General features: G+C 34.1%; 57 protein-coding genes, 1 tRNA gene, 1 pseudogene and 1 riboswitch (1 of these 60 running past the window's edge). Of the genes and pseudogenes, 49 read left to right on the forward strand and 10 right to left on the reverse strand.

Features of this window, described 5'->3' with window-relative positions:
- Positions 1-55: 55 nt before the first annotated feature.
- The 5 genes from Q0X02_RS00665 to hydE form a co-directional block, all read right to left on the reverse strand.
- Positions 56-1207 carry an iron-containing alcohol dehydrogenase gene (locus Q0X02_RS00665; RefSeq protein ID WP_297810034.1) on the reverse strand — a complete coding sequence of 384 codons (1152 nt, stop codon included), beginning with the start codon at positions 1205-1207 and terminating at the stop codon, positions 56-58.
- Between the two features lie 83 nt (positions 1208-1290).
- Positions 1291-2733, reverse strand: a complete 1443-nt coding sequence (locus tag Q0X02_RS00670) for a threonine synthase (protein WP_297810038.1) — start codon at positions 2731-2733, stop codon at positions 1291-1293.
- 118 nt (positions 2734-2851) lie between these two features.
- On the reverse strand, positions 2852-4003 hold the full coding sequence (gene hydF / locus Q0X02_RS00675; protein ID WP_297810041.1) for a [FeFe] hydrogenase H-cluster maturation GTPase HydF: 1152 nt from the start codon (positions 4001-4003) through the stop codon (positions 2852-2854).
- Entirely contained in the window at positions 3978-5384 is a 1407-nt protein-coding gene (gene hydG / locus Q0X02_RS00680) for a [FeFe] hydrogenase H-cluster radical SAM maturase HydG (RefSeq protein WP_297810044.1), read from the reverse strand. The genes hydF and hydG overlap by 26 nt, the downstream gene beginning before the upstream one ends.
- Position 5385: 1 nt before the next feature.
- Positions 5386-6417, reverse strand: a complete 1032-nt coding sequence (hydE, locus tag Q0X02_RS00685; RefSeq protein ID WP_297810047.1) for a [FeFe] hydrogenase H-cluster radical SAM maturase HydE — start codon at positions 6415-6417, stop codon at positions 5386-5388.
- A gap of 203 nt (positions 6418-6620) precedes the next feature.
- On the opposite strand from hydE, the gene Q0X02_RS00690 reads away from it, so the two are divergent.
- From Q0X02_RS00690 to Q0X02_RS00770, 17 genes are all read left to right on the forward strand, one after another.
- On the forward strand, positions 6621-7088 hold the full coding sequence (locus tag Q0X02_RS00690; RefSeq protein WP_297810050.1) for an NAD(P)H-dependent oxidoreductase subunit E: 468 nt from the start codon (positions 6621-6623) through the stop codon (positions 7086-7088).
- Positions 7088-8668 carry an NADH-ubiquinone oxidoreductase-F iron-sulfur binding region domain-containing protein gene (locus Q0X02_RS00695; protein ID WP_297810052.1) on the forward strand — a complete coding sequence of 527 codons (1581 nt, stop codon included), beginning with the start codon at positions 7088-7090 and terminating at the stop codon, positions 8666-8668. Before Q0X02_RS00690 ends, Q0X02_RS00695 begins: the two co-directional genes overlap by 1 nt.
- A gap of 9 nt (positions 8669-8677) precedes the next feature.
- Positions 8678-10417: an NADH-dependent [FeFe] hydrogenase, group A6 gene (locus Q0X02_RS00700; protein ID WP_297810055.1), complete on the forward strand. Its 1740-nt coding sequence runs from the start codon at positions 8678-8680 to the stop codon at positions 10415-10417.
- Positions 10418-10583: 166 nt separating this feature from the next.
- The gene (locus Q0X02_RS00705; RefSeq protein ID WP_297810058.1) at positions 10584-11675 is read left to right on the forward strand and encodes a YibE/F family protein; all 1092 of its coding nucleotides are present in this window, start codon (positions 10584-10586) and stop codon (positions 11673-11675) included.
- 62 nt (positions 11676-11737) lie between these two features.
- The gene (locus Q0X02_RS00710; protein ID WP_297810061.1) at positions 11738-12466 is read left to right on the forward strand and encodes a hypothetical protein; all 729 of its coding nucleotides are present in this window, start codon (positions 11738-11740) and stop codon (positions 12464-12466) included.
- Between the two features lie 314 nt (positions 12467-12780).
- Complete coding sequence (locus Q0X02_RS00715) at positions 12781-13668, forward strand: ABC transporter (protein ID WP_297810064.1); 888 nt, start codon at positions 12781-12783, stop codon at positions 13666-13668.
- A complete protein-coding gene (locus Q0X02_RS00720) occupies positions 13634-14332 on the forward strand; it encodes a hypothetical protein (protein ID WP_297810067.1) in 699 nt (232 codons plus the stop codon). The genes Q0X02_RS00715 and Q0X02_RS00720 overlap by 35 nt, the downstream gene beginning before the upstream one ends.
- Positions 14333-14366: 34 nt before the next feature.
- A complete protein-coding gene (locus Q0X02_RS00725) occupies positions 14367-14834 on the forward strand; it encodes a methylated-DNA--[protein]-cysteine S-methyltransferase (protein WP_297810068.1) in 468 nt (155 codons plus the stop codon).
- 108 nt (positions 14835-14942) lie between these two features.
- Positions 14943-16715 carry a DUF4153 domain-containing protein gene (locus Q0X02_RS00730; protein WP_297810071.1) on the forward strand — a complete coding sequence of 591 codons (1773 nt, stop codon included), beginning with the start codon at positions 14943-14945 and terminating at the stop codon, positions 16713-16715.
- A 91-nt stretch (positions 16716-16806) separates the two neighbouring features.
- Positions 16807-17823 (forward strand): low specificity L-threonine aldolase, encoded by a 1017-nt coding sequence (locus tag Q0X02_RS00735; protein WP_297810073.1) that lies wholly within the window; start codon positions 16807-16809, stop codon positions 17821-17823.
- A gap of 557 nt (positions 17824-18380) precedes the next feature.
- The gene (locus Q0X02_RS00740) at positions 18381-20033 is read left to right on the forward strand and encodes a peptide ABC transporter substrate-binding protein (RefSeq protein WP_297810075.1); all 1653 of its coding nucleotides are present in this window, start codon (positions 18381-18383) and stop codon (positions 20031-20033) included.
- A gap of 70 nt (positions 20034-20103) precedes the next feature.
- A complete protein-coding gene (locus Q0X02_RS00745) occupies positions 20104-21030 on the forward strand; it encodes an ABC transporter permease (RefSeq protein ID WP_297810077.1) in 927 nt (308 codons plus the stop codon).
- 9 nt (positions 21031-21039) lie between these two features.
- Positions 21040-21957 carry an ABC transporter permease gene (locus Q0X02_RS00750; RefSeq protein WP_297810080.1) on the forward strand — a complete coding sequence of 306 codons (918 nt, stop codon included), beginning with the start codon at positions 21040-21042 and terminating at the stop codon, positions 21955-21957.
- Positions 21958-21967: 10 nt separating this feature from the next.
- The gene (locus tag Q0X02_RS00755) at positions 21968-23200 is read left to right on the forward strand and encodes an ABC transporter ATP-binding protein (RefSeq protein ID WP_297810083.1); all 1233 of its coding nucleotides are present in this window, start codon (positions 21968-21970) and stop codon (positions 23198-23200) included.
- 9 nt (positions 23201-23209) lie between these two features.
- Positions 23210-24310, forward strand: coding sequence for an ABC transporter ATP-binding protein (locus Q0X02_RS00760; RefSeq protein ID WP_297810085.1), 1101 nt, complete (start codon positions 23210-23212; stop codon positions 24308-24310).
- 206 nt (positions 24311-24516) lie between these two features.
- Entirely contained in the window at positions 24517-25161 is a 645-nt protein-coding gene (locus Q0X02_RS00765) for an HAD-IA family hydrolase (RefSeq protein ID WP_297810088.1), read from the forward strand.
- Between the two features lie 5 nt (positions 25162-25166).
- The gene (locus Q0X02_RS00770; protein WP_297810091.1) at positions 25167-26015 is read left to right on the forward strand and encodes an aminoglycoside 6-adenylyltransferase; all 849 of its coding nucleotides are present in this window, start codon (positions 25167-25169) and stop codon (positions 26013-26015) included.
- Positions 26016-26067: 52 nt separating this feature from the next.
- Here the strand turns inward: Q0X02_RS00770 and Q0X02_RS00775 are convergent, their stop codons facing one another.
- Positions 26068-26448, reverse strand: coding sequence for a DUF6483 family protein (locus Q0X02_RS00775; RefSeq protein ID WP_297810094.1), 381 nt, complete (start codon positions 26446-26448; stop codon positions 26068-26070).
- A 95-nt stretch (positions 26449-26543) separates the two neighbouring features.
- Between Q0X02_RS00775 and aroF the strand changes: the two genes are divergently transcribed.
- From aroF to Q0X02_RS00885, 22 genes are all read left to right on the forward strand, one after another.
- Positions 26544-27548 carry a 3-deoxy-7-phosphoheptulonate synthase gene (gene aroF / locus Q0X02_RS00780; RefSeq protein ID WP_297810097.1) on the forward strand — a complete coding sequence of 335 codons (1005 nt, stop codon included), beginning with the start codon at positions 26544-26546 and terminating at the stop codon, positions 27546-27548.
- Positions 27533-28564 carry a 3-dehydroquinate synthase gene (aroB, locus tag Q0X02_RS00785; RefSeq protein ID WP_297810101.1) on the forward strand — a complete coding sequence of 344 codons (1032 nt, stop codon included), beginning with the start codon at positions 27533-27535 and terminating at the stop codon, positions 28562-28564. The genes aroF and aroB overlap by 16 nt, the downstream gene beginning before the upstream one ends.
- Complete coding sequence (gene aroA / locus Q0X02_RS00790; RefSeq protein ID WP_297810104.1) at positions 28554-29750, forward strand: 3-phosphoshikimate 1-carboxyvinyltransferase; 1197 nt, start codon at positions 28554-28556, stop codon at positions 29748-29750. Before aroB ends, aroA begins: the two co-directional genes overlap by 11 nt.
- Positions 29734-30807, forward strand: coding sequence for a chorismate synthase (aroC, locus tag Q0X02_RS00795; protein WP_297810107.1), 1074 nt, complete (start codon positions 29734-29736; stop codon positions 30805-30807). The genes aroA and aroC overlap by 17 nt, the downstream gene beginning before the upstream one ends.
- Positions 30808-30853: 46 nt before the next feature.
- Positions 30854-31105, forward strand: a complete 252-nt coding sequence (locus Q0X02_RS00800) for a chorismate mutase (RefSeq protein WP_297810110.1) — start codon at positions 30854-30856, stop codon at positions 31103-31105.
- Positions 31102-32313: a shikimate kinase gene (locus tag Q0X02_RS00805; RefSeq protein WP_297810113.1), complete on the forward strand. Its 1212-nt coding sequence runs from the start codon at positions 31102-31104 to the stop codon at positions 32311-32313. Before Q0X02_RS00800 ends, Q0X02_RS00805 begins: the two co-directional genes overlap by 4 nt.
- Positions 32294-32716 (forward strand): type II 3-dehydroquinate dehydratase, encoded by a 423-nt coding sequence (gene aroQ / locus Q0X02_RS00810; RefSeq protein WP_297810114.1) that lies wholly within the window; start codon positions 32294-32296, stop codon positions 32714-32716. Before Q0X02_RS00805 ends, aroQ begins: the two co-directional genes overlap by 20 nt.
- A 36-nt stretch (positions 32717-32752) precedes the next feature.
- Positions 32753-33796 carry a ribonucleotide-diphosphate reductase subunit beta gene (locus tag Q0X02_RS00815; RefSeq protein WP_297810117.1) on the forward strand — a complete coding sequence of 348 codons (1044 nt, stop codon included), beginning with the start codon at positions 32753-32755 and terminating at the stop codon, positions 33794-33796.
- A 54-nt stretch (positions 33797-33850) separates the two neighbouring features.
- On the forward strand, positions 33851-35158 hold the full coding sequence (locus Q0X02_RS00820; RefSeq protein WP_297810120.1) for a coproporphyrinogen III oxidase: 1308 nt from the start codon (positions 33851-33853) through the stop codon (positions 35156-35158).
- On the forward strand, positions 35151-35531 hold the full coding sequence (locus tag Q0X02_RS00825; RefSeq protein WP_297810122.1) for a hypothetical protein: 381 nt from the start codon (positions 35151-35153) through the stop codon (positions 35529-35531). Before Q0X02_RS00820 ends, Q0X02_RS00825 begins: the two co-directional genes overlap by 8 nt.
- Before the next feature lie 330 nt (positions 35532-35861).
- Positions 35862-36794 (forward strand): 3D domain-containing protein, encoded by a 933-nt coding sequence (locus Q0X02_RS00830; RefSeq protein WP_297810125.1) that lies wholly within the window; start codon positions 35862-35864, stop codon positions 36792-36794.
- Positions 36795-36980: 186 nt separating this feature from the next.
- Complete coding sequence (locus Q0X02_RS00835) at positions 36981-37463, forward strand: CarD family transcriptional regulator (RefSeq protein ID WP_297810128.1); 483 nt, start codon at positions 36981-36983, stop codon at positions 37461-37463.
- A gap of 40 nt (positions 37464-37503) precedes the next feature.
- On the forward strand, positions 37504-38595 hold the full coding sequence (locus Q0X02_RS00840; RefSeq protein WP_297810131.1) for a PIN/TRAM domain-containing protein: 1092 nt from the start codon (positions 37504-37506) through the stop codon (positions 38593-38595).
- A 115-nt stretch (positions 38596-38710) separates the two neighbouring features.
- On the forward strand, positions 38711-39412 hold the full coding sequence (ispD, locus tag Q0X02_RS00845) for a 2-C-methyl-D-erythritol 4-phosphate cytidylyltransferase (protein ID WP_297810134.1): 702 nt from the start codon (positions 38711-38713) through the stop codon (positions 39410-39412).
- A complete protein-coding gene (ispF, locus tag Q0X02_RS00850) occupies positions 39403-39882 on the forward strand; it encodes a 2-C-methyl-D-erythritol 2,4-cyclodiphosphate synthase (protein WP_297810136.1) in 480 nt (159 codons plus the stop codon). The genes ispD and ispF overlap by 10 nt, the downstream gene beginning before the upstream one ends.
- Positions 39883-39890: 8 nt before the next feature.
- Positions 39891-40934 (forward strand): rod shape-determining protein, encoded by a 1044-nt coding sequence (locus tag Q0X02_RS00855; RefSeq protein WP_297810139.1) that lies wholly within the window; start codon positions 39891-39893, stop codon positions 40932-40934.
- Between the two features lie 84 nt (positions 40935-41018).
- Entirely contained in the window at positions 41019-41561 is a 543-nt protein-coding gene (locus Q0X02_RS00860) for a rubrerythrin family protein (protein WP_297810142.1), read from the forward strand.
- Between the two features lie 56 nt (positions 41562-41617).
- Positions 41618-41881 carry an HPr family phosphocarrier protein gene (locus tag Q0X02_RS00865; RefSeq protein ID WP_297810145.1) on the forward strand — a complete coding sequence of 88 codons (264 nt, stop codon included), beginning with the start codon at positions 41618-41620 and terminating at the stop codon, positions 41879-41881.
- A 102-nt stretch (positions 41882-41983) separates the two neighbouring features.
- Complete coding sequence (cdaA, locus tag Q0X02_RS00870) at positions 41984-42826, forward strand: diadenylate cyclase CdaA (protein ID WP_297810148.1); 843 nt, start codon at positions 41984-41986, stop codon at positions 42824-42826.
- On the forward strand, positions 42816-43793 hold the full coding sequence (locus Q0X02_RS00875) for a YbbR-like domain-containing protein (RefSeq protein WP_297810151.1): 978 nt from the start codon (positions 42816-42818) through the stop codon (positions 43791-43793). The genes cdaA and Q0X02_RS00875 overlap by 11 nt, the downstream gene beginning before the upstream one ends.
- A gap of 356 nt (positions 43794-44149) precedes the next feature.
- Positions 44150-45499: a phosphoglucosamine mutase gene (gene glmM / locus Q0X02_RS00880; protein WP_297810154.1), complete on the forward strand. Its 1350-nt coding sequence runs from the start codon at positions 44150-44152 to the stop codon at positions 45497-45499.
- Positions 45496-46173 carry a 5'-methylthioadenosine/adenosylhomocysteine nucleosidase gene (locus Q0X02_RS00885; protein WP_297810157.1) on the forward strand — a complete coding sequence of 226 codons (678 nt, stop codon included), beginning with the start codon at positions 45496-45498 and terminating at the stop codon, positions 46171-46173. The genes glmM and Q0X02_RS00885 overlap by 4 nt, the downstream gene beginning before the upstream one ends.
- A 148-nt stretch (positions 46174-46321) precedes the next feature.
- Here Q0X02_RS00885 and Q0X02_RS00890 read toward each other — a convergent pair.
- Together Q0X02_RS00890 and Q0X02_RS00895 are read right to left on the reverse strand one after the other, a co-directional pair.
- Positions 46322-46398 (reverse strand) — tRNA-Pro (locus Q0X02_RS00890).
- 159 nt (positions 46399-46557) lie between these two features.
- On the reverse strand, positions 46558-47820 hold the full coding sequence (locus tag Q0X02_RS00895; RefSeq protein ID WP_297810160.1) for a M18 family aminopeptidase: 1263 nt from the start codon (positions 47818-47820) through the stop codon (positions 46558-46560).
- A gap of 84 nt (positions 47821-47904) precedes the next feature.
- Positions 47905-48019: riboswitch (FMN riboswitch) on the forward strand.
- Positions 48020-48090: 71 nt separating this feature from the next.
- Here Q0X02_RS00895 and Q0X02_RS00900 point away from each other — a divergent pair.
- From Q0X02_RS00900 to tsaD, 5 genes and pseudogenes are all read left to right on the forward strand, one after another.
- Positions 48091-48681 carry an ECF transporter S component gene (locus tag Q0X02_RS00900; protein WP_297810163.1) on the forward strand — a complete coding sequence of 197 codons (591 nt, stop codon included), beginning with the start codon at positions 48091-48093 and terminating at the stop codon, positions 48679-48681.
- Positions 48682-48794: 113 nt separating this feature from the next.
- Entirely contained in the window at positions 48795-49259 is a 465-nt protein-coding gene (tsaE, locus tag Q0X02_RS00905) for a tRNA (adenosine(37)-N6)-threonylcarbamoyltransferase complex ATPase subunit type 1 TsaE (RefSeq protein ID WP_297810166.1), read from the forward strand.
- A complete protein-coding gene (gene tsaB, locus Q0X02_RS00910; protein WP_297810169.1) occupies positions 49240-49923 on the forward strand; it encodes a tRNA (adenosine(37)-N6)-threonylcarbamoyltransferase complex dimerization subunit type 1 TsaB in 684 nt (227 codons plus the stop codon). The genes tsaE and tsaB overlap by 20 nt, the downstream gene beginning before the upstream one ends.
- A 4-nt stretch (positions 49924-49927) precedes the next feature.
- A pseudogene (gene rimI, locus Q0X02_RS00915) lies at positions 49928-50320 on the forward strand (ribosomal protein S18-alanine N-acetyltransferase); the annotation flags it as partial.
- Between the two features lie 21 nt (positions 50321-50341).
- Positions 50342-51364, forward strand: coding sequence for a tRNA (adenosine(37)-N6)-threonylcarbamoyltransferase complex transferase subunit TsaD (gene tsaD, locus Q0X02_RS00920; protein WP_297810273.1), 1023 nt, complete (start codon positions 50342-50344; stop codon positions 51362-51364).
- Positions 51365-51416: 52 nt separating this feature from the next.
- Here tsaD and glmS read toward each other — a convergent pair whose 3' ends face one another.
- On the reverse strand, positions 51417-53237 hold the full coding sequence (glmS, locus tag Q0X02_RS00925) for a glutamine--fructose-6-phosphate transaminase (isomerizing) (RefSeq protein WP_297810172.1): 1821 nt from the start codon (positions 53235-53237) through the stop codon (positions 51417-51419).
- 430 nt (positions 53238-53667) lie between these two features.
- On the opposite strand from glmS, the gene Q0X02_RS00930 reads away from it, so the two are divergent.
- Genes Q0X02_RS00930 through Q0X02_RS00945 form a run of 4 tightly spaced genes read left to right on the forward strand, consistent with a single transcriptional unit; the run spans position 53668 to position 56462 of the window.
- On the forward strand, positions 53668-53895 hold the full coding sequence (locus Q0X02_RS00930; RefSeq protein WP_297810175.1) for a FeoA family protein: 228 nt from the start codon (positions 53668-53670) through the stop codon (positions 53893-53895).
- Between the two features lie 15 nt (positions 53896-53910).
- Positions 53911-54153, forward strand: coding sequence for a ferrous iron transport protein A (locus Q0X02_RS00935; protein WP_297810178.1), 243 nt, complete (start codon positions 53911-53913; stop codon positions 54151-54153).
- Positions 54154-54167: 14 nt separating this feature from the next.
- The gene (feoB, locus tag Q0X02_RS00940; RefSeq protein WP_297810181.1) at positions 54168-56297 is read left to right on the forward strand and encodes a ferrous iron transport protein B; all 2130 of its coding nucleotides are present in this window, start codon (positions 54168-54170) and stop codon (positions 56295-56297) included.
- A 27-nt stretch (positions 56298-56324) separates the two neighbouring features.
- Positions 56325-56462 (forward strand): FeoB-associated Cys-rich membrane protein, encoded by a 138-nt coding sequence (locus Q0X02_RS00945; RefSeq protein WP_297810184.1) that lies wholly within the window; start codon positions 56325-56327, stop codon positions 56460-56462.
- Between the two features lie 15 nt (positions 56463-56477).
- Here the strand turns inward: Q0X02_RS00945 and Q0X02_RS00950 are convergent, their stop codons facing one another.
- Positions 56478-57140 carry a helix-turn-helix transcriptional regulator gene (locus Q0X02_RS00950; protein ID WP_297810186.1) on the reverse strand — a complete coding sequence of 221 codons (663 nt, stop codon included), beginning with the start codon at positions 57138-57140 and terminating at the stop codon, positions 56478-56480.
- Between the two features lie 129 nt (positions 57141-57269).
- Here Q0X02_RS00950 and Q0X02_RS00955 point away from each other — a divergent pair, with 129 nt between their 5' ends.
- On the forward strand, positions 57270-57671 hold the 5' end (the start) of the coding sequence (locus Q0X02_RS00955) for a cell wall-binding repeat-containing protein (protein WP_297810188.1). Its footprint extends 579 nt past the window's final position; 402 of the gene's 981 nt are visible here — the first part of the coding sequence; it begins with the start codon at positions 57270-57272; its stop codon lies beyond the right edge, outside the window.

Raw genomic sequence — 57671 nt, forward strand, 5'->3', positions numbered from 1 at the left:
CAACAGCCCCTTATAGGGGCAGAGCAAACCACCAGCTAAGCTGGTGGTTATGATTTTAATAGGCGTTATTGTAAATTGTTTCGATGTCAGATGTAGACAAATCTGAGTAGCTAGTCTTGTAAGCGATAGTGTTTTCAGCCATTTCTTTTATTTTGTCTTTTGGAATGTCAAGCTCACGAAGGGTAGTAGGAGCTCCGATTTCTTTGAAGAAATTTTGCAATGCGACGATTGATGCTAGCGCTAATTCTTCATCTGTTTTCCCATCTGGATTAATATTCCACACGTTGATTGCAAAGCTTCTGAATTTTTTCAAATGATTTTTGTAGACAAATTTCAAATAGTTTGGATGAACCACTGCAAGTCCCATTCCGTGCGTCACGTCAAAATAAGCAGACAATGTGTGCTCTAATTTGTGGCTCAACCAATCGGAGCTTTTGCCATTTGCAGTTAGCCCATTGATTGCGAGGGTACTTGCCCACATTAAGTTGCTCCTAGCTTGGTAATCTTGAGGAGCTTTGAGAGCCACTCTGATACTGTCGATTACAGTCTTCATCAAACTTTCCGAAATACTATCAGTTGTGTTTTCATAATCGGGTTCTGAAAAATATTCTTCCATTATGTGGCTAAACATATCGCAAGTTCCACTGATTAATTGATATTTTGGAAGTGAATATGTGTATGTTGGATCGATTATTGAAAATACTGGATACAATAATCTGTGTCCGTAGCCGTATTTTTTCTTTTGTTCCATATTTGAAATCACACAACTGCCGTCCATTTCGCTACCAGTTCCAGCCATTGTAATCACCGTTCCCAATTTGATAGCTTCAGTTGGCTTGTTCTTTTCTTCGAAAAAATAATCCCAGAAATCTTCATCTGTTTTTGCACCCATAGCGATTGCCTTCGAGCAGTCCAATGTAGAGCCGCCACCGACAGCCAATATAAAGTCAATGTCGTTTTCTTTGCAGATTTTGATTCCTTCATATACTTTGTCGGTTCTTGGATTTGGAGTTATTCCAGAAAGATCGAAGACTTCTTTGCCCTTCAAATTTTTCACAACATCATCGTAAACTCCGTTTTTCTTGATGCTTCCTCCACCATAAGTTAGCAAAATTCTATTGTGCTCTTTTAATTCCTCGGATAATTTTGCTACCTCACCTTTTCCGAAATGTACTCTTACTGGATTGTAAAATGTGAAATTATTCATATTGCCCCCTTGTTTTTTGTACTTATTTAGATATATATCCGTTATCTGTTCGTTTAAAACAAAAGCAGCGTAAAAAACGCCACTTAATTCATTTCTTGTATTTTTTTGTAAACTATATCCTTTATTTCTGACGAATCAAAAATCGTCGTATCAACTTCCTTGATGTTTTGCAAATTGTCGGGAATTGGAGATTTGATAAACGAGTTTAATTTTTCCAATGCCATTTTTATGTCCAGATTTTCATTGCAGCCAAATGATTTCAACACATTTTCCGTTGAAGAATAGGGAGAAGTTGTAGCCATTATCATTGAAGGCGTGTAATCGTAAGAATCGATGACGTATTTGTCGTAGGCGAGAGATGCCATAGCCGTTTGTGGTGACAATGGGTATTGACATTCCAGAAATAGACGCAGAATTTTCTGGCTTATTTCATCGTTAGTCATACTGTAAGTTTCGATGCAACCCAATTTTGAAAGCTCATCTGGATTCAGGACAAACTTGTTTGTTTTTCTGAAATTTGTGTAGATTTGTCTAACTCTTACTTGGTTGTTTAACAAATGGTGCAACAATCTCTCGATGTTAGCTGTGACTAATCTTTCAAATGATGTAGAATCTTTTCCGAAAACCTCGTCGTAGACAAATTCACCGGTTTCCAAGAATTTCTTGAATGACAGTGGACTTTTCGTCGCACAAATTATTTTATTAATGGGAAGTCCCATTCTTTTTGCATAGAAACACGCCATTATGTTGCCGAAATTTTCTGTTGGAATGCTCACGTTGATTCTTTTTCCAGCTTCGACTTCTCCGTATTTTACCATAGTAACATAACTGTAAAAATAATAGATAACCTGAGTGAGAACTCTTATTATATTCAGAGAGTTACAAGTTGAAATAACGGAATCTTTTTGTGCAATCAAATTTTTGATATCAGAATCATTTATGAGACAATCCACTAACTTTTTGCATTGATAAAAATCCCCGTCCACACCAATTGCACAGACATTATCTGAAAGAGTGGACAATAACTTACATTTTTCAATGTCAGAGATGTTTTTTGGATAGAAAACAAAAACTCTGGTATTCATCGTCTTGAAATTTTCAATCATAGATACGGAAATATCCGTAGAAGCTGTGAATAAGTACAAGTTCTTAACGTTTTCATTGTTGCTCAAATTAATATCTATAAATTTAGAGATAATACTCAATGACAAATCTCTGTAGGACAGACTTTTGTTGTTGAATAATTCAACGTAACATCTATCGGAAGTTTTTCTCAAAAAAACATTAGGCTCATCACCGTCGTAAGCGTTGTTCACAATGCTTACGATGGAATCTTCATCGATATCAGTCAAAAAATGCTTTAAAATATATATCGCCAGCTCGTTGTATGTCATATCTCTAAGAACATCAATGTCATACAAATTATCCAAGTTGACCGGAACGTAAATATCATCATTTATACAATTGAAGATTACTTCCTGAGAATTGATGGTTATTGAATTATCTCTGGTGCTAATAAATTTCATATTTCCTCCTAATATAATTTTAATTATATCATTTTATGAGATTTAAGTTAATATTTTGAATTTTGAAAATTTTGAGTAAAAAATTCATAAAAAAAACGAGATGAAATTCATCTCGCTTTTAATACGTTACTCTGTCTAAAATTTTATTGACTTTCGCTAGAAATATTCCGTAATTTGTCATAGGAATGTTGTGCTCTTTTGCAAAATCAGTTTTGCTTTGCATATACATTTTGTTTTGCATACATCCGCCACAGTGAATTATCAAATCGTAATTTATTACAACTTTGAAGAAATCTTCTCCTCGTGCGAAATCTATCACAACGTTAGGATTGATTTTGCGTAGTAGAGATGGGATTTTAACTCGCCCTATGTCTTCTTCTTTTGGAGAATGGGTACAAGCTTCTGTGATTAAAATCCTCGTATTGTCCTTCAAATTATCCAGTAAATTCGCAGATTTGATGTAGTAATCGAGGTCGCCTTTGTTTTTTGCAAAGAGAATCGAAAAAGATGTCAGCTTTATTTTTTTGTCCAACACTTTGTCGACTTCTTTGAAGACTTTTGAATCTGTAATCACGAGGTCGGGATTTTTCATCATTTGTAGTGATTGTTCCAATGTTTCAAGTCCCGTGCTCAAAACCAAACATTCCTTGTCCAACAGCTCTTTCATCATTTGGGATTGGGGTAGGATTAATCTTCCAGTCGGACTGCTTTTGTCTTGCGGCATAACAAGCAGAACCTTGTCGTGGGTTTTCACCAAACCGTCCGTTATTGACGATGATTTTGGAACTAGATTTTCCGAAATTTTTTTCAAAAGCAAGTCTACGTTTTCACCAGTCAATGCGTTAACTGTCAAAATTTTTGAATCATCTGAATTTGTTTTTGTGGATGATTTGTCATTGAATACTTTTATTACCTTGACGTTTTTATTGAATTTAAATTCAGGATTAGATTTGTCGGGCTTATCTGTAACATAAATTATCAAATCAGCGGAGTTGATTTCATTTAGCGTTTTTGATTTCCTGTCATATCCTAGAAAAGTATCATCGTCCAGCCCCGCTGTGTCTACTATTATACAAGCTCCAACGCCGTCTATCTCTATTGTTTTTTTGACGCTATCTGTTGTTGTTCCCTTGATATTAGATGTTATCGAAACATTCTGCATACAGATTTTGTTGATAAGAGTCGACTTGCCGACATTTGTGTCGCCGACGATGACGATTCTATTTTTCATAGATTTGTGAGCATTAGAATCTGAAATCTCTGTTGCCATTTTGTATTTCCTGTAAATATTCATTTGTTTTTGCGCGAACTTTTTCTTTTGGAATATTTTCTAATTCTTTTTTTATAACTTCATCGCCTTTTGTTTTAGTGTCATCTGACGCATAATCTACCAAGTATTCTTTCAATGTAAGTAGGGCGTTAGGGCTACAAACATTTAGAATTTGCTTTGATTTGCACAACGACATAAATCTATCTCCAGTTCTACCTTCTCTGTAACAAGCCGTGCAGAAGCTAGGGATATGTCCCATATCCAAAAGCCAATTTACAACCTCATCCAAGCTTCTCTTGTCAGATGTATCAAACTGAGATGTTTCGTCTTCTTGGACACAGTATCCACCAACGGATGTACGTGAACCTCCAGAAATTTGGCTTACACCAACTTTCAACGCTTTTTCTCTACTTCTTTGAGATTCCCTTGTAGAAACGATAATACCAGTGTAAGGAACAGAAATTCTCAACAGCGAAACTATTTTGATGAAAATATCATCTGAAAGTGCGTTTTTGAAATCTTTTGTGTCGATATCATCGGCTGGACAAATTCTAGGAACACTGATTGTGTGAGGACCAACTCCAAACTTCGATTCCAAATGTTCCTTGTGCATCATAAGACCTACAAGCTCGTAATCGTAAGTATCCAAACCAAACAACACTCCAACTCCGACATCGTCAATTCCACCTTCCATAGCACGATCCATTGCTTCAGTGTGATAATCGTAGTTGTGTTTAGGACCTGTTGGATGAAGAAGTTCGTAGTTTTCTTTGTTGTATGTTTCTTGGAAAAGTATGTAAGTTCCTATTCCTGCATCCTTTAGTTTCCTATAATTTTCAACTGTAGTCGCTGCAATATTAACATTGACACGTCTAATCGAGCCGTTTTTGTGTTTGATGGAATAAATTGTTTTGATGCTGTCCAACAAATATTCCATAGTATTGATTCTGTCGTCTTCTCCCATTTCAAGTGCAAGTCTTTTGTGACCCATATCCATAAGAGCGATTGTTTCATTTTTGATTTCTTCTTGTGACAATTTTTTTCTAGGAATAGTCTTGTTCTTAGCGTGATAAGGACAGTATGTACATCCATTTATACAGTAGTTTGACAAATATAATGGGGCGAAAAGAACAATTCTATTTCCATAGTAATCATTTTTGATTTTGTTGGCTAATTTGTAAATCTCATCCCACACCTCATCGTATTTGCAATTGATAAGATAAGCTACTTCTTCGTGAGATAATCCCTTTTCATCCTTTGCTTTTTCGACAATATCCATATAGAAATCTATCGGATGAGATTGTCTTGATTTTTCCAAGCAGGTTAAAATTTCTTCGTGTGAAACAAATTCTACTGCTTTGTCACTTCTTTTGTCATACATTTTAATCACCATAATTCCCTATACTCATATTTGGGTTAAACCCAAGATTTTCAATTTTTTCCTTTAAATGTTCAAAATTACCGGATATTTGAATTTCAAAATCTTTTTTGTTGTTGTAGATAGAGTATTTTTTCCTGTTCTCAACAGGAGACACATTTGGCATCAAAACATTTCCACCGACATACAATCCTTTTTTAATGGAATCCTTGTCCAAAGTAGACAATGCTGTCGTGATGGGAATCAAAGCCTTGTGGTCGATTAATCTAATCATAGCCAACAGAAAATAAGTCAAATCCAAATCTCCGTGTTCGTATTTTTCAAATGGCGTATTACTAGCGGGAATGAAAGGACCTATGCCAACCATTTCTGGTTGAAGCTCTTGAATAAAAAACAAATCTTCAGCCAAAGTAAAAGTCGTTTGAAAAGGAGAACCCACCATCATACCGCAGCCAGTTTGAAAATGAAGACTCTTCAAAAACTTTAGGCAATCTTTACGATGAGACAAACTCATTGATTTTGGATGAAGCTTTGAATAATGATTTTCATCATTTGTTTCGTGACGAAGCAAATATCTGTTTGCACCAGCTTTTTTGAGTTTTTCGTATGACGAAAAATCTCTTTCTCCCAAAGAAAGAGTCACTGCGCAATCAGGATAATGTAACTTGATATCTTCAATTAAACCAACTAAAAATTCATCTGTTATTTCAATATCTTCGCCGCCCTGTAAAACAAAAGTGCGAAAGCCTCTTTTGTAAGAATGGCTAACAGAGTTCATAATTTCATTATGTGTAAGCCTGTAGCGACGTGCTCTTTTATTTGAATAACGAAGGCCGCAATAAAAACAGTCATTTTTGCAGAAAGAACTGATTTCAATCAGCGCTCTAAAAAAAACATCTTTTCTGTAATACTGTTTTCTTATTTCCAAAGCAGCTTTTGCAAACTCATCAAAAAAGCAATTCCTATTTACAATAAGATACTCAAATTCTTCAATTTTTAAATTTTCGTTGCGTTGTAATTTTTTTAATAACTCCAAACCCCAGTAATTCTCCAATTTTAAAAGATAAAATATTTTGAAAAATTTTTCAATATTATAATATTATTAATATTTTAAAATGTCAAATTTTAACAAAAAAAATTGTTGCTTTAATATATGCGTTAATATAACTAAAAACATTTGACAACAATTTCATACTTTGCTAAGATAAAGTCGTAGTATATTATTTTAAAGGGGGCACTATGTGTAATTGTTGCGAAAACAAATTTGATATAAGTTGTTTTCTAAAGGGGAAAGACAAAACCGATTTGATTGAAGTTTTGCATAAAGTTCAAGATAAATACGGTTACATTCCACGAGAAGTTGTGGGAAAAATTTCGGATGAATTTGATATTACGCCTGCAAGCATTTACGGTGTAATCACTTTTTACGCGAGGTTTACTTTGAAGCCAAAAGGAAAATACGCTATTTCTGTGTGTATGGGAACTGCGTGCTATGTAAAAGGTGCTGAAAACTTGTTGGATGAATTTTCCAAGAGATTGGGAATAGAAGTAGGCGACACCACTGATGATTTATTATTTTCTTTAGTTGAAACAAGATGTGTTGGGGACTGTGCGGCTGCGCCGATTGTAACAGTGAACGATACTGTCTACAGACACGTTAAATTGGAAGATGTGTCTGAAATTTTGTCAAATGTTAAGGAGTCATAATGGTAAAATCAAATATAATCGAAAAAATTATTCAAGATAATTCATCAAAATTTTTCGAGAGAATTAATAACGATGAAAATTTTATCGTTGAAGATGGTAAAATCAAGTTAAAGGGTGAATTTTACGAAAAGCAAACTAGAATTGCTTTGAAAAATTACGGAATTATCGACCCAGAGAGCATCGAAGAGTATGTTGTAATGGGCGGATACAAAGCCTTGGAAAAATCTATTTTTGAATTAGAAAATCAAGAAATCATTAACATAGTCAAAGATTCTAATTTGAGAGGAAGAGGCGGAGCAGGTTTTCCAACTGGAAGAAAATGGGAAGGTGCTTTTCGTGTTAAAGCTGACCAAAAATATGTAATTTGTAATGCTGACGAAGGAGACCCTGGTGCTTACATGGACAGATCTATTTTGGAAGGCGATCCTCACAGTGTAATAGAAGCTATGGCGATTTGTGCAAAAGCTATTGGTGCAAGTAAGGGGTATGTATACATAAGAGCAGAGTATCCAAAAGCTGTTGCTGCTCTATCAAAAGCGATTGAAGATGCAAAAAAATACAATCTTTTAGGGGATAACATATTAGGTTCTGATTTTAGTTTTGATTTAAAAATCAGATTAGGTGCCGGAGCATTTGTATGCGGTGAAGGTACAGCGTTAATTCAATCAATTGAAGGCAAGAGAGGAATGCCTCAAGCGAAAGTTTTCAGAACAACTGAAAAAGGTTTGTTCAGAAAACCAACTGTGCTTAACAACGTTGAGACATTCGCAAATATTGCAAGCATAATAATGAATGGTGCTGATTGGTTCAAATCAATTGGTACAGAAGATTCTCCAGGAACAAAAGTTTTTGCGTTAGTTGGTAAAGTAAAAAATGCAGGACTTGTAGAAGTTCCAATGGGTGTAACAATCAATGAAATAGTTTTTGATATCGGTGGAGGAATCCCTGATGACAAAAAAGTAAAGGCCGTTCAAACTGGTGGACCTTCAGGTGGATGTATCCCTGAATATCTTTTCGATACAAAGGTGGATTTTATTTCGCTTGAAAGAATTGGCTCTATTATGGGTTCTGGTGGAATGGTTGTTATGGATGAAAGTGACTGTATGGTTGACATCGCAAAATTCTTTATGAAGTTTACTGTTGACGAATCTTGCGGAAAATGTACACCTTGCAGAGTTGGGAATAAAAGAGTATTGGAAATCCTCGAAAGAATTACATCTGGCCAAGGTGAATTAGAGGATTTGGATTTACTTGATGATTTGTGTGCTGTAATTACGGATTCAAGTCTTTGCGGTTTGGGAAAAACTGCTACCACTCCTGTTATTAGTTCGATGAAATATTTCTTGGATGAATACAAGGAACACATCATAGACAAAAAATGTCGCGCATCTGTTTGTAAAGATTTGTTGAAATACAACATCACTGAAAAATGTGTTGGTTGTGGAATTTGTAAGAAAAAATGTCCAGTCAATGCTATCAGCGGTGAAAAGAGAGAAATGCACAATATCGATACAAATGTTTGTATAAAATGTGACAATTGTCGTGTTGCATGTCCTGTTCATGCCATCGTCAAAATTTAGGAGGGGAATATGTTAAATATTAAAATCAATGATATAGATGTTGAAGTAAAAGAAGGAAGCACTATACTTCAAGCTTGTAAAAAAATAAATTTACACATTCCCACTTTATGTCATTTAGATATGCACTCTTTGGGTTTTGTAAATGCAGAAGCAAATTGTAGAGTTTGTATGGTGGAACTTGCTCACAATCACAAATTAGTTCCAGCATGTAACACTTTAGTAAAAGATAAAATGGAAATAAGAACTGATACGCCAAAAGTTATCAGAGCGAGAAGAACAAATATTGAGCTTCTACTTTCAAATCACCCAACAGATTGTTTGATTTGCGAGAGAAATGGTAATTGTGAATTGCAAGATTTGGCGATATTAGCGAACATAAAAGATATTAGATACAAAGGCGAGAGAATAAAATTTGAGCCAGACTTAAGTTCTTTTTCAATAATTCGTGACCCTAATAAATGCGTTTTGTGTAAAAGATGCGAAACAATGTGTACAAATGTCCAATCAGTTGGCACTTTGACATCAATTGGAAGAGGATTTGAAACTGTTGTAGGAACTCAATATCACGAGCCTATGATTGACACAAACTGCGTGTTCTGTGGTCAATGTTTGTCTGTTTGTCCAACAGGGGCTTTGACAGAAGTTAACAGCGTAAGAAAAGTTTACAAGGCATTGAACGATGACGAAAAAGTTGTTCTTGTTCAAACTGCTCCAGCTGTCAGAGTTGCATTGGGTGAAGAATTTGGAATGGAAACTGGAAGCATCGTTACTGGTAAAATGGTAACAGCTTTGAAAAAAATCGGATTTGATTATGTTTTCGATACAGATTTCGCAGCCGATTTGACTACAATGGAAGAAGCTTATGAATTTGTAGACAGATTTAAAAAGCAAGAAAACTTGCCAATATTGACTAGCTGTTGTCCAAGCTGGGTTAAATTTATCGAGCATAATTTCCCAGATATGTTGAATATTCCATCTTCATGTAAATCTCCACACGAGATGTTTGGTTCAGTTGCTAAGACTTATTTTGCAGAAAAAATCGGCGTAGACCCTAAAAATATCGTCGTTGTTTCTGTAATGCCTTGCGTTGCCAAGAAATACGAATCAGCAAGACCTGAACTTGGCTTGACAGAAGAAATTTCAGATGTAGATTATGTAATCAGTACGAGAGAATTAGCTCATATGATTAAAGAATACTCGCTTGATTTCCCAAATCTTGAAGATTCTGAATTTGATGACCCATTGGGCGAATCATCAGGAGCTGGTGTTATTTTCGGTTCAAGTGGCGGGGTATTAGAAGCTGCTGTTAGAACTGCTTACAATATGTTGACTGGTGATGACCTTGAACAATTGGAGTTCAAAGAATTAAAAGAAATGAAAGGCATCAAAGAGTCTAGCATAGAAATTTTAGGAAAAGAAGTTAAAGTTGCAGTTGCGAGTGGACTTGCAAATGCGAGAAGACTTTTGGAAAATATAAGAGATGGCAAAGCTCACTATGAAATTATTGAAATTATGGCTTGTCCTGGTGGATGTATCGGTGGAGCTGGTCAACCATTCCTTAGAGGTGACGTTTCTATTTTGCAAAAGAGAATGAGGGCAATTCACACTGAAGATAGAGACAAACCAATCAGAAGGTCTTATGAAAATAATTCAATAAAGAAGATATACAGTGAATATTTGGACGCTCCAGGTTCAGAAAAAGCACATCATCTTCTTCACACAGAATATTCTTCAAGAGAAAAATATTAACTCCATAAAATAAAAAAAGTTCTTTGGGATTAACCAAGGAGCTTTTTTGTTGCAAAAAATTATCAAATCAATTCAAATTATAGTATTATATATAATTGGAGTTGGTGATTAATTGAAAAAAATTTGTAATATATTACTCGCTTTCATTTTGATATTGATATTTTTTGTGAATATTAAATGGGGAAGTAACACTCACTTGGTTAGCTATGATGGAATTGAACTCGATTATGTGAAGGCTCGTGTAATCGAGGTTGTGGAAGAGACGTTGGATTATCCCTATAATTCTAAACCCGTGGGGATACAAACCATCAAAGCAAAATTAAAATCCACAGGAGAAGTTGTCGATGTGGAAAATAAATTGGAAGCGTCTCATAGTATTTTAGTGAAGAAAAATGACAACGTGATTTTGGCGAAAAGCAGAAATGTCCATCACAATTCGGAAATATTCTACAGAATGTACAATTACGACAGAAGTGTCGAAACTGTTTTGTGGATTGTTTTATTTTTTGTTTTGATAGCCATTGTAGCTGGATTGAAGGGAATCAAAAGTATGTTGGCGCTTGTCATAAGTATTTACATAATTTTGTTTTTTGATGTTGCACTTTTAATGAACGGATACAACAATGTGTTGATTACAATAGTGACGGTGATTTTGTGCACAATTTATTCGACGTTGATTTTGTACGGATATTCAAAGATGAGCCTTATAAATATGCTGTCCGTTGTTATTTCTTTTGTTTTTGTGAGTTTGTTGGTAAAACTTATGAGTAAGGGTCTAAATATTTCGGGATACAATATGGACAATATTGAGGAATTAATTCTAGTCATCGGGAAGGTGTGGAAATTAAAAATACAAAACTTGTTGTTTTCTACTGTTGCGATAGCATCTCTCGGAGCTTCCATGGATATAAGTGTCTCGATTGCGTCTTCGTTGAAGGAGATAAAATCTAAAAATATAAACATTTCACAGCGAGAGTTGTTCAAAAGCGGGATGAACATTGGAAAAGATATCATAGGAACGATGGTGAATACTCTGGTGTTTGCATTTATCGGGTCTTCTCTTGTAGGAATAATGATTTTTATTTTACACGGAACCAACACATTTAATAGGGTTGTGAGTTCGGATTTTTTTGCTGTAGAGCTTACGAAGTCAATAATTGGAGCTAGTGTGGTGATTATTATGGTTCCCGTTACATCGTTTTTCGCATCGGTAATTTACAGTGAAGAAAACTTTTTTGTTAATAAAAGTGAATTTTAAACGCAGAAACTGATATATATATATATTGGGTATAATTAAATTAACAAAATAGGAGGTGTATTATGAGAAGATTATCTAAGATATTTATAATGGCAATGGTTTTAGCGTTGTTTGTTTGTGTACTTGCATCGTGTGAACAAAAAAACGAGGACAAATCTTCGCAAAACGAGACAAAACTTTCAGAACAACAGCAAAAATTGGTAGGCGATTACTTTGAAGAAGCATTCAAAGATATAAAGCCTGGTAAAGACAGGAAATTAACAGACGATGAAATTAAGCAGATAAAAAAAGCGTTGACAGAAAATCTACCCGGCTCACAGTTCGATGACATAAAAAACATAACTTCTAATTTTTTCAGAGCTGGAAGTTATTCTGATGTGAAAAAAATGGATTTTGAAAGCTTCATCAACTATTTTCCTGGAAGAACAATCGAACAGAACAGTGATGAGTTTAAAGAAAAAATGGGAAAATTGAAAAAACTTGATAATTTTTCTGAATATGAATCACTTAGTAACAATATGCCTCTTGTTGAGATTGACAAAAATCTTGTCGATAATACATTAAAAAAATACGCAAATATTGTATCCGATGATGTAGAAACCAAAGACAGATGTATGTATTTGAAAGATTACAATGCCTTTTATATGTTTGTAAGCGATGTGTGTGTGGGAACTTTTGTACCTAAAGAAGGTGAAATCAAAGGAAATAATTTGATATTAAAACAACATTCTTCAACTCTTACACTCGAATACAAAGACTCGAAATTTTTTGTAAAATCTTTTACAGAATAATAAATTTCAAAATTGCTCTGACAATATCAGAGCTTTTTTTGTTGGTTTTTTTGCTGTATTCTGATAAAATTATTGTAAGCAATAATTAAATAATTTTAGTTTCAAAATTTTAAAAGATAACGATTTATTTTTATAAACTTTGTTCGGTAAAAATCAATCGTGATTTTGGCGTAATTGATGTTGCTTTTGGGTAAAATATATTATAGATATTTTTTTCGAGATTGTATTATGGGCTTGAACAGCGCTTAGAAATTGCGTGACACTTTTTATGAATTTAAAAATACAGGCTCATTTGAGATTTGATAGGAGATTTTATGTACACGATAGACAGCATAAACAAAAAGAGAAGATTCAAAAAAATTGACCTTTACTGTAATTTGGAAATAGAAGAAGGTTATATTTATTTGTTCACAGGACACGACAAAAACATTTCTGAATTGTTTGACATTTTGTCTTCTTTCAAGACGAAATACAAGGGAGAGTTTTTGTATGGATTGGAAGAAAAGGAAAATGTATTAGAAGATGTGAAGTTGACAAGAGATATTGCGTATTCAACTTTCGTGCAGGATTACAATAGCTCGATGAAGGTTAAAAAATACTTAAAATTGAAAAAGAAATTGAGTCCGTATTTTGACGAGCAATTCGTAAATTCTGTATTAAAGGGGTTTGCAATCGACGAGTACTGTAAACTGGAGGATTTGAAGGAAGATTACTGCAACATTGTCTTGATGACTGCGGCGTTGGCTTCAAACAAGAAGTTGATTCTGTTGAATAATTTTGACATAGCAGATAAGAGGTTGTCACTAGAATTTATTGATATTTTGAAAAAACGTCAAGAACTTGTCAAAAACACTGTATTAATTAATTCAGAAATTTGTGAGGAGGTATTCTTCGACCATTTGGTTATTATGCAAAATGGAAGAATCAAGTTTATCGACACAAAACACAATATTATTTCCAAGGCAAATGTAGTTAGAGGACCAAAAGAAATAATATCAGCGATGAATTACAAGAGGATTTTGACTAAAAACTCTGATGGACTAGAAGATGAGATAAAAATGTTCGATGCAATCAACGAAGATGAACGTATTTTACTAGAAAATAACGGATGTGTCATCAAGCAATTGCCATTGGACGAATTGATTACAATGATTGAGGAGGGAAATTATGATAAGACTTTTAAGACAGAAGTTATCGACTAGTTTTTTGTACGCCTTTGTTACTCTCTTTATTTCAGCAGTAATCTTGGCAGCTATTGGTGGATTATCTTATTTAAAAATATGGAAATTTGATTTGGGGAAACTTCCGCTATTCGCGTATTTGATACCGATGTTTTTGATGAATACTTTCTTTTATTTATTGGTAGCATCTAAAGATTATTTCCAAGATTTTGGAATGAATATTGAATCATCTTATCACAGAAGACAGATTGAAAAAGCTATGATTTTCGAGAGAATTTTCAACATAATATTTGTATTTGCAATAATGATAGGCGTTGTTTACCTAACAAGATATATCGGAGGATATTTACATTCAAAACAAATAGAAATCTACTATGACAGGATTGGAATTTACAAGAAAGGCTCGATTTTGCAGTATTTTCCAGTAGTATTCATTTTTGCGACAGTTTGCAGCTTGGCATTCAACTGCTTAATTTTCTTGGCTTACAAATTTGGCGCAGTCAAAATTTTCGTGCTTTTCACAGCGATTGTAGTAGCAGTCAATGTGTTCTTATCGGAGTATTTGATAATGGCATTCAAATTGATTACAGGATTAAATAGCTATATTTATTTTGCCATTGGTGGAGTGGCAGTGATATTGACACTGATTTTTACAAACTTCATCAAAGGCTTAGATGTAAAATAGGGAAATGCTCGGAGAAATCCGGGCTTTTTTTAATATGAAGAAAATTTATAAATCTAAAATAGGAAATATTCTCCTCGAAAGTGATGGAGAATTAATAACAAAATGTGAATTTGTCCAGATGGACTCGATCGATGAAAATGATACAGATTTTGTTTTAAATCAAGCAGTTGAATATTTGAACGATTACTTTGAAGGCAAAAACGTCGGTGAATTTGAAAAAGTAAAATTTGCCTTTACAGATTATCAGAACAAAATCCTGAAAATCGTACACAAAATAAAATACGCAAACACTTTAACATACAGCGACGTAAAAAATCAGTACGAGCAAATTTATCACAAAAAAACATCGCCAAGAGCCGTAGGAAAAGCCATTGGGAAAAACACAATAGCAATATTCATACCTTGTCACAGAGTTGTCGGCAAAGGAAACAAACTCACAGGATACAAATATGGAATGGATAAGAAAAAATTCTTGCTGGAATTAGAACAAAAAGTATTATAAAAATCGTAGAAAAATCCACAAAAAAGTTACGATATTTCTAAACTTGACTTTAATGTGAAAAAGCAACAATACTTGATGATATAATGAAATCAAGAGCGGGAGGAAATAATGAAAATCAATATTTTAAAGTCAAAAATAAAAACACTAAAATCTACTATCCAAGAATATCCATTGGTATTGTCGTCGAATTTAATCGCAACAGTATTAGCTATTATGGGAGTGTGGAATATCGAAATAGGAACACTCAACAACTATTTAATCGTAAATTTATTCATATCGGCGATTTTCTTCGCCATGAGTTTTATGATTGTAAAGCTAATCCTCACAGACAGGAAAATCGAAATCCACACAAGTAAAAAAATTCTTATATACACAATAGTGGCTATATTTATGGGGGCAGTGTGCTTTTTTGAAGTAATCAACGTTGACAAATCATATATACTGAGAAATCAGATAACACAAACGGGAATATTTTTGAGTTTGTTCGTGGCGATGTTTGTAGCAGGTCATTTCAACAAACAAAAAGACTACGTTCACTATTTGCTCAGAATAGTACTGGCAATAATCGAGTCAATGATTTACTGTGTGTCAATTTTTGTAGGAATCGCAGCGATATTATTCACAGTAAAAGAATTGTTCAAAGTTGATTTTCAAATACAAAATACTACATTGTCATTTGCAATAATAATATTTTTGATGTTAAATTCCACGATAATTTTGGCGAAATTCCCACTAAAATATGTAGAAGAAAACCTGAAAATCAAATGGCTATATCCATTTAAACTTTTATTCACGAGAATAATAAGCCCTCTATTTTTGGTGTATGGATTTATTCTAATCTGCTACATAATAAAAGTCGTTGTGTTCAAAACAATTCCCAAAAACATAATAACAAACTTGATATTGTGGTATGGACTATTGTCGGTAGGGCTTGTTTTTGTCACGAAAATAAACGACGATAAATTTATTCGAGTGTACAGAAAAATTCAACCTGCAATATTGTTGATACTTTCAGTTATGATGTTCTACTCCATAGGAATAAGAATCTCATATTATGGCATAACAGAAGACAGATATTTTGTAATAATTGCTGGAATTTTTATCGTCATATCGATGATATATTATTTGTTGTTCGACAAGAAAACATATATGACAATCCCTGTGGTATTCATAATACTGACAATTATCTCCTCAGTGGGTCCATTATCAGCATATAACGTAAGCAGAATCGACCAAAAAAGAATACTTGACAACATATTAATCGAAGAAAATCTGCTAGTCGACAACAAAATAGTGGCACAAACAGATGTTAACCCCGCTAGAATAAAAGAAATAAGAGATAAATTGATTTATTTTGAACAAAAACATCGATTGAAAGAACTTCCTTACATAAGCGACAAGTTTTCAGTATGTCCTGAATCAATGACTCAAGTTTTTGGTTTTAGAGGAGACGAATTTGAATCACTTTACGGAGAAAATAGGTCATATACCAATGACTCGACAGAAATCTTTGTAAAAGGATATGACAAAATAATTGCAGATATCAACATAGAATACGACGCAAACTCCAAAGAAATTTCAGACACTTCAAATGAAAACATTACGTTTTCACAAAAAAGCAACGATATTGTCATACAATACAAAAACAAAAAAATAGGAAAATTTAATGCAGAAGAATTTAAAAACAAATTAGAAGAATTGTGGGATAAAAAGGGACCTGACTTACACGTGCAATACAGCGATTTGGACACTAATTTGCTGATAGAAAAAACAGGAGTCATCGAAAAAAGAAAATACAAAATTATATTAAACCATGCAACATCATTTTATGAGCACGGACAAAAAATAAATTTTTCAATCAAATGTATGTATACAGAATAATATGCAAATCTTCTTTACAAAAAAACACGAAGTGTTATAATAAATCTGGAATTTAACAAATTAAATATTGCAATAAATTGAGGGGAAAATTATGATTGATTTTAACTGTGATTATCTCGAAGGCGTTCATCCAAACATTTTGAAAGCACTTCAAGAGACCAATATGGTACAACAACAAGGGTATTTGAATGACGATTACACAAAAGAAGCGATAGAACATATCAGAAAAAAAATCTCTGACCAAGACGTTTATTTTCTTCATGGCTCCACCGCCTGCAACAAACTAATCATCAAAACATCGCTCAGACCTTACGAAAGCATTATAGCCTGTGAAAACGCTCATATCAATCAGTTGGAGACTGGAGCGATAGAAGATGCTGGCCACAAAATTGAAATAATCGAAGATGAAGATGGATTGTTGATACCAGAAGTCATAGATAAATTTGTCGACTATAGAACGAATGATTCAGCTAATTTTCACAAACCTATTCCCAAAATGGTTTACATCACCAACGCGTCGGAATCGGGAACAATTTACACAAAAGAAAGATTACTCAAAATAAAAAAAGTTTGTGACAAACATAAATTGTATTTATTTATGGACGGAGCAAGACTACCTTACGCATTAGCAGCAAAAAACAACGATTTAACATTAAAAGAAATTTGTGATATCGTTGATTGCACATACATCGGTGGAACAAAATGTGGAGCGATGTTTGGTGAAGCGTTGATACTCAACAACGACGAACTAAAAACACATTTTAAAAACTACATAAAAGGCTCAGGAATGTTGTTTGCGAAATCAAGATTTATGGGAATACAATTTAGAGAATTATTTACAGACGACTTAATCTTTAAATTAGCAGAAAAAGCTGACGAACAAGCAGATAGAATAAGAGACAGATTAAAAGAAAAAAATTATGAATTGGCAACCAAATCTACCACGAATACAATTTTTGTAAATATGGACTACGAAAGATATAATAGATTGACACAAAAATATAAATTCTGCGAAAACTACAAAACAGAACAATACATCAATGTGAGAATTTGCACTTCTTGGTCGACACAGGATTATATGGTTGACGAACTCATCAGCGATTTGTAAAATTAACTGACTTTAAATCAAAAATAATTGATTGTAAAGTCAGTTTTTTTGTTAAAAAAAATAAAATAAAAAAATATTACAAATGAGTTACATAAAAACAGCAAAAAAAACCAAATACTTTTACACAATAAATTCCTAAATTATCTAATTTAATTGATGAACAAAAATCAACAAATAAAAAATTTAAGAAAAAAATATAGTAAAATAATAAAAAAATGTTAAAATATTTAACTTGAAAACGATTTGATAATCAATATCAAATAAAAACGAAGGCAAAAACAATTAACAGTTCTAATAGCGATTATTACAAAAATTCTGAGAGTTTGTTAAAGAAAAATAAAACGAAATATTTAATTCAAAAATGGACAAAGATAATTGTCTAACGATTTAATGTTAAAATATTTTAAAAAAACGTATGTCACGTTATAATTTTGATAAATTCGTGTTATAATTAGATTACGAAAAACGGGAAAGCTATTCACAAATTAAAAAAATGACTAGCTTTAGCGGTTGATTCGGATTTTCTCATATCATTAAAAACTAAGGAGGAATTGTAAATGAGAAACAAGAAAAGGTTTGTTGCATTGATGTTAGCCGGCCTTATGATTGCTGGTACAGCTTGTGGAAACAGTAGCTCAAAAGGAGGCTCTAAGGGTGACAACGCAGTTTACAATACTTTTGTAGCTTCTGACCCAGAATCAATAGATGCCCAAAAAGGTAGTGATGTTTATGGTAACACAATCGTTAACAACGTTTACGAACCACTTATTAGATTGGTTCAAAACGATGATTTGACATTAAAACCAGAAGCAGCAGCAGCTAAGGAATGGAAAATTTCAGAAGATGCTAAGACTTACACATTCACTTTGCGTGACGGATTAAAATGGGAAGATGGGAAACCATTGACTGCAAAAGATTTTGAATATGGTATTAAAAGAACTGTTGACCCTAAGACTGGTTCAGGTTCATCATTCTTGTTAGCAGATATTGAAAACTTCGATGAAGTTAACAAAGGAAAATTACCATTGGATAAATTGGGAGTAAAAGCTATCGATGATAAGACGTTGGAAATCAAATTATCTTCTCCAGCTCAATACTTTATCAATATCGTTCCTTTCAGAGTTTGCTTCCCACAAAGAAAAGATATTGTTGAAAAGAACAAAGAACAATTCGGCTCTGAAGCAAACACTATCGTTGGTTGCGGACCTTACAAATTAACTGAATGGACTCACAATTCTAAATTAGTTCTCGAAAAGAACAATGAGTACTGGAACAAAGACAAAGTTAAATTAGAAAAAGTCAATATAAGAGTAATAACAGATACAAATACAATGATGAACGCTTTCCAATCTGGAGAAATTATGAGCGTATTTACTAACGAACCAGAATGGACTTCTAAGTTTGACAAGAGAGAAGGAACTAAGACTCAAAAAGTTGACCTTCCATCTGTAGATTACTTGGCAGTTAACCACAAAGATAAATTATTCAAGAACAAAAAAGTTAGACAAGCATTCAACGTTGCATTAGACAGAGAAGGCTTCAACAAAACAGTTCTTAAAGGAAAATCTGCACCAGCTTATTTCTGGGTTCCAAAAGCTGTAACAATCGACGAATTGAAATACAGAGAATTGGCAGGAAATCCTGTTAAAGATATGGCTAGCAAAGTAGGAGACCCAAAAGCTTTATTAGCTGAAGGTCTAAAAGAATTGGGAATGGACCCAGATCCTACTAAATTAGAAGTAAGCTTGATTATGACTAACACACCAAAATTAAAGAAATTTGGGGAATATTTACAACAAAATTTCCAAAGCAAACTTGGCGTAAAAGTTAAATTGGAAATGATGGACTGGGCTATTCTTGATGGTAAGATTAAGAAAGGTAACTATCAAATGGGTTACTTGGCTTGGACTGCTGACTACAACCATCCATCAGCTATGATGTCTCTATTCACTTCAAGTTCTAACGCTGTAGGAACTGGATGGAAGAGTGCTGAATATGACAAATTGATAAGAGATGCTGCCAAAGAAAAAGACGAAAACAAACAAGTTGAATTATACAAGAAAGCTGAACAAATTTTAGCTGACGAAACAGTTATAATTCCAATCATCTCTGGTACTACAAATATGTACTATCAAGATTATGTTAAACACGTTAACATTAATCAATTCTCAACAGCAGGATATAAAGACACTTATTTAGAAAAAAAATAAAATAACTAGTAGCAAATGGCAGGCTGTTACAATTTGATTGTAACAGCCTACTGATTATATAGGAGGACTAATGTTAAAATATCTTATAAAGAGAATCTTGTATATGTTGCTAACATTGTTCATAATAACGACGGCAACATTCTTCTTGATGCACAATATTCAAGGGGACCCATTGTCTGCGATGGGAAAAACTCTACCAGAGCAAACAATCAAAAACTACAAGGCAAAGTACGGCTTAGATAAGCCTGTTTCGACACAATACAAAATATTTTTGAAAAATGCTTTACATGGAGATTTAGGAGCATCATACAAATACCCAGGTAGAGAAGTAAGCGCCACGATTGCTCAAACAGCACCGGTATCTGGAAGAATTGGTGGTCAAGCGATGGTAATAGGAATTTCGATAGGAATTATATTTGGTATTCTTGCTGCATTAAATAGAGGTAAAATTCCAGATTATCTTATCAGTGTATTGGCAATTCTAGGCGTCACTATTCCGGTGTTTATTTTGGGGGCACTTTTACAATACGCTTTCGCAGTAAAATTAAATTGGTTTCCAACATCTGGTTACGGTGAGGAAATAAAATATACTATACTGCCATCAATTGCTTTATGTTTTGGCTCAATAGCAACTTATGCTAGATACATGAGAAGTAATGTTTTGGAAGTTTTAAATGAAGATTACATACTTACCGCAAAAGCAAAAGGGGTATCAGGTTTTAATATAATTAGAAAACACGTATTCAGAAATGCAATACTTCCTATAATTACAATAATAGCACCACAAATTGTTGGAATATTTACTGGTTCTTTCATAATTGAAAGTATGTATTCAATTCCAGGTTTGGGAAGCTATTTCGTAAATTCTATAACAGCTAGAGATTATCCTATGATTATTGGCACAACAATTTTCTATGCAATTTTATTTTTGATTTCTCAATTAGTTGTAGATATTTTATACGGTGTAGCAGACCCAAGAATTAAAATTATAGATTAGGGGATTAGTATGGAAAAAATAGATCAAAGCAAATTTAAGAGACTTTCAGATGACGATAGAACATCTGAGTTCATAGCAAGACCTGTAGTTACATACTGGTCAGATGCATGGAGAAGATTTAAAGAAAACAAGGCAGCTTTAGTTGCATTCATTATATTAATAATTTTAGTAACTATGGTTATAATTGGTCCTTTTATAACTGGATATTCTCACGAACAATTGGTTGGAGATACCAACATAAATCCTAACGGTAAATTCTGGTTTGGTACTGATGAGTTGGGAAGAGATGTTTTCACAAGAGTATGGAGAGGCGGAAGAATTTCCATAATTATCGGTTTAGCAGGAGCTATAATCGGCACTGTTATCGGAGCTGTTTACGGAGCTGCTTCGGCATATTTCGGAGGAAAAGTAGACACAATAATGATGAGAATTGTCGAAATATTGATTTCTATTCCTTATCTTTTATTAGTTATTATTTTGAGATTAGCATTAAATTCTAATGGAGTAGGAACACTCATCTTGGCTATGACTATAACTGGATGGTGTGGTCTAGCGAGACTTGTAAGGGGACAAATTCTTTCGTTAAAGGAACAAGATTATATAATGGCAGCACGTGTACTAGGAGTTAGTAACAAAGATATCATCATTAAGCATCTTATTCCAAACACATTGAACGTAATACTTGTTTCAATTTCATTTGATATTCCAGGATATATTTTTGGGGAAGCTTTTTTGAGCTATTTGGGACTTGGTGTACAACCACCGGAAACTTCATGGGGCTTAATGTGTTCACAAGCACAACAAGTATTCCAATTTTATCCTTATCAATTGTTTTTCCCAGCCTTGATGATAGGCTTGACGATGCTTTCATTTACATTATTAGGTGATGGTTTGAGAGACGCTCTTGACCCTAACCTTAGACAGTAGGAGGAATAATATGAGCAAGAATAAATACAAAGATACAGATAGATTGAAAAGAGAACAAGAGTTGTCAGAAACAATCTTGGTTGAAGAAACTATTGTCAATGAAAATGAAGAATCAGAAACTACAGCTGTGTTTGCTTCAGAAGAAAATGAAGAAAATAAAGTGAACGATGAAAAATTGAGTGCAAAGCAAGAGTTATCCGAGGAGATTAGAAGAACTTCAAGGGTGGCGAAAGATTACACTAATAGACCAAAAGTTATAGAAGTTGACAATCTTAATGTTTCATTCAATACTTATGCCGGAGAAGTAAAAGCTGTAAGAGGCGTTACATTCGATATTTATGACGGGGAAGCTCTTGCATTGGTTGGTGAATCTGGATGCGGTAAAACGGTAGTTAGCAAGTCGATTCTTCAGATATTGCCTAAATCTGCTGTAATAAAAGAACCTTCTTCGATTAGATATATGAATGAGGAAGTCCTTAAAATGGACAAAAAAAGATTGAGACAATACAAAGGTTCAGATGTGTCTATGATATTCCAAGACCCGATGACTTCTCTTAATCCAACGATGAAAATTGGAAAACAGATTACAGAATCACTTTTGCTACACACAGATTTGTCAAAAGATGAAGCCAATAAAGAAGCTATAAAGTTGTTAAAAACTGTAAACATTCCGAACGCTGAAGAACGTGTTAATCAATATCCACACGAATTATCTGGTGGTATGAGGCAAAGGGTTATGATAGCAATCGCGTTGGCATGTAATCCTAATGTCATTTTGGCTGACGAACCGACTACTGCACTTGATGTAACTATCCAAGCACAAATTTTGGATTTGATGAGGGAATTGCGAGATACTAAAAATACTTCTATTGTATTAGTAACTCACGATTTGGGAGTTGTAGCTGATTTTGCAGACAGAATCCAAGTTATGTATGCTGGAGAAATTATGGAAACTGGTACAGTCCAAGAAATATTTAAGGATGCACATCACCCATACACTTGGGCTTTGTTGATGAGCGTTCCAAGACTCGATTCATCAAAAGACAATGAATTGTACTCGCTTGGAGGAACTCCACCGGATTTGTTGATGGAAATACCAGGATGTCCATTCGCAGCGAGATGCGATTATGCAATGCAAATTTGCAAAGAACAAAAGCCGCCACAAACAAAATATTCAGAGCATCATGTATGTAGATGTTGGTTGACTCATGAACAAGCACCAAAAGTTGAAAGACCATATTAGGAGTGAATTATGTCAGAAGCTAAAATAACTAAAGATAAAACTATAGATTATTCAAATAACGATGTGCTTGTTGAATTAAAAAACTTGGATAAGTTTTTTAGAGTTGGTAAGAACAAGACATTAAAAGCAGTTGAAAATGTAAATTTAAAAATTTACAAAGGGGAAACTTTCGGACTTGTAGGTGAATCTGGTTGTGGTAAGACAACTTGTGGTAGAACTGTTATTAATTTATATGAACCTACAAATGGTGAAATTATTTACGAAGGGAAAAACACTTCAACGTTAAACAACAAAGAAAAACACGAATTTAAGAAAAAAGCTCAAATGATTTTTCAAGACCCTTATTCATCCTTGGATTCAAAAATGACAATTGGCGATATCATTGGTGAGGGAATTAGAGTGCATTTTCCAGAAATGAATGAAAAAGATATTCAAAATAGGATTACGGATTTGTTAAAAACCGTTGGACTTAACGCTGAACACGGTGCGAGATTTCCACATGAATTATCAGGTGGTCAAAGACAAAGAATTGGTATTGCAAGAGCACTGGCTGTTGAACCTGAATTTATTGTCTGCGATGAACCGATTTCTGCACTCGATGTTAGTATTCAAGCTCAAGTTGTCAATCTTCTCATAGAATTGCAGAGAGAAAAGAAATTAACTTATCTTTTTATATCACACGATTTGTCGATGGTAAAACACATTTCAGATAGAATTGGAGTAATGTATTTGGGAAGTATGGTCGAGGTATCATCTAATACAAAAATATATCACCAACCACTTCATCCGTACACAAAAGCATTGATATCTGCAATTCCTATTCCAGATCCAGATGTTTCTAGCGAAGGTCGTGTAAAATTACAGGGAGAAATTCCTTCTCCTATCAATGCACCTCAAGGATGTAAATTCTGCACTAGATGTAATTATGCGATGGAAATTTGCAAAAAAGACAGACCGATTTTGCAAGAAATTTCTGATAAGCACTTTGTAGCTTGCCACTTATTCGACAACGGTTTAGATGAAGGATTAAAAGCTATGCGTGAGCACGACGCAAAACTAAAAAATAATACAGAATCAGAAATCGTTGAAAATGTTGAAGCTACAGTTTAGTTTTGATTAGAATAAAAATTCAATTTGCATCTCCGATTCAAATTTAGAGTTCGACCCCGTTTGATACGGGGTTTTTTTCTGCGAAATTTTAGAGAAAAATTTAAATTATGAGTTTAATATATGATAGAATATTTATTGTAGCGTTTGAAAAAATTGAGTAATTTTAATTATTTCTCTATGATATAATTAAAAATGAGAGGAGAAGTATGATTAAAAATATTATTTTCGATCTTGACGGAACCATCACAGATTCATACGAAGGGATTGTGAATGCTGTCAAGTATAGTTTGGATAAAATAGATTTTGAATACGACGAGAAAAAACTCGTAAGTTTTATTGGACCACCACTTAAAGATAGCTATATGGCGATGGGATTTAGTGAGGATGAGTCCAAAAATAGAATAAAAGATTTTAGAGATTATTATTTTGAAAAGGGTATGAAAGAAATGAAGCTGTACGATGGAATCGAAGATGTGATTAAAAAATTGTACGGCGCTGGATATAAGATTTTCTTGGCGACGAGTAAGGTCGAGTCTTCTGCAAAAAAAATTCTTACGGATTGCGGTTTGATAAAGTATTTTACTTTTGTTGCCGGAGCTACGATGGATCAATCGAGGGTTGAAAAGCCGGATGTAATAGCTTATTTGATTGAAAACACTGGGATTAAGCCTGAGGAGTCGTTGATGATTGGAGATAGAAAGCACGATATTTTAGGAGCTGTTTTAAATAATATTGATGCCGTTGGAGCTTTGTATGGTTTCGGAAGTGAGTCTGAATTTGAAAAGGCCGTTTTTATTGCGAAGAAACCTTCTGATATTTATGATTATGTAAAAAGTCTAAGTAATAGGTGATGTAGATGTCTAGTAACATAAAAAATGTTGTCTTGGATTTTTCGAAAAAAGACGATGACATAAGAAGTTTGGTGGAGACTGGAAGAAGGTTGAATCCTTCAATTGAGAGAGATGAAAACAGCGATTATCATTTTGTGTTGGGCGTGAGTGATTTAGAAAAATACAAGGATTCACACATTATCGAGAATATGTTTGGCGATGTTTTGATGCTGGAGAAGTCTGATAAGTTGACGTACACCAATAAAATAAATCCGCACAATGTTAGCTACACAATTATCCTCGACGATATAACAAAAATCAGGATTTTTTTCATCAAAGAAAATTCTATGCAGTCTTATATCAATGAGGACAGTCAAGCTGATATTTTGCTTGACAAGGACCAAGTTTTGGTTGGAAATAGTACAAAATCAGATGTTTGTTTTAGACAGATGAAGCCAACTCGTAGCGAGTTTGAGTCATTGGTCAATCAGATGTTCATTAATTCGTTGAATGTCGCAAAGGGCTTGTACAGAAAAGAAGAAATTTACGCCATCCATATGTTCAATAATGTGCGTGATAATGTCGACAAGATGACAGGGTATTACATCGGGACAAATTACGATTTTAATGTTAATATTGGCTACAATTATGAATACATTAAGACGTATTTGCAAAAAGAACACTACGAGAGATATTTAGAGACGTATCCTCTTCCAGAATTGGAAAATTTATGGAGCACTTTGTTCAAATCCTGTGAACTTTTTAGAAAACAGGGTTTGTATGTGGCAGATATTCTAGGATATGAGTACCCAAAAAGAATTGACAGAGATATTATGCAAAAAATCAGAGATATTTGGCAACGTTCATATAATTAAACCGTAGACGGATTCAAAAAAAACTCCTTACTGTAGCACAGTAGGGAGATTTTTATTGTTTGAATACGTCCAACCCGAACATTTCACACAAGTCATTCAAGCCCTGAAGGATTTCTTCACGAGAGTAGTTGGATTTGTGTAGTTTTTCATCTGAAAGTTCTTTTAGTCTGTTGTAAAATCTTGCGGCGATTGTAGCGTACATTAAATTGTTCGAGTTGTTTGATTGCAATCTGTCGAATAAAATATTTTCCGCTTCGTTTATTTTGTCTTGGTCGATTAAATTTTCCAACAATCTCTCAAATTCAAATGAATCTTTTTTGTATTCTGCATTTTCTTTGAGGTTTCTGTTTGTTTCCATATCGGTAAATAATTTTTGTAAAAATTCGCTGACCACATTTATTTGTTTTAATAGCCAATCATTTGATTCAATCATAGTATCACTCTTTCATAAAAATCTTTACTTATATTATACTAAACATTCACACTTTTGATATACTATTAATATAATAAGATTTATTGGAGAGTAATATGATAGTAAAATTAAAAAGAAATCCAAACGAAAATGAAGTGAGCAAGCTCATCAGATTTTTGAATGAACAAAATGTCAGAGTCGAGCAAACTGTCGGGGATAGATACACTGTTTTGTCTTTGATTGGCGACACTTCGAGTATTGATGAAAAATTAATAGATAGATTTGATATTGTCGATAGAGTTATTAGAATTGAAGAGCCGTTTTCCAAGGCCAACAAGAAATTGCATCCTCAACCTAAGATTGTTGATGTTGATGGGGTGAAGATTGGTGACGGGAATTTCTGCGTTATGGCAGGGCCTTGTTCAGTTGAAAGTGAAGAGCAGATTATGACGATTGCAAAAAGCGTCAAAGAAAGTGGCGCGAATATTTTGCGTGGTGGTGCTTTCAAACCGAGAACGTCACCTTATGCTTTTCAAGGCCTGGGCAAAGAGGGAATTGATTTGTTGTTGAAAGCAAAAAAAGAAACCTCACTTCCGATTGTGACAGAGATAATGGATTTGAGTGATTTGGAGTATTTCAGCGATGTTGATATGCTTCAAGTTGGAGCTAGAAATATGCAGAATTATTCTTTGCTAAAGGAGCTTGGTCGTTCAAATAAGCCGATTTTGTTGAAGAGAGGATTGTCTGCCACTTACAAAGAGTGGATTATGAGTGCAGAATATATAATGGCAGGTGGAAATGAAAATGTCGTTTTGTGTGAAAGGGGTATTAGAACTTTCGAGACATACACTAGAAACACACTGGATATTTCTGCGATTTCTGTAATGAAGGAATTATCACAACTTCCCATAATAATTGACCCTTCTCATGCGAGCGGGAAGTACACATTGATTGAGCCGTTGTCACTTGCATCTACAGCTGCAGGATGCGATGGACTTATGATTGAGGTTCACAATGACCCAGAAAATGCGTTGAGTGACGGGCCACAATCCGTAACGTGCGAGCGATTTAGAACAATAATGAAAAAAGTTAGGAAGCTAAGACAATGTATTCAGTGGTAAATGTGTCAAGTTATGATTGCATTATTGGGTTGGATAGTTTGAATCAATCGAGAAGTTTTCTGAAAAATTATGTCAAATCGAAGGCGTTGATAATCACAGATGAAAATGTCGACAGATTTTACCACAAGATGATGGATGAACTGCTCGATGATTTGGAAATCGAACACGAATTTTATGTGATAAAGCCGGGTGAAGCTTCAAAAAGTTTTGTTGAATACGAAAAAATAATGAATCATATGAGCTTATCTTATCACAGAAACGACACTATTATTGCGTTTGGTGGCGGAGTTGTCGGAGATTTGGCGGGGTTTGCGGCTGCGACTTTTATGAGGGGAATTGATTTCGTTCAAATTCCCACGACTGTTTTGTCGATGGTCGATTCTTCAGTTGGTTCCAAAACTGGAATTGATTTGGAAGCTGGAAAAAATTTGGTAGGAGCATTCAAAGACCCTGTATTGTGCATCATTGACCCGCTTTTGTTGGGCACGTTGGATGATTTTGTGTTTGAAGATGGCTTTGCTGAGATTATAAAGTATGCGGTTTGTTTTGATGAGAAATTGTTCGATAAGTTAAAAAATACGAGATTTACAAAAAACAGCGATTTGTCAGAAATTATCGAAATTTGCGTCAAAATCAAAAAAAACGTCGTTATGAAGGATAAATTGGAGAAAAACATAAGAAAAAAGCTGAATTACGGTCATACATTAGCTCACGCTGTCGAAAAGCTGTCGGGCTATGATGTTATGCACGGTCACGCAGTAGCTTACGGCATTAAATGTATAGCAAAAAAATACAGCGATGATTATGATGATATTTTAACGTTATTGAAGTTGTATAATTTGAATGACAACTTCGATTATCCAGTTGAAGATTTGTATGATGTGAGCCTTCGTGACAAGAAAAACACAAAGGATATGATATCTCTGATTGTATCTGAAAAAATTGGAGATTGTAGGGTTTTGAATATGAACAAATCGGATTTCAAGAAGGTTTTGCGTGATATTTATGAAAATTAAAACAGACAAATTAAAAGGAACCGTTCGAGCGATTTCTTCAAAATCATTTGCTCATAGATTTTTAATATTGGCTAGCGTCGCAGATAAAACCACAAAAATTCACATAAATGAGTTTTCTAATGATGTCTTGGCAACTATCAATTGTTTGAAAAATTTAGGAGTTCATATCGAAATCAACGATGATGAGGTCACTGTTGAACCATCTTTTTTTCAAAAAGATGTCAGTGAAATCAATGTATCAGACTCTGGCTCTACATTGAGGTTTTTGTTGCCACTTGTTAGTTTCTTATCGCAAAAAACAAGTATAGAATGCACCGGAAGATTAAAGGACAGGCCTATAAAAGATTTGATAGAACAATTGAAATTGGCGGGGCTAACTTTTACAAGTGAAACCCTTCCTTTTACGGTTGATGGAACTTTTCACAAGATTGATTTTGAATTTCCGGGAGATGTTTCGAGTCAATATATTTCGGCAATAATGCTCATTGCGCCGTTGATAGGTGGTTGCGAAATAAAATTGACATCCAAATTAGAATCCAAAGGCTACATCGAAATCACGAGAGAGTGTCTCGAACGATTCGGCATAAAATCAGAAATAAGTGAGGACAAAATCACAGTTCACAGAGGCTTTTTGAAATCACCAGGTGAAATCATCGTGGAAGGTGATTGGTCAAATGCAGCTTTTTTCTTGTGTGCAAATGAATTTAATGCTGAAATTGACGTGAAAAATTTGAACGCAAATTCAGTCCAGGCTGACAGGAAAATTGTGGATATTTTGAACGAAATCAACAAAAAAACAGATTTTTATGAAATAGACATATCACAAATTCCGGATTTGTTTGTGGTTTTGGCGTTGGTACTGTCGCAAAAATGCGACAAATCAATAATTAAAAACATAAAAAGGCTTAGGATGAAGGAATCTGACAGGGTACAATCGACATTTGAAATGCTGACATCAATGGGAGTTGACTGCGAGATTTCGGGTGATGATTTTGTGATTTACAAATCAAAACTAAAATCAGCTTCTGTAAATTCACACAACGACCACAGAATTGTGATGGCGTGTGCGGTAGCTTCTATTTTGGTGGATGAGATTGAGATAATTGATTGGCAAGCTGTCAAAAAATCGTATCCGTCATTTTTTGACGAGCTAGAAAGGTTGGGTAGTGATGTCAACTATAGGTAAGCTTGTAAAATTGACAGTGTGGGGAGAATCCCACGGCAAAATGATAGGAGGAGTGCTCGAGGGAGTTGAGCCAGGATTAAAGATAGACTACGAAAAATTAAAAGCTCATATGAACAGAAGAAGTCCTGGAAAATCCAACACCACATTGCGAAAAGAAAAAGACGATGTCGAGTTTGTATCAGGGTTGTTGAATGATACAACAACTGGTTGTCCGATTTCTTTTTTGATAAAAAACAGCGACCATCACTCACAGGATTATTCAAATATTTGCAATACACCACGGCCATCTCACGCAGATTATCCGGCGGTGGTGAGGTTTAATGGATTTAATGATATAAATGGCAGTGGACATTTTTCGGGAAGATTGACAGCCGTAGTAAACGTTGCGGGATTTATCGCAGAGGAAATTTTAGCACGACACGATATTTTTGTGTTCAGCCATTTGCAAAGTCTCGGAGACATCAAGGATTATAAATTTGACGATTTGAAATTCAAAGATTATAGAGGTTTGCGAAATAAAAAAATAGAAGTTATAAATGATTCTTTGATAGAGCAAATTGACGAAAAAATAAATTTTCTTAGAACTCAAAAAGATTCCATCGGTTCAAGCGTCGAAACGGTCGTGTACAATTTGAGAGCGGGAGTTGGGGACACTCTTTTTGACTCAATCGAGTCGAGATTATCACAGGCTTATTTTGGAATCGGAGCGGTAAAATCCGTGGAGTTTGGATGTGGAAAATCATTTGAAAATCAAAGAGCATCAAATGTGAATGACTGCTATACAATCGAAAAAGGAAAGATACAAACTACGACAAACCACAATGGCGGAATACTCGGCGGGATTTCAAATGGAATGCCGATAGTTAGCCTTGTGACATTCAAGCCACCTGCATCAATCGGTTTGACACAAAACACGGTAGACTTGGGTAACAAAACAAATACAAAACTTACAATTGAAGGAAGGCACGACCCTTCGATTGGAATTAGAGCAGTCAGCGTGATTGAATCGGTAACTGCGTTAGTGATTTACGATTTACTAAAGGAGTATGGGTTTTAACATTATAAATCATAAACTTAAATGTAATTCTTATTGAGGGGTACAAATGGAAAAATTTAGAACAGAAATAGATTCAATAGATGAAGAGATATCCAAGCTGTTGGAAAAAAGATTCGAGATTTGTTCACAAATTGGCGATTTTAAATCAGACAATAATATAGAAACGCAAGATAGAACAAGAGAAAAACAAATCTTGGCAAAAATCGAAAACAGCGGACTGGAATACAGCTATTATATCAGAGAAGTTATCAGTAAAATTATACTGGAATCAAAAAAAATTCAGGAAAATATAAAATGAAGTACGGACTTTTAGGAAAATCTTTAAAACACAGTTATTCAAAAGAAATTCACGAATCGCTAGGATATTACAAGTACAAATATTTTGAAGAAGACAATTTGGACAAATTCTTCGATAGAGATGATATCAAAGCGATTAACGTTACAATTCCATACAAGACTGAAGTAATCAAATACCTCGATGAAATTAGCGATGACGCGAAAAAAATCGGATGCGTAAACACAATCACTTTTGGGGATAAAATAAAAGGATACAATACAGACATCGATGGAATGGAATATATGATTAAAAGAACCATCGAGCTGAAAGGAAAGACGGTTGTAATCTTGGGAGATGGAGCGACTAGCAAAACCGCAATTGAGTGTGCAAAAAGATTGAAAGCAAAAAAAATAAAAGTGATTTCAAGAAAAGGTGAACATAAATTTGAGGATATTGACTATTACAAAAACTGCGATGTGATAATAAACACAACGCCTGTTGGTATGTATCCGAACAATTTAGAATCGCCGATAAATGTTTTGAAGATAAAACCAAAAGCTGTATTCGATGTCATATACAACCCAAACAAGACATCTTTGTTGATGGATTGTGACAGACTAAGAATCAAAAACGACAACGGACTGAGAATGCTTGTGTATCAAGCTGTCAAGGCGTGTGAAATATTTACCGGCAAAAAAATCGACGATAAAATTGTGGAAAATATCGCTCAGAAAATTAGAACAAAAAATATGAATATTGCACTCGTGGGAATGCCTGGTTGTGGCAAAAGCACGATTGCAAAAATCATCGAAGACAAATCTGGGAAAAAACTTGTCGATATAGACAGGGTTATTTCAGATAGATATGGAAATATTTCCGAGATTTTTGCTGCGAAAGGCGAACGATATTTCAGAAAAATAGAATCAGAAGTGTTAGAAGAGTTTTCGAAAGAAAAAAATCTTGTGATAGCAACTGGTGGAGGGACGGTAACTGTGAGGAAAAACTTCTACTATCTTCACCAAAATTCCGTCGTCTACTGGATTGACAGGCCAAACAGCAAACTTTCAACAAAAAACAGACCTATTTACAAAACAAACACTATGCAAGAAATCAGAGAACAGAGGAATCATCTTTATAAAAGATTTTCGGATAAATATTTCAAAAACTACAACGCCAAATCAACGGCAAAATTAGTTTTGGAGGATTTCAATGAAACTATTTATTATTAATGGGCCGAACTTGAATATGCTGGGAATAAGAGAACCTGAAATTTATGGAAAACTCACGCTAGAAGAAATCGAAAGCAAAATCAAGCTCTACTGCACCGAGAAAAAAATAGACGTAGAATTTTATCAGTCTAATCACGAAGGAGAAATTGTTGATATCATTCAAAGTGCATACAAAAAAATAGACGGGATAATAATAAATCCAGCTGCATACACGCATACATCTGTCGCGATTTTAGATGCGTTAAAAGCTGTAGGAATTGACACAGTTGAAGTTCATCTGTCTGATGTAGATGAGAGAGAAGATTTTAGGAAATTTTCGTATGTGTCATTTTTTGCAAAAAAAGTCATAAAAGGAAAAGGAGTCGACGGATATATCGAGGCTGTGGATTTCTTTTTGAAATAGAATATAATATAGATAAGATTAGTCTAGGAGGTAGAAATGGAAGAACTGAAAAAACGTGGACTGTTTAACGAGCACGGAGATATTGAATTATCAAAGAGGAAAATCATCAATGGAAACACAACTAACTTGAATGATTTTAACAACATAAAATATTCTTGGACGAGCGAATGGTACAGACAAGCTATGAATAATTTCTGGATTCCCGAAGAAATAAACTTGAATCAAGACATCAAAGATTACAGAAATTTATCCGAAAACGAAAAAATTGCATACGATAAAATCCTATCGTTTTTAATTTACTTGGATAGTTTACAAACTGCACAACTTCCAAACTTGGAAGCATACATCACTGCAAACGAGATAAACTTGTGCTTGTCAATCCAAGCTTTCCAAGAATCAATTCACTCACAATCTTACAGTTATATTTTGGATACGATTTGTTCCCCAGAAGAAAGGACGGAAATATTGTATCAATGGAAAGACGATGAGTTCTTGTTGGAGAGAAATAGATTTATAGGCGACCAGTACAATGATTTCTTCCAAGAAAAAAGCGAAAATAATTTTATGAAAGCGTTGATTGCAAATTATATTCTCGAAGGAGTGTATTTCTATTCTGGGTTTATGTTCTTTTATAATCTCGGCAGAATGGGTAAAATGCCGGGAACAGTGCAAGAAATTAGATACATCAACAGAGATGAAAACACACATTTGTGGTTGTTCAGATCGATTATTTTGGATTTGAAAAAAGAATCTCCAGAATTGTTCACCGAAGAAAAAAGTGCACAATACAAGGAAATGATAAGACAAGGAGTCGAAGCTGAAATTGCATGGGCAAAATATGTTATTGGAGAAAAAATCCAAGGACTGTCAATGAAAATGGTAGAAGATTACATCAAATATTTGGGAAATCTTCGCTCAACTGGACTAGGATTTGGCGTGTTGTATCCGGGATATGAACGAGAAATTCCGTCGATGAAATGGGTTAGCGAGTATTCTGACCCTAACAAAATCAAGACAGATTTCTTCGAGGCGAAGCCATCAGCATATTCAAAATCAGCGATAATAGAAGACGACTTATAGAAAATAACCCGGCATTTTCTTTTTGGAATGTGCCGGATTATTTAATTGAAAATTATGAACATACAATTAGAATGCAAAAAATATCAAAAAGAGTGCATCGATATATTTACAATATTTGATGCAAAACAAAATTTGAAATTTAAAGAGAGCGAATTTGTTGTCGGAGAAAATTTTGTACGAAAAGACAAAACCTACAAGTTTAAAACGAGATTAGAATTAAAAAAAATACTTTATCGCATATTTCAAAAGGAATACAACTACACAAATGAATGGGGAATATTGACTGGAACAAAACCATCCAAGATTTTGAGAAATCACACAGATGAAGAATTAAAACAAATGTATCTAATAAGTGATGACAATTTGAAGCTTCTAAGAAACATCGACAATCTGCAGTCCAAATTTCACTACGACGACAAAAATTACAATATATACATCAATATTCCATTCTGCCCCACTAGGTGTGAATACTGCTCATTTCCCACGATTGTCTTCAACAATAACGACAGAAGGAGAGAGTATCTAGGATTTTTGATGAGAGAAATTGAACAAACATCCAATCACTTAGATAAGAAAAAAATAAAAACAATTTATGTAGGTGGAGGAACGCCGACAAGTCTTGACGAAAAAATGCTCGAAGATTTGCTCAAATTAATAGAAGAAAAATTCATATCGGAAAATTTGCTAGAGTACACGTTTGAAGCCGGACGAGAGGATAGTTTGAATCGCACAAAACTTGATTTGTTAAAAAAACACAAAGTATCACGAATTAGTTTGAATCCTCAAACATTCAATGAAAAAGCATTAGAAGAAATGGGCAGGAAACAAAACAACCATAATCTTATTGAATTGGTTGAACAATCCAAAACAATTGGATTGACTGTGAATATGGATTTTATTTTAGGATTGGTTGACGACGATGTCAATGACACCATTGAGAACTTGAAGATATTAGAAACTTTAATGCCGGACAACATAACGTTTCACACTTTGTCGATAAAAAATGGCAGCAAATATTCACAAAAATACAACAAGAATAATTTTGAAAAAAACACTGTAAAAGAGCAAATGAATCTAGTGAAAAAGTGGATGCAAAAGAATGGATACAAAGCGTACTATATATATAGACAGAAAAATATTCTGAATAATATGGAGAACATTGGATTTTGCAAAGACAATCCATCACGATACAATATTGTTATAAATGAAGAATTGGAAAGTATTCTTGGATTTGGAATGACTGCCAATTCAAAAATAATAAAAAATGATATAATAAAATACACGAACTACAAAAATATAAGAGATTACGAAGAAAAATTGGATGAAATTATAAAAAGAAAGGTGGAGATAATTAGTGGCTGAACTGAAAAAAAGAGAGCAATTTAACTCTGACAGAAGCGTTGTTTTTGAAACTATAAAACACCAAATTCTCGACAATTCAAAACCGACAGGTGTGAAAAATCAATACGTAATTGACAATCTCGGTGTGACGATGACATACACAATTACAGAACACGTCGTAAATGAGAAATTTTACATCGATTTAAATTCAAAATCAATGGATGGTTTTTTGAGATTTGATTTTTCTGACAATAATACGGGGTGTTTTGTCGACATAGATATGAAATTGAACAATAAATCAATTTTCGGAGGATTGATGAATTTCGTGATGAGTGTAGACAAAATGGAAAACAAATTAATTTATGAGTTAAAAAAACACCTTGGAGAAATCTGATAACAAAAAAATGTCGCTGGACTCATCTGGCGGCAAATTTTTTTTGTCCAAATTCCCCAAAATATTACAAAAAATTAATATTTCGCCTCGTTGTACTCATTAGACAAACAAAAACAAAAAAAGTTGTTACCTTTTTGTAACCGTTAGTTTTGCACGATTAATAAAATTTTTGATTTGTTTACGACAATACAAACAAAAAAATTGAAAATAAGTATCATAAATTCGCTCAAAAAAATCGCTCAATTTGTTGAAAAATCTTTTCGTGTCCTATAAAATAGCCGAGTAGTAAAAATTAAATCAAATTAAATAAACAAGAAAGAGGAGATACAAATGAATTATAAAAAATTGATATTTAATTCTTCGGTTGTCATAATGACAAGTTTGTTAGCATTTGTACCATCAAATTCACAAGCAAAAGATTTGAATAATGTTAAAGTAGAACAAAAATCAAATGAAGATAAAAACACACAATCAAAAAAATATTGGCTCAAAGATGACACCGATTTGTTAGACAAAAAAAGTGAACATTCAAAGGCAATAGCTCAGCTAGAACAAGGCGACACTGTAATGGTAATCAAAATTGAAGAAGAATTTGCAGAGGTTGTTTTTGTAGATAAAGAAAAAGAGTTCAAGGGATTTGTGGACAAATCATTGTTGTCACAAACAGAAATCAAGCCTGCTATTGATAAATTTGAAGGATGGACTAACAGCGATGCAAAAGTTTTTGAATCAAAAGATAAGGATTCAAAAGAGTTAGGAATTATCGACAAAGATGAAGAGATAAAAGGTCACAGTGAGAAAGATTTTGTTAGGATTATTTATTTCGGAAGAACAGCTTACATAAAGGCTGACAAAACCACAAAAGAATCACCTAAAAAAAGAGATTTGAGACTTGCAAGAGAAAGAAAAGCAATTTTAAAGAAACAAGAAGAACAAAAAAAGAAAGAACAAGAAAAACTAAATCAAAAACCTGTCTCCGGTAGAACAATCGTGATGCGTTCAACTGCATACACATCCGATCCAGCGGAAAATGGAGGCTGTTCTACAACTGCTATGGGAACTGCGATAAGATACGGAGTTGTTGCAGTAGACCCTAACGTGATTCCATTGGGAACGAGATTGTACATCGAAGGATATGGATACGCAAGAGCAGAAGATACTGGTGGAGCGATAAAGGGAAATAAAATCGACTTGGCATTTGGTTCAAAATCTCAAAGCAATAATTGGGGAAGAAGAACTGTTAAAGTTACAATTTTAAATTAAAATTAGAATAAAAATTTTCAAAATTAAAATACAGCTATAATTTTGAAAAATTCTACGATAAATTTGACGAGCGGTGAAAAATCATCGCTCTTTTTATTTGACAAAAATAAAGAATATGATATAATAAAAAGTTTTGTTGTTGAATTTAATCTTTTTTTAAGATATAATATATATTGAGGTGATAGTATGTTTAAAATAGGCGACAAGGTTGTTTATCCTATGCACGGTGCAGGCATAATTACCGAAATACAAAATAAAGAAGTCTTAGGGGTCAATAAAGACTATTATATTTTGAAAATGCCAATGGGGGAAATGAAAATATCGATACCTGTTGATAAGATAAATGATATGGGAATAAGATTTGTAGCAGAAGAAGAAACTATTCATTCATTGGTCGATGTTTTGAAGAATAGCTCTAGTGATTCTCCGTCTAATTGGAACAAAAGATATAAGGCTAATCTTGAAAAATTGAGGACGGGAGACATAAAAGAGACTGCAATTGTGTATAAAAGTTTGTACGAATTGGAAAATTCAAAAGGCCTATCTATGATTGAAAAAAAAGTACTAAATACCTCCAGAAAAATGCTAATCAGTGAAATTGCGAGTGGCTTGAACATTAAGCCTTCAGAAGCTGAAAGCATGGTTAATAAATTAATCGATTTGAACTAGAATATTGGAAAGGAGGAATGGTGTTTTGTTCAGACGAGGGATGTCTATTTTGATATCTATTATTGGAGCGATACTGGGAGTCATACTTACAAATGTTGTTTTCAATAGTCTTATTGACAAATCCGCAAACTGGATTGTAAAATCTTTGGCTATGATCGCAGCGGCAGTTATTTTTGGATTTATATTTTATTTATTAGCTCCGAAATTTATATCAATAGAATTAAAATTGATAGAATCTGTAGAAGATTCATTGAAGAAGTTTTCTCTGGTGGATATTTTAATCGGAACATTGGGACTTGTTATAGGACTAATATTGGCTTTTTTGATATCACAACCACTGTTAAAGTTGGATATACCAGGGATTGGGACGGTGCTTACTGTAATCCTAGAAATCGTATTCTACATTGGAATGGGGGTTTTGGGAGCGAAGTTGGCTTTAAATTATCACGATGATTTTATTTCTTTTTTTGAAAAGATTAGAACGAGAGAAAAATCTCAGGTAAAATTTTCGAATAAGGATTCCAAAGTTAAGCCGAAAATCGTCGACACGTCTACTATTATCGACGGAAGAATTGTCGACATATTGAATACAGGTTTTTTGGAGGGCAATTTGATAATTCCCATTTTTGTAATAGAGGAGCTTCAACATATTGCTGACTCTGATAATTATTTGAGAAGGCAGAAAGGTCGTCGTGGTTTGGATATTTTGAAGACGATGCAGACGGAGTATAAAGACAGAGTTAAAGTATTGGACAAGAGATATCCGAATATAGACAAGGTTGATTCTATGCTGATTAAAATGTCGGAAGAATACAACGCAAATTTACTTACAAATGATTACAATTTGAATAAGGTTGCGAATTTACAGGAAGTTTTTGTCTACAACATTAATGACTTGGCAAATGCAATGAGACCTGTTTTCGTGGCGGGTGAACCTATCAATGTGTCTATAATAAAAGAAGGAAGAGAAAACAATCAAGGCATTGGATATTTGGACGATGGAACTATGATTGTGGTGGAAGATGGCAAAAAGTATCTCGGACAGATTATTGAATGTACCGTTACAAGCGTCCTACAAACTTCCGCTGGGAAAATGATTTTTGCAAAAAAACGTGATAATGATGACAATTAAAAATTCAAACAAGAGAATTAGGTGACTAGTTCTCTTTTTTATTTGAAAATTTTAACTTTATAAATTGTTTTTCAATTAAATTGAGTTTTTTGATATAATGATTATGAGGTGTTATATGGAAAAATATATTTCAGCTATTATTACTGCAGCTGGCTCCTCTCAGAGAATGAACAAAAAAATTCCGAAGCAATTTTTAAAAATAAATGGCAAAATGATTTTGGAAATGACGTTGGATGTTTTTCAATCAATCGACGAAATAAAAGAGTTCATTCTTGTTATCAGAGAAGAAGACAAAAAATTTGTTGAAAATTTCATTAAAGAAAAAAAATACCGAGACATCACCATCGCAATCGGCGGAGATTCCCGAGAAAAATCTACATATAATGGACTAAATAAAGTTAGTGACAAATGTGATTTGGTGATAAGTCACGATGGTGCGAGGCCATTTATCACACGTGAAAAAATTCTAGAAGCCATCAATTCTATTGGGGATTTTGATGGACTTGTTGTGAGCGTGGCAGCGAAGGATACAATAAAATATGTCGACAGCGATATGAAAGTTGTCAACACGCCAAACAGAGCACATTTGTACATGGCACAAACGCCACAAGTTTTTAAATACAGTTCGATAAAAGACGCTTATAAGTTGGTTTTTGATGAAAAAATAAAAGTCACTGACGATTCATCGTTGCTTGAAATTGTCGGTAAAAAAGTCAAAATAATCAACGGCGACTACACAAATATCAAAATAACAACACAAGAAGATTTGCTGCTTGGACAGCTAATAGCGAGAAAGAGAGATGAAGAATGCGAATAGGATTCGGATTAGATGTACACAAATTAGTTGAAAATAGAAAATTAATATTGGGCGGAGTTCACATTCCACACGACAAGGGCTTACTGGGTCACAGTGACGCGGATGTTTTGATACACGCGATAATGGATGCGATTTGCGGGGCTCTTTGCCTGGGAGATATTGGAAAATTATTTCCTGATACGGATATGAAATACAAGGATATTGACTCGAGAGTTTTGCTTCGAAAAGTTTACGAAATAATGGATGATATGGGATACGAAGTTGGAAATATTGATTCCACAATTTCATGTCAAAAGCCCAAGCTTCGTGACTACATTGATGATATGAGAGAAAACATAGCCTGTGATTTGCACACAGATGTTTTTAACATTTCTGTGAAAGCGACTACGACAGAAGAATTGGGATTTGAAGGTAGACGTGAAGGAATTACAGCAAACAGCGTCTGCATACTGAATAAAAAAGATTTATAGGTGATAGAATGAATTTTCGTAGAAAAATAGCGATAGATTTGGGAACGGCATCCGTGTTGGTTTATTTGCCGAACAAAGGAGTTGTTCTGAATGAACCTTCAGTTGTTGCGATGAACAGCTTCAACTCGAAAATTATTTCCGTTGGAAAAGATGCGAAGAAAATTCTCGGAAGAACTCCGGGAAACATAATCGCAAAAAAACCATTAAAAGATGGAGTCGTGGCGGATTTCAATTCAACGGAAAAAATAATTTCGTATTTGCTCAGAAAAACACTAGGAAAATCGCTGATAAGACCGGAAGTTTTGATTTGTGTTCCAAGCCAGATAACACAAGTTCAAAGAAGGGCTGTCATTCAAGCCTCAAAATACGCTGGGGCTTACAACACATATTTGATTGAAGAGCCACTAGCTGCGGCAATCGGTTCGGGGATTGATGTGACAGATGCTAGAGGAAACATAGTCGTGGATATCGGCGGCGGCACAACAGATGTTGCTGTGATTTCTATGGGCGGAATTGTAATCAACAAATCAATTCCTGTAGCAGGAGATGAATTTGATAGAAGAATACAAGATTTTGTCCAAACAAAATACAATATGGTAATTGGAGAATCAACTGCAGAAAAAGTCAAGATAAATGTCGGCAGTGCATACCCGAGAGATGACGGCGAACTTTACGAAATAAAAGGAAGAAATTTGGTGAATGGATTGCCAATGCACATTTACGTTTCATCAAAAGATATTTCAGTTGCGTTGAAAAAGCCGATAGACAAAATCGTGGATACTGTTCAGGAAGTTTTGGAACAAACACCGGCGGAACTAGCAGCCGATGTTTACGAACGAGGAATTATTATGAGTGGTGGAGGATGTCTTCTCAGAGGGCTCGATAAATTAATTTCAGAAAAAATCGGAGTTAACGCACGAATTGTAGATGGTCCAGTAACAGCCGTTGTCAGAGGAACTGGAAAATCACTTATGTGGCTTGATAAATTAAAAGAAGACAGCGACACACATCAGGATTTGAGAAGAAAAGTGATTGTAAGTAGAATGAGATAATTTTGTAATAATTTCAAATTGTACTCATTGTTTGCTAAATGTGATATAATAGATATATTGAAAATTTAATAGGGGGTATTTGATATGAAATTGATTACACAAGCAAACTTGCAATCAGCGTTTGGTGGAGAATCTCAAGCAAGAAACAGATACAACATTTGGGGGAATAAAGCTGAAAAAGACGGCTTTAAAAATGTTGCTAGATTGTTTAATGCTACTGCAGATGCAGAAAAAATCCACGCAGCTTTGCATTTCAACGCTATGAAGGGCATCCATGGGGATTTCGCAGTAACTAGCATGGCTGGTTTCGGAATTGGAAGCACTTCTGAAAACTTAGAAGGAGCAAGAAATGGAGAAATATTTGAAGCAACTGAAATGTATCCAGCATATATTGAAGTTGCAGAAATGCAAGAAGAAAAAGAAGCTGTAAGAGCGATGAGGTTTGCGGTTGAAGCAGAAAAAGTACACGCTGAAAGATTTGGAAAAGCAAAAGAATTTGTTGATGCTGACAAAGACTTAGAAGTTGAACAAATTTTACTTTGCCCAATTTGCGGCTATATTGGATTTGAAAAGATAGACTCATGTCCAATTTGCGGATGTAAGTCTGAAAAATTCATAGAATATTAATCTCGATATAAGCCGGTACATTTGCCGGCTTATATTTAATTATAGCGGAGGGAAATATGGTTGAAAAAAAGGTTTATATAAAAAACGAGATAGGTCTTCATGCAAGAGCCGCATCGAAATTATTAAACGATGCAGTCAAATACCAATCTAATATTGAATTAATCAAGGGAAACAAAAAATACAACGCAAAAAGTATAATCAGCATATTATCAATATGCGCACAAAAAGGAACAGAACTTACTCTAAGATGTGAAGGTGAAGATGAAGATATTGCCCTCGAAAAGCTCAGCAATTTAATTGAAAATAAATTGGATTGTTAAAAATATTGTGAAAATGTTTTAGTGGTAAATTTTCAAAAAAGACGCAGAATTACACGAAAAATTAAGCACAATTTATGGTATCATATAATTAAAGAACAATAGATGGGAATGATTAATTTGGTTTTTTTGGATAAGTTTTTTAATATGGTCAACACGCTAAGATTCTTGGATATCATCGACATAGCCATAGTTGCGATTTGTATTTACAAATTGTATATGATGATAAAAGAGACTAGAGCAGAGCAATTAATAAAAGGGCTTGTAATTATTTTTATATTCGTCAAAATAAGTGATTCGCTGAAACTATACACAGTCAACTGGGTACTCGAAAATATGATGACGGCGTTGGCTATTATGATTATCGTAGTATTCCAGCCTGAACTCAGAAAAATCTTGGAAACAATCGGAAGAAGTAATATACTTACAAAATCATTCGCCGATATTCGCGGAGAAAAAGTAAATAAGTGCGTGCAGGAAATTGTGCACGCAGTATTCTCACTTTCCAGACAAAGAATTGGTGCGTTGATAATTTTCGAGAGAAGTACAGGACTTGGCGATGTAGTTGAAACAGGAACAACATTAGAATCACAAATTTCAAGCGAACTTTTGATAAATATTTTCATACCAAATACCCCACTTCACGACGGGGCTGTTGTAATCAAAAATGATATTATAAAAGCGGCGGCTTGTTTCTTGCCACTATCAACAGAACAATCCATATCCAAAGAATTGGGAACAAGGCACAGAGCGGCTATCGGTATGAGCGAAAAAAGTGACTGCCTAGCACTAATTGTATCCGAAGAAACCGGTGGTATATCCATCGCAGAGCACGGGAAAATCGACAGATACATTGATGAGCCAACATTGACCAAAATTTTGACAAAATTATACAATGATCAAGATTCTTATATTTTCAACAGAAAGGAAATAGAAGATGAAAGATAAAATAAAAAACAATTCATACTTAAAAAACATCGACTTCAAAGGATTTTACTCAAATAATTTGATGATAAAACTAGTCTGTCTAATATTGGCGATATTCTTATGGTCATTTGTAATGGAAAACAAAAATCCTGTAGTAACAAAAGATATTCCCATAGTAAATGTACAACTACAGGGAATTGACAAGCTCAGAGAAAACGGACGTGTTATCATATCGCCAAAAAATCCAACAATTTCAATGAGAGTTGAAGGCAGAAGAAATACTATTACAAGAATGAAAAATTCTGAAGTGAAGGCATTTGTCAATGTCAGCTCGATAAAAGTCAACTCAGAAACACTTCCTGTAGAGATAAGCCTTCCGCAAGGAGTGAGCTTGTCAGATCGTTCAGACGAAACAATGCTGATTAATACTGAAACTGTCGATACTGTAAAATTCCCAATAAGAATAATGAAAATTGGTGAGTTATCGGATAATGTGGAAATTGAATCCATAAAAATAGTGCCAAAAGATGTCGCAATTTCAGGCGCTAGGACTTATTTGAATGCCATTGATTATCTATCGGTAAAACTCGACCAATCAAATTTGGACAAAGATATAAATCTCGATTTGCCGATTAATTTGAACTTAAAAGATGATACAGCGAGAGAGTATTTGACAAAATCGACTGAAAACTGCAAAGTTATAGTAGATTTGTTGTTCAAAAAAGACGTTGAAATCAAACCTGTACTGACAAGTATTCCAGACGGATTAAAAATTGAAAAAATAACATTGAACAAAAATAAAGTTAAAATCAAAGGTCAAGATGATATTATCGAGCAAATCAATAGCGTAAACACAAAACCGATAGATTTGTCAAATCTGAAAGAAGGGGACAACACAGTAGAAGTCAACCTCGATTTGCCACAATCAGTCGTGATGGCAGAAGGCTCCAATGGTAGAATCACTGCGACGATAAAATTACAAAAGTAGGTTAATAAGAAAAATAAAATTCGGTTAATGACAATTGTGCTTTGTGCAATTCTGAAATTAATTTCATTTTATTTGCAAAATAAGTTACTACAACGTCACTAGACTCACCGAAATTTTTCGGTAAAATAATATTTTTCTCGTTGCTGATAACATCTTTAATAGTTGTGTACTTTTTATATAAATCTGACTATTTAAAAACTTTAATAATCAATACATTGTTCTTGTTACAGATTACAAGTTTTATGTTTATTTAAAAGCGAGCGAAAGCTCGCTTTTTGTTTGCAAAAAGCTTATATTTTAATTGATTTTTACATTATGTGTTATAATTAGATTATAAAAATATGAGGGGGATATTGATGGGAAAATATTTCGGAACTGACGGCATAAGAGGCGTTGCGGGAGAAGATTTAACTGTTGAATTAGCTTATAAGCTTGCGAGAGCGGCTTGTTATAAATTAAAAGATGTAGATAATAAATTAATTGTTATAGGAAAAGACACTAGAATTTCTGGGGATATGTTGGAAGCAGCTTTGATTAGTGGAATTACTAGCATGGGTTTTGATGTGTACAGATTAGGCGTGATTCCCACACCAGCTGTGGCATATTTGACTAGATTTTACAATGCTTGTTGCGGGATTGTAATTTCTGCAAGTCACAATCCTTACGAATTTAATGGAATAAAATATTTTTCAAATGAGGGTTTCAAATTAAAAGATAGCCTTGAAGAAGAAATCGAATATTTGATTGACCATCAAGATGAAATCAACGTAAAAATTACAGGAGAAAAAGTAGGTAGAGTTTATGAAGAAGAATGCGCAAAGGATACATATATCAATTATCTTTTGAGCAGGGTTGATTTGGATTTGACAGGTGTGAAGGTGAGCTTGGACTGCGGTTACGGTGCAACTTCTGAAATCGCACCGATTATTTTCAATAGATTAAACGCCGATGTAACTGTCACGAATACTGAATACGACGGGAAAAATATTAACTTAAATTGTGGTTCTACAAATCCTGAAGTTATTAGTAATTTAGTGAAAATTTCTAAATCTGATATGGGATTTTCTTTTGATGGCGACGGAGATAGGTTGATTTCTTGCGATGAAACTGGTGAAATAATGGACGGAGACCACGCTATTTGCGCAGTTGGGCATTTCTTAAAAGAAAACAACAAGCTCAAAAACAATGCTGTCGTGGGAACTGTTATGACTAATATCGGTCTTATCAAAAGCTTGAAAAAAATCGGCGTGGATGTTATAAAAACAAAAGTTGGCGACAGATACGTTCTTGAAGAAATGAGAAAAAATGGATACATTATTGGTGGAGAGCAATCAGGGCACATTATTTTCATAGAAGATAATACAACTGGTGATGGAATTTTATCTGCGATTAAATTGGCAGAAATAGCTGTTAAATCAAAACAAAAACTATCAGAAATGAATAATTTGATGACTAGCTTCCCACAAGTTTTGGTGAACGCAAAGGTCAACAACGAATACAAAAAAGTTTACAAAGACGATGAAGTTATCAATAAAAAGATATCCGAGCTTGAAAATGAATTTAAGGATGAAGGCAGAGTTTTGATAAGACCTTCGGGAACTGAACCTTTGATTAGGGTTATGATTGAGGGAGAAAATCAAGAATATTTAGAGAAAAAAGCCATAGAATTGAAAAATTTAATCGAAGAAAGGTGCAAGTTGATATGAAAACAATAGCGATTATTTCGGCACTAGAAAGTGAGCAAGAGTATTTCAGAGAACAATTCAAGCCAATCAAAATCGATAAGTTCAATCAATATGAAATATACGTTTCAGAATTTGAGGACAAGAAAATTATAAATTGCGTTTGTGGAATTGGAAAAGTAAACTCAGCAGCTCTAACGCAGAGAATTATCGATATGTACAATCCTGATTTGGTAATAAATTGTGGCGTGTGCGGTGGATTGGACAAGACGCTTAGTTTTGATGAGGTGATACTTGCAGACAAATTAAAATACCACGATATAAATTTGGATATTTTCAGCAACAATATTCCGTACACCGACACTTTTGAAGCAGACCCTGAAACTTTGCAAAAGTTAGATGAGATTATGACACAAGAAAATTTGAAACACAGAATAGGTCTCATCGTTACGGGGGACCAATTTATATCGACTACTGAAAAACAAGAAGAATTATTCGAAAAATATCACGCATTGGGAACGGAGATGGAAGGATGTTCCATTGCTCATACTTGTTATCTCAACGATGTGAAGTTCTTGGTTATAAGAAGTTTGTCGGACTTTGCAGATGATGATGCGGACGATGAGTTTTACAATGATTTAGAAGCAAAAACAAAAAAAGCTGCACACAGTGTAGTTGTGTTGATTAAAAATATGTAGAGAGAAGCGTAGGATGAATGAAAATTTGTCCTGCGTTTTTATTTTGCTTAAAAATGGGCAAAAAAATACATCTGCACGAAACAGATGTATTTTTTCATAATATCAATAACAAAAGGAAACAAAAAATCACAAATATAATTTGTGATTATGGTCGGGGTGAGAGGATTTGAACCCCCGGCCCCATGGTCCCAAACCACGTGCGCTACCGGACTGCGCTACACCCCGACGTTTTTATTACTTGTTTTTCTCAAGTACTTTATTAGTATACGACAGAACAAAAAATATTACAAACGTAATTAATACTAAATAATCTGAGATAAAACGGATTATATAAATAAATCTCGTTTTATCTCGTTATTATTAAAAATCAAAAAAAATTCTCGATTAATACTCGTAGTAATATTTGAATAGTTCATAGATATATTCGTTGTCTTTGCATCCGCCAAATTCTCTGATGGAGTGCATAGAAAGAATCGCATTTCCGATGTCGATTGATTGAATATCCAAATTTGAAACGGTTATTGGCCCGATGGTTGAGCCTCCTCTTTTGTCCGACCTATTTGTAAATTCTTGAAATGGAATGTTTTTGTCGATGCAAAGTTTTTTGAAAACTGAAGCACTTACAGCATCCGAAGTGTATGCTCCGTTGGCAGCGTATTTTATAACAGGGCCGTTGTTGATTAGCGGTCTGTTTGTAGGGTCTGCCATTTCAGTGTAATTTGGGTGCAAGCTGTGAGCTTGGTCAGCGCTTATTAAATAAGAATTGTGCAAAATCTCGTAGAAATTTTTTTCATTATCGTCTACGATTTTTTTGAAACAATCGCTAAGAAGAGTGCTTCCAGCTCCTTGTTTTGTCGTAGAGCCAATTTCTTCGTTGTCAAAAACAATTGCCAACGCCAAAGTATTTTTTGAATTGCAATCCATCAAAGCTTTCACAGAAGTAAAAGCCATTCCCAAGTTATCAATTCTTCCTACTGAATAAAACTCATCATTTTCTCCGACAAATTCTCCTTTTTGTCTGTCGTACAAGAACAAATCAAAATCCAAAATATCATCGGCATTTATTCCAATATTTCTTGCCAAAATTTCTTCGAAGGAAATCTTTGAATCTTTTTTTGAAAGAGCCAAAAGTGGCAATGTGTCTTTTTGTGGATTGAATTTGTATCCGTTGTTGATTTCTCTATTCATATGGATTGCAACATTTGGAATTATCAGCAAATTTTTGTCCACATTTATGTGTTTGATTTCTGGTTTGAATGGATTTTCAGATTTTAAAACGACTCTACCAGCAACTGATAATGGTCTGTCAAACCAAGTGCTTAGTATTGGTCCACCGTAAACTTCGGTGTTTAAAGTCAAAAATCCATCTTTGTTGATGATTGAGTTTGGTTTTATTCTGAAAGTCGGACTGTCAGAATGAGAGCCTATCAATCTGATGTTGTCGAAGTCGCTAGAACCTTTGAATGCTAAAATCGATGAATCGTTATTTGTTATAAAATATCCTCTGTCATTTTCGATTTTCCAATTGTCACTAAATTTTAATTCAGTAAATCCGTTTTCTCTAAGTAATTTTTTAAAATTATCTATGACGTGAAATACTGATGGACTTGCATCAATAAAACCCATTAAATCTTTTGTTATATTCATAAAATCACCTCAGTAATAGTATACACAAAAAATTATTTACTTAATAGTAAAATGTTTACAAAAAAATTTGGTAGTGGTATAATGAAATTACTTCAGGGCGAGGTTGATTTCCTCACCGGCGGTGACAGTCCGCGAGCGTTGTGCATGAATTGGTGAAATTCCAATACCGACAGTAAAGTCTGGACGAAAGAAGTAAATGTAATAATTGACATTTAGCCCTAAAAAGTGAGGGCTTTTTTATTTGCCCTTGAAAATCTTAGGAGGTAGGTTATGGAAACCACAAGAAAAAAATCAAGTACACAAACTATGGTCAAGATAAGTATTTTGGGGGCAATAAGTGCATTACTTATGATTTTTAAATTCCCGCTACCATTTGCACCGCCATTTATGACAGTGGACATCGGAGACTTGGGAGTTTTGATATCTGGATTCGCATTGGGCCCAATCGCAGGCGTGTTGACTTCAGCAGTCAAGATTTTGTTGAATTTTATCATCAACGGAACGACTACTGGAGGGGTTGGCGAATTGTCTAATTTCTTATTATCGTCGGTTTTTGTTGTAGTAGCAAGTGCGATTTACAACAAAGGTAAAAGCAGAAAATCTGCTCTTACAGGATTGGTATTCGGGGTGTTAGCATACACATTGGTAGCTTGTATTTCAAATTATTTTGTAATATTCCCATTGTACGGAATAAACTTGGTTGATTTTACAAAACAATTTGCAAAAGTAAACCCTATGGCATCTACGCCTATAATGTTCGTGCTTTTCAGTATTGTGCCATTTAATATCGTCAAAGGTATAATCGTGTCAGTTGTCACTATTTGCTTGTACAAGCCGATTTCAAAATTCTTAAAAAGATAATTAAAAACATACATGTAATAATAATAAATGAATGTGGCTCATCAGTTGAATATTTGATGAGTCATTTTTGTTGTAGTTTTAACAGTTGTGATATAATTTATTTGGTGATATTTATGGAATATATTTTAAATGATTTGAAAGATACGGAAAAATTTGGACAAAAATTGGCGAACGCTCTAAAAAAACACGACGTGATTTCTTTGATTGGCGATTTGGGAAGTGGCAAGACAACTCTCACTAAATCTATCGCAAAAACTTTGGGCGTCAATGAAAATGTAACTAGTCCGACTTTTTCGTTGGTGAATACTTATTATGTAGATGTTCAATTAAACCACATAGATTTGTATAGATTGGAAGACGAGATGGAGATAGAATCACTTGATATTGATGAACTGTTGTATCCGGATGGAATCACTATTATTGAGTGGGCAAGTCAAGCGCAGTCTTATATGCCGAGAAATCTAATCGAGATATATATCGAAAAATTAAGCGATATTTCCAGAAAAATTATCATAAATGCAAACAATAAAAGAGAAAAAGAAATTATAGAGGAATTAAATGAAAATTTTAGCGATTGACACTTCGACAATGATTAGCTCCTGCACGTTGATGGAAGATGGAGTTGTCGTTGGAGATTACAATATAAATCAAAAAAAGACTCATAGCGAGACGCTGGTGTTGATGATTGAGCAAATGCTCGAAAAATTGGACGTAAACATCGAGGATGTGGATGTCTTCTGTGTATGCAAAGGGCCGGGTTCGTTTACAGGTCTTAGGATAGGAATGACAACCGCAAAGACATTTGCACAGGTTTTTGACAAAAAAATCGTCGGGATTTCAACGTTGGAAGCACTGGCAAATATGGTAATGACTGACAAGATAATAATTCCGATTTTGGATGCCAGGGGTGGCAGAGTTTATTATTCTATGTTTACCAACGGCAATAAATTGAATAGGTTGATGGACGATGATTTGATTTATTTTGATGAATTGATGGAAAAACTAGACGATGATAAGGAGTATATTTTCGTTGGGGATGGAGTGTATTCTTTCTTGGATGAAATCAATTCGAAGGAGAATTTCCACCTTGCAAATTCGTCATTGAACAATTGTATTACAAGGTCGATTTGTGATTTGGCTAATAAAACTGAAACATTTGACAGTTACTACACTCTTAGTCCGGATTATGTAAGAAAATCACAAGCACAAAGAGATTATGAAAAGCGTCACAATGAAAATTAGACAGATGACAATTGATGATTTGAATGATGTTGTGAAGATTGAAGCTGAGAGTTTTTCAGACAATTGGGACAAGAAAATGTACGAGGGTTGTCTTTTGTACGCTCACAATCATTATTTTGTCGGCGAAGTTGACGGTAAAATCATAGGTTCATTTGGGTTTTCATCTGTTGTTGATGAATCTGATTTGCAGACAATTTCTGTGAAGAAAGATTACAGAAACAGAGGATTTGCTTGTGAGTTTATGAAATTTATGTTAGATTTTTGCAAAAAGGAAAATGTCCGAAAAATTTTCTTGGAAGTTCGAGAATCGAATTTCTGCGCGATTAATCTATACAAGAAGTTCGGATTTGAAAAAATGGGAAGGATTAATGGCTACTACGAAAAGCCTAGAGAAGATGCGTTGAGGATGATGTTGGATATGGAAAAAAATAAAGAAAATATAATAACACTTGCAATCGAAACTTCGTGTGACGAGACAAGTGTTGCAGTTTTAAAAAACGGAAGAGATGTTTTGAGCAATGTCATTTCTTCTCAAATTGACGTGCATAAAAGATACGGCGGAGTTGTCCCAGAAGTTGCAAGCCGTCTTCACTTGGAAGCGATGAATGTAATTTTGCAACAATCATTGGACGAGGCAAACATAACAATGAAAGATATTGATGTTATCTGCGTCACAAAAGGTCCAGGACTTATTGGCGCCTTGCTTGTTGGAATTTCTTGTGCAAAAAGTTTGAGCTTTTGTTTGAAGAAACCACTCGTTGGAGTCAATCATATGCAAGGCCATATCTGTGCCAACTATATTAGTCACAAAGATTTAGAGCCTCCTTTCATTTCATTGGTTGTATCGGGTGGACACACTTACTTGATAAATGTTTTGGATTATCAAAATTACGAGATTATAGGCTCGACTAGAGATGATGCGTGTGGAGAAAGTTACGACAAGGTTGCTCGTGCGTTAGGACTGGAATATCCTGGAGGACCTGTAATAGACAGACTCGCAAAACAGGGCAATCCATCCGCTATTGATTTTCCAAGAGTAATGCTCGAAAAAAACAGCTACGATTTTAGCTTCAGTGGATTGAAAACAGCTGTATTGAACTACATTAACAACAAAAAACAAAAAAATGAGGATATAAACAAAGAAGATGTCGCAGCATCTTTCCAAGAAGCGGTGATAGATGTTTTGGTAGAAAAATCATTTAGATTATTAGAAGAAAAAAACCAAAAAACTTTTGTTTTGAGTGGTGGAGTTGCGGCAAATTCAAGGCTAAAAGAAAGAGTTTTGGAAAAGGCGGAAGAAAAGGGAATAAAAGTTTACTTTCCAGATAAAATTCTCTGCACCGACAATGCTGCTATGATAGCGTCAGCGGGTTATTATGATTATATAAATGGCAAACAAGACGGATTGGATTTGAAAGTATATCCTAACTTAGAATTATAAAAAAAGAAGTGCAAAATTTGAATCAATTTCAAAAATTTGCACTTCTTATTTTTTATTCTACTGTAACTGATTTAGCCAAGTTACGAGGCTTATCTACATCTAATCCTTTTTTCAAAGAAGTGTAATAGCCCAATAATTGTTCAGGAATTACGGAAAGTATCGGATACAACAAATCCAAAGTCTTAGGAATGAAGATTATTTCTTCGGAGAAATCTTTCATTGAATCATTTCCTTCGACAGTGATTGTAAATACCTTTGCTCCTCTTGTAACGACTTCTTGAACATTTGATATGGTTTTTTCAGCTAGTTTTGATTGCGTAATCACAGACAAAGCAGGCGTATCTTTTTCTATCAAAGCAATAGAACCGTGTTTCAATTCACCGGCAGGAAAAGCTTCGGTGTGAATGTAAGAAATCTCTTTTAGTTTTAAAGCGCCTTCTTTTACACTCAAAAAGTCAAGCCCACGACCTATGAAAAACATAGAATTGTCATTTTTGATTAAATCGGCAATTTTTTCTGTGATAGGTTCACATTTCAAAGCCTGTTTGATTTTTTCAGGCATCCTTTCCAACTCGTCGATGTATTTTGAATAATCAGAATCTGTTATTCTGTCTAATTTTTTTGCAAAATCCAACGCCAACATTATCATTGTAACCAACTGAGAAATGTATGCTTTAGTACTTGCTACTGCAATTTCAGGGCCGGCTAACGTGTAGATTACCTTGTCAGCTTCTCTTGCGATGGATGAACCAACGACATTTGTAACTGCCAAGACAGTGGCGTTTTTGTTTTTCGATTCACGAAGAGCAGCTAATGTGTCAGCGGTCTCGCCGGATTGAGAAATCAAAATAACAAGAGTTTTTTCATCGATAAATGGGTCATTGTATCTAAACTCAGATGCAATATCTGTAATTACAGGTATTTTTGCGAGTTTTTCGATTGCGACCTTGCCAACTTCTCCAGCGTGAAAAGCAGTACCACATGCGACGATGTAGACCTTGTTGATATTTTTTAATTCATCTTTTGACAAGGAATTTTCGTCGAAATCTATCAAATTCTTTTTGACATTGTGCTTCAAAGTTTCTTTTACAACTTCGGGCTGTTCGTTTATTTCCTTTAACATAAAGTGCTTGTAGCCACCCTTACTAGCCTGATCCAATGTCATATTTACAGTTTTAACTTCTCTATCAATTTTTTCGAAGTTTTTATCGTAAATAGTGTAGCCTTTCTTGTCAATCTCAACGACATCACCATTTTCTAAATACACAATATCTCTTGTGTATTTCAAAACGGAAGGAATATCACTTGCGAGAATGATTCCGTCATCGCATTTTGCAAGAATCAACGGAGATTCTTTTCTCACAGCGATTAATTTGTCCTTCTCATACTCTGAAACAATTCCCAACGCATAAGCGCCCTTTAATCTGTTGACTGTAGATTTTACAGCTTCTAACAAACTGTCCTTATAGTAATGGCTAATCAAAGCAACGACAATTTCGGTGTCTGTCGTGGATTTGAATTTATAACCATAACCTTCCATTTCTTTTTTTAATTCTTTGTAATTTTCGATAATACCGTTGTGAACAACAGAAAACTTCCCGTCAGAACTTACTTGTGGGTGAGCGTTGATTTCATTTGGCTCGCCATGAGTTGCCCATCTGATATGACCGATTCCAATATTTGCATTTTTATCAATCTCATCAATAGAATCTATTAAATTTTGCAATTTTCCTTTTCTTTTTACCGTTTCAATCTTGTCTGTAACAACAGAAATTCCGCTTGAATCATATCCTCTGTATTCCAGTGATTCGAGTCCGTTTAATATGACTTCAACAGCAGATTTCTCGCCATTATAGCAAACTATTCCGCACATAAATTTACCTCCAAATTTTTTCGAGATACACTTCATTTTTTTTGTTTCAAAATCACTTTTGAACTTTGTTAAATGCTAAGGCTGTGTGACCTATAGAGCTCCCGCCGAATACTTCGATAACTCTATCCCTCGTTAACCTAAAAAAGGTCTGGCGCTTTGTCCTTTTTATCTCTTGAGTTATTATATCAAATAAAAATTCTAGTGTAAATTTTATTGGAAAATTGCAATAATTTCGCAACAACCAAAAAAAACTTTGCAATTAATGTAAAAGATTGCGAAGAAAAATAAAATTTTTGAAACAAACAAGAACATTTTTGTAACAAATTAAAAAGATTTTGAAAATAAATATTGATTAGTCTTGACAATAATTTTCTTTATCAATATAATAACAGTGCAATAAATTTAAACGTTTAAATTGAGGGTGATTTTTATGAATTTGGCAATAGCGCCACTGAACCAGGATTTTGAAATTATCAAAATCAAGAAGATAAAAGATGAATCACAAAAAAAGCTATTGAATAATATGGGATTCATTGAAGGAGCCGTTATAACTGTTGTTTCTGAAAATTTTGGAAATTTAATAGTTAAAATAAAAGGGTCAAGAGTAGCTATCGGAAAAGATTTAGCTACGAGGATTGAAGTCAATTCTATTGGTTAAAAGGAGGGTATATAAGTGGATAATGAATTGAATCTGAAGAATGCCGAAGTAGGTTCTTACTACAGAATCGTCAAGATTTTGGGTAAAGGTCCTGTAAAAAGAAGAATTATGGATATGGGCATTACAAAAAATGTAGAAATCTACATTAGAAAGGTTGCACCTTTGGGAGATCCGGTTCAAATCAATTTAAGAGGATATGAATTGAGTCTTAGAAAAGGCGATGCAGAAAATATTTTAATTGAAAAAATAAATAAATAATTTTAGGAGGACTTATGTCTATTAGAATAGCGTTAGCTGGTAACCCTAACAGTGGTAAATCTACATTATTTAACGCTTTGACAGGTTCCAACCAATACGTTGGTAACTGGCCAGGTGTTACTGTAGAAAAAAAAGAGGGTAGTTTAAAGAAAAAAAAGGAGATTAAAATTACCGACTTACCAGGTATTTATTCTTTATCTCCATATACTTTGGAAGAAGTAGTCAGCAGAAATTATCTTATCAACGAAAAACCTGATGTAATCATCAACGTTATAGATGCGTCTAACATCGAAAGAAACTTGTACTTATCAACTCAATTATCAGAAATTGGAATACCAATGGTGTTAGCATTTAACATGATGGATGTTGTCAAAAAAAACAACGATAAGATAGATACAAAGTTGATTACAGAAAAAATTGGAGTTCCTATTGTCGAAGTATCGGCATTAAAGAAACAAAATCTTGATGAATTGATTGCTGTTGCAGAAAAACAAGCGACAAGTCAACCAAAATTAATCAGCGATTTTAGTGAAAAAATTGAAAATGTACTAACAGAAATTGAAAACAGCGTAGAGTTTATTAAAAATTCTGATGCTAAAAGATGGTTTGCTATTAAAGCTTTGGAAAGAGACGAAAAAGCTATGCAAGCCGTAACAATGACTCCAGACGAAAAAGCGAGAGTAGAATCAATCGTGTCAACTGTTGAAGATGAAATGGATGATGACGGTGAATCTATAATCACAGACGAAAGATATTCATTTATAACATCATTGACAACTAAGGCAGTTAAAAAAGGTAGAACTGGTTTAACTGTCAGTGATAAAATCGATAGAATTGTTACAAACAGATTTTTGGCATTGCCAATTTTCGTGTTGATAATGATGGCAGTTTACTACATTGCAGTTAAAGTTGTCGGTGGTCCTCCATTCCACGATTGGTGGGCAGATGTTGTAATGGGAAGTGAATTAGCTGATTTAGCTACAAAAGGATTAGAAGTAATTGGAACTAGCGAATGGTTGACAAGCCTTGTAGTAGATGGTATTGTTGCCGGTGTTGGTGCAGTATTGGGATTCTTGCCTATGATTGCAACACTAGAATTATTGCTTGCTATTTTGGAAGATATCGGATATATGTCAAGAATTGCATTTATATTAGATAGAATGTTCAGAAAATTTGGTTTATCTGGTAAATCATTTATTCCGATTTTGATTGGTACTGGTTGTTCAGTTCCAGGAATTATGGCAACAAGAACTATTGAAAATGAAAACGACAGAAAAATGACTATAATCGTTGCATCATTTATGCCTTGCGGTGCAAAAACAGAAATTATAGCATTATTTGCAGCAGCAATTTTCGGTCAGTGGTGGTTTGCTCCATTATTGTATTTTACAGGAATTTTGGCAGTAATAATCAGTGGTCTTATTTTGAAGAAAACAAAAGCATTCTCTGGTGAACCTGCTCCATTCGTAATGGAACTTCCTGAATATCATACACCAACTGTTTCAAATTTTTTGCGTGTGACTTGGGATAGAACTAAATCATTTATCATAAAAGCAGGTACAATCATCTTAGTTGCATCAATCTGCGTATGGTTCTTGCAAAACATATCTGTTAAGGGAGAATTTGTTCATTTCGACGATAACAGTACTGATACTATATTGGCTTATATCGGAAAAATATTCGCTCCATTATTTGCTCCATTGGGATTCGGTAACTGGACAGCAACTGTTGCAAGTTTCTTAGGAACAGTTGCAAAAGAAATGGTAGTCAGCGTTTACGGTATCGTATCAGGCGTTGGTGATGATGCAGACAAGGTAGCGACTTTGGTAAAGGCTCACTTCACAATTGCATCTGCATTGAGCTTCTTGATTTTCAACCAATTAACAGTTCCTTGCTTCGCAGCAGTAGGTGCAATAAAAGAAGAAATGAACTCAGGAAAATGGACAGCATTTGCAATTTGTTATCAAATCGTATTTGCTTATATAATTTCATTTATGGTATATCAATTCCTAAATGTACTAGTATTGAAACAAGCATTCACATTGAGCACTGGAATTGCAGTTGTAGTATTAGTGGCAATGTTGTACTTGATATTTAGAAAAGATAAATACAAACACAATGAATCAAAAAGAGCAGTACAATAGAGTTAAAATTTAAAAGAAGGTGATTTTTTGAACATTGCAGATATAGTAGTATTAATTGTAATTGCGGTTGCAGTTGTTTTTGCAATACGTCATATTATAAAAAAAGGTGGAAGCTGTGATTGCGGATCCGGTTCTTGTCCACATTCTAAAAATTATGACAAATAAAAAAATAAGCGTGGTCTAATACAGACCACGCTTTGTTATTGTGCGAAATTTTTTGGGAGTGACTTTTTTTATGTTCTTAAATTGTTGACAAAAATAAGAATCGGATTTGAAACCGACAGATTTTGAAATCTCCGTTATAGATTTATCGGTATTAGTCAACAATAAAATGCTTTTTTCAATTCTAAATGTATTCAAAATATTTGGAAGATTTGTTCCAGTATTCTGCGCAATCAATGTCGACAAATAACTTCTTGAAACGTGAAATTGTTCTGATAAAATATCCAACGAGATTTTCTTGTCACAGTTGTTGTAGATGTAATCAAGAGCTCTTTTTATCAGAGGGTTTTCACATCCTTTTGTGAAAATATCTTGATTTGATGAATAATAGTCCACAATTTCAAAAAGAACATTGCGTAAATTTTTAGATTCGCAGTTTTCTATTTTAAAAAGAAATTTATTTTTTGTTTTCTCTTGTAATTTTAATTTTTCTTCATCATTTGTGTTTTTTAATTGATTCCAGAAAAAAATTCCCAATAATTGAATAATGGTGTTTTTATTATTTCTCGGATTGGATTCGGAATCGTCCCAATTTTTACTCAACTCATCCGCGTATTCGTTGGCTTGTTCATTTAGCTTTAACAAAACAGCGTTGATTAAATTTGACTGAAGCGTAATCATATTTCAAATCCTTTCGTTTGTTTTGAATCTATATGTTTATTATATAACTAAATCGTACAAATAAGCAAGAATTAACAATTTTTTGCAAAAACTTGCTGTTTTAATATATAATTATTGAAAGAGGTAAATATGAAAAAATTTTTGATTTTTTGTCTGTGCTTTTTGTTTTTGTCTACAAAATCTAAAGCAGATGGCGATTTGAAATTAGACAAGTCAATAATAGAAGATTATTCTGATTTGTCGGTACAATTGAATAAAGAGATGTTCAATAAAATTCCAAATCTTGTCATAGTCAATGAAAAAAAAGAAAGCGATGTTATTAGTGCGTTGAGCTTTGCGTATAAGAATAAATCAGCCATTATGCTGATAAAAAATGACGGTGACTATGTTAAGGAAGACAGCCCTATATTAAATGAAACAATTAGATTAAAAGCCAAGAACGTATACATTATTGGTGGGGAAAAGTCTGTTTGTGAAAAAGTGTCCGACAATCTCAAACTGAAAGGTCTTTTAGTTACAAGAATTGATGGC

It is taken from the genome of uncultured Finegoldia sp., from assembly GCF_947252345.1.
Lineage (GTDB): Bacteria > Bacillota > Clostridia > Tissierellales > Peptoniphilaceae > Finegoldia.

Excerpts from the sequence above, each read along its gene's own strand:
- Q0X02_RS00805 (WP_297810113.1), top strand. The coding sequence starts at position 31,102 with ATGAAGTACGGACTTTTAGGAAAATCTTTAAAACACAGTTATTCAAAA.
- Q0X02_RS00760 (WP_297810085.1), top strand. The coding sequence starts at position 23,210 with ATGTCAGAAGCTAAAATAACTAAAGATAAAACTATAGATTATTCAAAT.
- Q0X02_RS00900 (WP_297810163.1), top strand. The coding sequence starts at position 48,091 with ATGGAAACCACAAGAAAAAAATCAAGTACACAAACTATGGTCAAGATA.
- Q0X02_RS00875 (WP_297810151.1), top strand. The coding sequence starts at position 42,816 with ATGAAAGATAAAATAAAAAACAATTCATACTTAAAAAACATCGACTTC.
- hydG (WP_297810044.1), bottom strand. The coding sequence starts at position 5,384 with ATGTATGACAAAAGAAGTGACAAAGCAGTAGAATTTGTTTCACACGAA.
- glmM (WP_297810154.1), top strand. The coding sequence starts at position 44,150 with ATGGGAAAATATTTCGGAACTGACGGCATAAGAGGCGTTGCGGGAGAA.
- Q0X02_RS00765 (WP_297810088.1), top strand. The coding sequence starts at position 24,517 with ATGATTAAAAATATTATTTTCGATCTTGACGGAACCATCACAGATTCA.
- Q0X02_RS00865 (WP_297810145.1), top strand. The coding sequence starts at position 41,618 with ATGGTTGAAAAAAAGGTTTATATAAAAAACGAGATAGGTCTTCATGCA.
- Q0X02_RS00840 (WP_297810131.1), top strand. The coding sequence starts at position 37,504 with ATGTCTATTTTGATATCTATTATTGGAGCGATACTGGGAGTCATACTT.
- Q0X02_RS00885 (WP_297810157.1), top strand. The coding sequence starts at position 45,496 with ATGAAAACAATAGCGATTATTTCGGCACTAGAAAGTGAGCAAGAGTAT.
- glmS (WP_297810172.1), bottom strand. The coding sequence starts at position 53,237 with ATGTGCGGAATAGTTTGCTATAATGGCGAGAAATCTGCTGTTGAAGTC.
- Q0X02_RS00860 (WP_297810142.1), top strand. The coding sequence starts at position 41,019 with ATGAAATTGATTACACAAGCAAACTTGCAATCAGCGTTTGGTGGAGAA.
- tsaB (WP_297810169.1), top strand. The coding sequence starts at position 49,240 with ATGAAAATTTTAGCGATTGACACTTCGACAATGATTAGCTCCTGCACG.
- Q0X02_RS00950 (WP_297810186.1), bottom strand. The coding sequence starts at position 57,140 with ATGATTACGCTTCAGTCAAATTTAATCAACGCTGTTTTGTTAAAGCTA.
- Q0X02_RS00750 (WP_297810080.1), top strand. The coding sequence starts at position 21,040 with ATGGAAAAAATAGATCAAAGCAAATTTAAGAGACTTTCAGATGACGAT.
- aroC (WP_297810107.1), top strand. The coding sequence starts at position 29,734 with ATGTCAACTATAGGTAAGCTTGTAAAATTGACAGTGTGGGGAGAATCC.
- Q0X02_RS00720 (WP_297810067.1), top strand. The coding sequence starts at position 13,634 with ATGATAAGACTTTTAAGACAGAAGTTATCGACTAGTTTTTTGTACGCC.
- Q0X02_RS00855 (WP_297810139.1), top strand. The coding sequence starts at position 39,891 with ATGAATTTTCGTAGAAAAATAGCGATAGATTTGGGAACGGCATCCGTG.
- Q0X02_RS00665 (WP_297810034.1), bottom strand. The coding sequence starts at position 1,207 with ATGAATAATTTCACATTTTACAATCCAGTAAGAGTACATTTCGGAAAA.
- tsaD (WP_297810273.1), top strand. The coding sequence starts at position 50,342 with ATGGAAAAAAATAAAGAAAATATAATAACACTTGCAATCGAAACTTCG.
- Q0X02_RS00725 (WP_297810068.1), top strand. The coding sequence starts at position 14,367 with ATGAAGAAAATTTATAAATCTAAAATAGGAAATATTCTCCTCGAAAGT.
- Q0X02_RS00710 (WP_297810061.1), top strand. The coding sequence starts at position 11,738 with ATGAGAAGATTATCTAAGATATTTATAATGGCAATGGTTTTAGCGTTG.
- Q0X02_RS00775 (WP_297810094.1), bottom strand. The coding sequence starts at position 26,448 with ATGATTGAATCAAATGATTGGCTATTAAAACAAATAAATGTGGTCAGC.
- Q0X02_RS00745 (WP_297810077.1), top strand. The coding sequence starts at position 20,104 with ATGTTAAAATATCTTATAAAGAGAATCTTGTATATGTTGCTAACATTG.
- Q0X02_RS00730 (WP_297810071.1), top strand. The coding sequence starts at position 14,943 with ATGAAAATCAATATTTTAAAGTCAAAAATAAAAACACTAAAATCTACT.
- aroF (WP_297810097.1), top strand. The coding sequence starts at position 26,544 with ATGATAGTAAAATTAAAAAGAAATCCAAACGAAAATGAAGTGAGCAAG.
- aroB (WP_297810101.1), top strand. The coding sequence starts at position 27,533 with ATGTATTCAGTGGTAAATGTGTCAAGTTATGATTGCATTATTGGGTTG.
- aroQ (WP_297810114.1), top strand. The coding sequence starts at position 32,294 with ATGAAACTATTTATTATTAATGGGCCGAACTTGAATATGCTGGGAATA.
- Q0X02_RS00820 (WP_297810120.1), top strand. The coding sequence starts at position 33,851 with ATGAACATACAATTAGAATGCAAAAAATATCAAAAAGAGTGCATCGAT.
- feoB (WP_297810181.1), top strand. The coding sequence starts at position 54,168 with ATGTCTATTAGAATAGCGTTAGCTGGTAACCCTAACAGTGGTAAATCT.
- Q0X02_RS00835 (WP_297810128.1), top strand. The coding sequence starts at position 36,981 with ATGTTTAAAATAGGCGACAAGGTTGTTTATCCTATGCACGGTGCAGGC.
- Q0X02_RS00830 (WP_297810125.1), top strand. The coding sequence starts at position 35,862 with ATGAATTATAAAAAATTGATATTTAATTCTTCGGTTGTCATAATGACA.
- Q0X02_RS00770 (WP_297810091.1), top strand. The coding sequence starts at position 25,167 with ATGTCTAGTAACATAAAAAATGTTGTCTTGGATTTTTCGAAAAAAGAC.
- ispD (WP_297810134.1), top strand. The coding sequence starts at position 38,711 with ATGGAAAAATATATTTCAGCTATTATTACTGCAGCTGGCTCCTCTCAG.
- Q0X02_RS00895 (WP_297810160.1), bottom strand. The coding sequence starts at position 47,820 with ATGAATATAACAAAAGATTTAATGGGTTTTATTGATGCAAGTCCATCA.
- Q0X02_RS00930 (WP_297810175.1), top strand. The coding sequence starts at position 53,668 with ATGAATTTGGCAATAGCGCCACTGAACCAGGATTTTGAAATTATCAAA.
- cdaA (WP_297810148.1), top strand. The coding sequence starts at position 41,984 with ATGGGAATGATTAATTTGGTTTTTTTGGATAAGTTTTTTAATATGGTC.
- hydF (WP_297810041.1), bottom strand. The coding sequence starts at position 4,003 with ATGGCAACAGAGATTTCAGATTCTAATGCTCACAAATCTATGAAAAAT.
- Q0X02_RS00800 (WP_297810110.1), top strand. The coding sequence starts at position 30,854 with ATGGAAAAATTTAGAACAGAAATAGATTCAATAGATGAAGAGATATCC.
- Q0X02_RS00700 (WP_297810055.1), top strand. The coding sequence starts at position 8,678 with ATGTTAAATATTAAAATCAATGATATAGATGTTGAAGTAAAAGAAGGA.
- Q0X02_RS00715 (WP_297810064.1), top strand. The coding sequence starts at position 12,781 with ATGTACACGATAGACAGCATAAACAAAAAGAGAAGATTCAAAAAAATT.
- aroA (WP_297810104.1), top strand. The coding sequence starts at position 28,554 with ATGAAAATTAAAACAGACAAATTAAAAGGAACCGTTCGAGCGATTTCT.
- Q0X02_RS00740 (WP_297810075.1), top strand. The coding sequence starts at position 18,381 with ATGAGAAACAAGAAAAGGTTTGTTGCATTGATGTTAGCCGGCCTTATG.
- Q0X02_RS00755 (WP_297810083.1), top strand. The coding sequence starts at position 21,968 with ATGAGCAAGAATAAATACAAAGATACAGATAGATTGAAAAGAGAACAA.
- Q0X02_RS00695 (WP_297810052.1), top strand. The coding sequence starts at position 7,088 with ATGGTAAAATCAAATATAATCGAAAAAATTATTCAAGATAATTCATCA.
- Q0X02_RS00670 (WP_297810038.1), bottom strand. The coding sequence starts at position 2,733 with ATGAAATTTATTAGCACCAGAGATAATTCAATAACCATCAATTCTCAG.
- Q0X02_RS00690 (WP_297810050.1), top strand. The coding sequence starts at position 6,621 with ATGTGTAATTGTTGCGAAAACAAATTTGATATAAGTTGTTTTCTAAAG.
- tsaE (WP_297810166.1), top strand. The coding sequence starts at position 48,795 with ATGGAATATATTTTAAATGATTTGAAAGATACGGAAAAATTTGGACAA.
- Q0X02_RS00735 (WP_297810073.1), top strand. The coding sequence starts at position 16,807 with ATGATTGATTTTAACTGTGATTATCTCGAAGGCGTTCATCCAAACATT.
- ispF (WP_297810136.1), top strand. The coding sequence starts at position 39,403 with ATGCGAATAGGATTCGGATTAGATGTACACAAATTAGTTGAAAATAGA.
- Q0X02_RS00815 (WP_297810117.1), top strand. The coding sequence starts at position 32,753 with ATGGAAGAACTGAAAAAACGTGGACTGTTTAACGAGCACGGAGATATT.